General features: G+C 63.1%; 51 protein-coding genes (1 of these 51 running past the window's edge). 19 read left to right on the top strand and 32 right to left on the bottom strand.

Features of this window, described 5'->3' with window-relative positions; genetic code table 11:
• The 7 genes in view from ACTHNE_RS01665 to ACTHNE_RS01635 are tightly spaced (each overlapping or abutting the next) and all read left to right on the top strand, a layout consistent with a single transcriptional unit that may run on beyond the window.
• Positions 1-997 carry the 3' portion of a phenylacetate--CoA ligase family protein gene (locus tag ACTHNE_RS01665; RefSeq protein WP_440268411.1) on the top strand. It extends 362 nt beyond the left edge of the window, so the window shows 997 of its 1,359 coding nt (coding positions 363-1,359); its start codon lies beyond the left edge, outside the window; the stop codon is at positions 995-997.
• The gene (locus ACTHNE_RS01660) at positions 994-2,106 is read left to right on the top strand and encodes a glycosyltransferase (protein WP_324947522.1); all 1,113 of its coding nucleotides are present in this window, start codon (positions 994-996) and stop codon (positions 2,104-2,106) included. Before ACTHNE_RS01665 ends, ACTHNE_RS01660 begins: the two co-directional genes overlap by 4 nt.
• Positions 2,103-3,272 carry a glycosyltransferase gene (locus ACTHNE_RS01655; RefSeq protein ID WP_324947520.1) on the top strand — a complete coding sequence of 390 codons (1,170 nt, stop codon included), beginning with the start codon at positions 2,103-2,105 and terminating at the stop codon, positions 3,270-3,272. Before ACTHNE_RS01660 ends, ACTHNE_RS01655 begins: the two co-directional genes overlap by 4 nt.
• Entirely contained in the window at positions 3,269-3,910 is a 642-nt protein-coding gene (locus ACTHNE_RS01650; RefSeq protein ID WP_440268410.1) for a polysaccharide deacetylase family protein, read from the top strand. Before ACTHNE_RS01655 ends, ACTHNE_RS01650 begins: the two co-directional genes overlap by 4 nt.
• Positions 3,907-5,106 carry a glycosyltransferase family 4 protein gene (locus ACTHNE_RS01645; protein ID WP_440268409.1) on the top strand — a complete coding sequence of 400 codons (1,200 nt, stop codon included), beginning with the start codon at positions 3,907-3,909 and terminating at the stop codon, positions 5,104-5,106. Before ACTHNE_RS01650 ends, ACTHNE_RS01645 begins: the two co-directional genes overlap by 4 nt.
• The gene (locus ACTHNE_RS01640) at positions 5,106-6,290 is read left to right on the top strand and encodes a hypothetical protein (protein ID WP_324937292.1); all 1,185 of its coding nucleotides are present in this window, start codon (positions 5,106-5,108) and stop codon (positions 6,288-6,290) included. Before ACTHNE_RS01645 ends, ACTHNE_RS01640 begins: the two co-directional genes overlap by 1 nt.
• Positions 6,287-7,048, top strand: coding sequence for a glycosyltransferase family 2 protein (locus ACTHNE_RS01635; protein ID WP_324937289.1), 762 nt, complete (start codon positions 6,287-6,289; stop codon positions 7,046-7,048). Before ACTHNE_RS01640 ends, ACTHNE_RS01635 begins: the two co-directional genes overlap by 4 nt.
• A gap of 182 nt (positions 7,049-7,230) precedes the next feature.
• Here ACTHNE_RS01635 and ACTHNE_RS01630 read toward each other — a convergent pair whose 3' ends face one another.
• From ACTHNE_RS01630 to ACTHNE_RS01585, 10 genes are all read right to left on the bottom strand, one after another.
• Positions 7,231-8,196: a hypothetical protein gene (locus ACTHNE_RS01630; protein ID WP_440268408.1), complete on the bottom strand. Its 966-nt coding sequence runs from the start codon at positions 8,194-8,196 to the stop codon at positions 7,231-7,233.
• Positions 8,197-8,213: 17 nt separating this feature from the next.
• A complete protein-coding gene (locus tag ACTHNE_RS01625) occupies positions 8,214-9,761 on the bottom strand; it encodes an oligosaccharide flippase family protein (RefSeq protein ID WP_324937634.1) in 1,548 nt (515 codons plus the stop codon).
• Entirely contained in the window at positions 9,758-11,434 is a 1,677-nt protein-coding gene (locus ACTHNE_RS01620; protein WP_324937636.1) for a hypothetical protein, read from the bottom strand. Before ACTHNE_RS01620 ends, ACTHNE_RS01625 begins: the two co-directional genes overlap by 4 nt.
• 3 nt (positions 11,435-11,437) lie before the next feature.
• Entirely contained in the window at positions 11,438-12,442 is a 1,005-nt protein-coding gene (gene galE, locus ACTHNE_RS01615) for a UDP-glucose 4-epimerase GalE (RefSeq protein WP_324937638.1), read from the bottom strand.
• Positions 12,439-13,266 (bottom strand): alpha/beta fold hydrolase, encoded by an 828-nt coding sequence (locus tag ACTHNE_RS01610; protein ID WP_324937640.1) that lies wholly within the window; start codon positions 13,264-13,266, stop codon positions 12,439-12,441. The genes galE and ACTHNE_RS01610 overlap by 4 nt, the downstream gene beginning before the upstream one ends.
• A complete protein-coding gene (locus tag ACTHNE_RS01605; RefSeq protein WP_324937642.1) occupies positions 13,266-14,048 on the bottom strand; it encodes an alpha/beta fold hydrolase in 783 nt (260 codons plus the stop codon). Before ACTHNE_RS01605 ends, ACTHNE_RS01610 begins: the two co-directional genes overlap by 1 nt.
• A complete protein-coding gene (locus ACTHNE_RS01600) occupies positions 14,045-15,415 on the bottom strand; it encodes a hypothetical protein (RefSeq protein ID WP_440268407.1) in 1,371 nt (456 codons plus the stop codon). The genes ACTHNE_RS01605 and ACTHNE_RS01600 overlap by 4 nt, the downstream gene beginning before the upstream one ends.
• Before the next feature lie 60 nt (positions 15,416-15,475).
• Positions 15,476-16,255, bottom strand: coding sequence for a polysaccharide biosynthesis protein (locus ACTHNE_RS01595; RefSeq protein WP_324943411.1), 780 nt, complete (start codon positions 16,253-16,255; stop codon positions 15,476-15,478).
• A gap of 2 nt (positions 16,256-16,257) precedes the next feature.
• Complete coding sequence (locus ACTHNE_RS01590) at positions 16,258-17,772, bottom strand: XrtA system polysaccharide chain length determinant (RefSeq protein ID WP_440268406.1); 1,515 nt, start codon at positions 17,770-17,772, stop codon at positions 16,258-16,260.
• Positions 17,773-17,846: 74 nt separating this feature from the next.
• The gene (locus ACTHNE_RS01585) at positions 17,847-18,470 is read right to left on the bottom strand and encodes an XrtA/PEP-CTERM system exopolysaccharide export protein (protein WP_324943417.1); all 624 of its coding nucleotides are present in this window, start codon (positions 18,468-18,470) and stop codon (positions 17,847-17,849) included.
• A 245-nt stretch (positions 18,471-18,715) separates the two neighbouring features.
• On the opposite strand from ACTHNE_RS01585, the gene ACTHNE_RS01580 reads away from it, so the two are divergent.
• A complete protein-coding gene (locus tag ACTHNE_RS01580) occupies positions 18,716-19,447 on the top strand; it encodes a YdcF family protein (RefSeq protein WP_324943423.1) in 732 nt (243 codons plus the stop codon).
• 2 nt (positions 19,448-19,449) lie between these two features.
• Here the strand turns inward: ACTHNE_RS01580 and ACTHNE_RS01575 are convergent, their stop codons facing one another.
• On the bottom strand, positions 19,450-20,214 hold the full coding sequence (locus tag ACTHNE_RS01575; protein WP_324943426.1) for a 4'-phosphopantetheinyl transferase family protein: 765 nt from the start codon (positions 20,212-20,214) through the stop codon (positions 19,450-19,452).
• A gap of 542 nt (positions 20,215-20,756) precedes the next feature.
• On the opposite strand from ACTHNE_RS01575, the gene ACTHNE_RS01570 reads away from it, so the two are divergent.
• On the top strand, positions 20,757-22,079 hold the full coding sequence (locus ACTHNE_RS01570; protein ID WP_440268405.1) for a TolB family protein: 1,323 nt from the start codon (positions 20,757-20,759) through the stop codon (positions 22,077-22,079).
• Positions 22,080-22,385: 306 nt separating this feature from the next.
• On the opposite strand, the gene ACTHNE_RS01565 is transcribed toward ACTHNE_RS01570, so the two are convergent.
• Entirely contained in the window at positions 22,386-23,711 is a 1,326-nt protein-coding gene (locus ACTHNE_RS01565) for a carbohydrate porin (RefSeq protein ID WP_440268404.1), read from the bottom strand.
• Positions 23,712-23,917: 206 nt separating this feature from the next.
• Here ACTHNE_RS01565 and ACTHNE_RS01560 point away from each other — a divergent pair, with 206 nt between their 5' ends.
• The 5 genes from ACTHNE_RS01560 to ACTHNE_RS01540 all read left to right on the top strand — a co-directional run bounded on the left by ACTHNE_RS01560 (position 23,918) and on the right by ACTHNE_RS01540 (position 31,110).
• A complete protein-coding gene (locus tag ACTHNE_RS01560; protein ID WP_440268403.1) occupies positions 23,918-25,417 on the top strand; it encodes an ATPase domain-containing protein in 1,500 nt (499 codons plus the stop codon).
• Positions 25,410-27,464, top strand: a complete 2,055-nt coding sequence (locus ACTHNE_RS01555; protein WP_440268402.1) for a PAS domain-containing protein — start codon at positions 25,410-25,412, stop codon at positions 27,462-27,464. Before ACTHNE_RS01560 ends, ACTHNE_RS01555 begins: the two co-directional genes overlap by 8 nt.
• Positions 27,465-27,713: 249 nt before the next feature.
• Positions 27,714-27,899 carry a DUF6229 family protein gene (locus ACTHNE_RS01550; RefSeq protein WP_440268401.1) on the top strand — a complete coding sequence of 62 codons (186 nt, stop codon included), beginning with the start codon at positions 27,714-27,716 and terminating at the stop codon, positions 27,897-27,899.
• A gap of 35 nt (positions 27,900-27,934) precedes the next feature.
• Complete coding sequence (locus ACTHNE_RS01545; RefSeq protein WP_440268400.1) at positions 27,935-28,126, top strand: DUF6229 family protein; 192 nt, start codon at positions 27,935-27,937, stop codon at positions 28,124-28,126.
• A gap of 89 nt (positions 28,127-28,215) precedes the next feature.
• Positions 28,216-31,110, top strand: a complete 2,895-nt coding sequence (locus ACTHNE_RS01540; protein WP_440268399.1) for a type 2 lanthipeptide synthetase LanM family protein — start codon at positions 28,216-28,218, stop codon at positions 31,108-31,110.
• 77 nt (positions 31,111-31,187) lie between these two features.
• Here the strand turns inward: ACTHNE_RS01540 and ACTHNE_RS01535 are convergent, their stop codons facing one another.
• The 5 genes from ACTHNE_RS01535 to ACTHNE_RS01515 form a co-directional block, all read right to left on the bottom strand.
• Positions 31,188-32,072 (bottom strand): hypothetical protein, encoded by an 885-nt coding sequence (locus ACTHNE_RS01535; protein WP_440268398.1) that lies wholly within the window; start codon positions 32,070-32,072, stop codon positions 31,188-31,190.
• A 153-nt stretch (positions 32,073-32,225) separates the two neighbouring features.
• Entirely contained in the window at positions 32,226-33,452 is a 1,227-nt protein-coding gene (locus ACTHNE_RS01530) for a hypothetical protein (RefSeq protein ID WP_440268397.1), read from the bottom strand.
• A complete protein-coding gene (locus ACTHNE_RS01525; RefSeq protein WP_440268396.1) occupies positions 33,449-35,794 on the bottom strand; it encodes an EAL domain-containing protein in 2,346 nt (781 codons plus the stop codon). The genes ACTHNE_RS01530 and ACTHNE_RS01525 overlap by 4 nt, the downstream gene beginning before the upstream one ends.
• A gap of 4 nt (positions 35,795-35,798) precedes the next feature.
• Positions 35,799-36,437 (bottom strand): carboxypeptidase regulatory-like domain-containing protein, encoded by a 639-nt coding sequence (locus ACTHNE_RS01520; protein ID WP_440268395.1) that lies wholly within the window; start codon positions 36,435-36,437, stop codon positions 35,799-35,801.
• 90 nt (positions 36,438-36,527) lie between these two features.
• Entirely contained in the window at positions 36,528-36,914 is a 387-nt protein-coding gene (locus tag ACTHNE_RS01515) for a VOC family protein (RefSeq protein WP_324945050.1), read from the bottom strand.
• Positions 36,915-37,138: 224 nt separating this feature from the next.
• Here ACTHNE_RS01515 and ACTHNE_RS01510 point away from each other — a divergent pair, with 224 nt between their 5' ends.
• The gene (locus ACTHNE_RS01510) at positions 37,139-37,690 is read left to right on the top strand and encodes a hypothetical protein (protein ID WP_440268394.1); all 552 of its coding nucleotides are present in this window, start codon (positions 37,139-37,141) and stop codon (positions 37,688-37,690) included.
• A 440-nt stretch (positions 37,691-38,130) separates the two neighbouring features.
• On the opposite strand, the gene ACTHNE_RS01505 is transcribed toward ACTHNE_RS01510, so the two are convergent.
• From ACTHNE_RS01505 to ACTHNE_RS01480, 6 genes are all read right to left on the bottom strand, one after another.
• The gene (locus ACTHNE_RS01505) at positions 38,131-38,916 is read right to left on the bottom strand and encodes an alpha/beta fold hydrolase (protein WP_440268393.1); all 786 of its coding nucleotides are present in this window, start codon (positions 38,914-38,916) and stop codon (positions 38,131-38,133) included.
• A gap of 47 nt (positions 38,917-38,963) precedes the next feature.
• Positions 38,964-39,791 carry an oxidoreductase gene (locus ACTHNE_RS01500; protein ID WP_440268392.1) on the bottom strand — a complete coding sequence of 276 codons (828 nt, stop codon included), beginning with the start codon at positions 39,789-39,791 and terminating at the stop codon, positions 38,964-38,966.
• Positions 39,792-39,824: 33 nt separating this feature from the next.
• Positions 39,825-40,334, bottom strand: a complete 510-nt coding sequence (locus ACTHNE_RS01495; protein WP_324945060.1) for a cytochrome P460 family protein — start codon at positions 40,332-40,334, stop codon at positions 39,825-39,827.
• A 23-nt stretch (positions 40,335-40,357) separates the two neighbouring features.
• Positions 40,358-41,305 carry an alpha/beta fold hydrolase gene (locus ACTHNE_RS01490; protein WP_440268391.1) on the bottom strand — a complete coding sequence of 316 codons (948 nt, stop codon included), beginning with the start codon at positions 41,303-41,305 and terminating at the stop codon, positions 40,358-40,360.
• Between the two features lie 595 nt (positions 41,306-41,900).
• Entirely contained in the window at positions 41,901-44,801 is a 2,901-nt protein-coding gene (locus ACTHNE_RS01485; RefSeq protein ID WP_440268390.1) for an ATP-binding protein, read from the bottom strand.
• Positions 44,802-44,952: 151 nt separating this feature from the next.
• Entirely contained in the window at positions 44,953-45,369 is a 417-nt protein-coding gene (locus tag ACTHNE_RS01480) for an organic hydroperoxide resistance protein (protein ID WP_414649761.1), read from the bottom strand.
• A gap of 231 nt (positions 45,370-45,600) precedes the next feature.
• Here ACTHNE_RS01480 and ACTHNE_RS01475 point away from each other — a divergent pair, with 231 nt between their 5' ends.
• The 4 genes from ACTHNE_RS01475 to ACTHNE_RS01460 all read left to right on the top strand — a co-directional run bounded on the left by ACTHNE_RS01475 (position 45,601) and on the right by ACTHNE_RS01460 (position 50,093).
• The gene (locus tag ACTHNE_RS01475; RefSeq protein WP_324945069.1) at positions 45,601-46,542 is read left to right on the top strand and encodes a Gfo/Idh/MocA family protein; all 942 of its coding nucleotides are present in this window, start codon (positions 45,601-45,603) and stop codon (positions 46,540-46,542) included.
• A 310-nt stretch (positions 46,543-46,852) separates the two neighbouring features.
• Positions 46,853-48,088 (top strand): DUF2252 family protein, encoded by a 1,236-nt coding sequence (locus ACTHNE_RS01470; protein ID WP_324945072.1) that lies wholly within the window; start codon positions 46,853-46,855, stop codon positions 48,086-48,088.
• A 113-nt stretch (positions 48,089-48,201) separates the two neighbouring features.
• Positions 48,202-48,780 (top strand): cysteine hydrolase family protein, encoded by a 579-nt coding sequence (locus tag ACTHNE_RS01465; protein ID WP_324945075.1) that lies wholly within the window; start codon positions 48,202-48,204, stop codon positions 48,778-48,780.
• A 32-nt stretch (positions 48,781-48,812) separates the two neighbouring features.
• Positions 48,813-50,093, top strand: coding sequence for an Nramp family divalent metal transporter (locus ACTHNE_RS01460; protein WP_324945078.1), 1,281 nt, complete (start codon positions 48,813-48,815; stop codon positions 50,091-50,093).
• A gap of 86 nt (positions 50,094-50,179) precedes the next feature.
• Here ACTHNE_RS01460 and ACTHNE_RS01455 read toward each other — a convergent pair whose 3' ends face one another.
• The 9 genes from ACTHNE_RS01455 to ACTHNE_RS01415 form a co-directional block, all read right to left on the bottom strand.
• Positions 50,180-51,364 (bottom strand): right-handed parallel beta-helix repeat-containing protein, encoded by a 1,185-nt coding sequence (locus tag ACTHNE_RS01455; RefSeq protein WP_440268389.1) that lies wholly within the window; start codon positions 51,362-51,364, stop codon positions 50,180-50,182.
• A gap of 225 nt (positions 51,365-51,589) precedes the next feature.
• Positions 51,590-52,243 carry a pyroglutamyl-peptidase I gene (pcp, locus tag ACTHNE_RS01450; protein ID WP_324945084.1) on the bottom strand — a complete coding sequence of 218 codons (654 nt, stop codon included), beginning with the start codon at positions 52,241-52,243 and terminating at the stop codon, positions 51,590-51,592.
• 20 nt (positions 52,244-52,263) lie between these two features.
• Positions 52,264-53,232 carry a 5-oxoproline transporter, DUF979 family subunit gene (locus tag ACTHNE_RS01445; RefSeq protein WP_440268388.1) on the bottom strand — a complete coding sequence of 323 codons (969 nt, stop codon included), beginning with the start codon at positions 53,230-53,232 and terminating at the stop codon, positions 52,264-52,266.
• 2 nt (positions 53,233-53,234) lie between these two features.
• Positions 53,235-53,921 (bottom strand): DUF969 domain-containing protein, encoded by a 687-nt coding sequence (locus ACTHNE_RS01440; RefSeq protein ID WP_324945089.1) that lies wholly within the window; start codon positions 53,919-53,921, stop codon positions 53,235-53,237.
• A gap of 179 nt (positions 53,922-54,100) precedes the next feature.
• Entirely contained in the window at positions 54,101-54,874 is a 774-nt protein-coding gene (locus tag ACTHNE_RS01435) for a LamB/YcsF family protein (RefSeq protein WP_324945092.1), read from the bottom strand.
• Entirely contained in the window at positions 54,871-55,854 is a 984-nt protein-coding gene (locus ACTHNE_RS01430) for a biotin-dependent carboxyltransferase family protein (protein WP_324945095.1), read from the bottom strand. The genes ACTHNE_RS01435 and ACTHNE_RS01430 overlap by 4 nt, the downstream gene beginning before the upstream one ends.
• Complete coding sequence (gene pxpB, locus ACTHNE_RS01425; RefSeq protein ID WP_324945098.1) at positions 55,851-56,531, bottom strand: 5-oxoprolinase subunit PxpB; 681 nt, start codon at positions 56,529-56,531, stop codon at positions 55,851-55,853. Before pxpB ends, ACTHNE_RS01430 begins: the two co-directional genes overlap by 4 nt.
• 105 nt (positions 56,532-56,636) lie before the next feature.
• Positions 56,637-57,089: a nuclear transport factor 2 family protein gene (locus tag ACTHNE_RS01420; RefSeq protein ID WP_440268387.1), complete on the bottom strand. Its 453-nt coding sequence runs from the start codon at positions 57,087-57,089 to the stop codon at positions 56,637-56,639.
• Positions 57,090-57,184: 95 nt separating this feature from the next.
• Positions 57,185-57,406: a DUF2945 domain-containing protein gene (locus ACTHNE_RS01415; protein ID WP_324945103.1), complete on the bottom strand. Its 222-nt coding sequence runs from the start codon at positions 57,404-57,406 to the stop codon at positions 57,185-57,187.
• Positions 57,407-57,671: the final 265 nt, after the last annotated feature.

The raw sequence follows: 57,671 nt of genomic DNA, 5'->3' as shown, positions 1-57,671 counted from the left end.
CACCGGCGAGCCGATGCGCTTCGGCTTTACGCGCGAAAGCAACGACCGCCGCACCGCCGTGATGTGGCGCGGCTACGAATGGGCCGGTTCGCGCATGGGACGCCGCACGCTGTTCCTGTGGGGCGGCGCGGTCGGCGATCCCACCCGCGCGCATCAGCTGAAGGATCGCCTCTACAACGCCGTCTTTGCGCGCCGCGTACTCAACAGCTTCAGGATGACCGAAGCGAACATGGCCGAGTACGCCGATGCGATCGACCGCTACCGGCCGGACATCATCGTCGCCTATGTCGGGCCATTGATGCAGTTGTCGCAATGGCTGCTCGCTTGCGGCCGCAAGGTGTGGCAGCCGCAAGCCATCATCGGTGGCGCCGAGGCGATGCACGCCTTCCAGCGCGATGCGATCCAGCAGGCGTTCGGCGCGCCGGCGTTCAACACCTATGGCTGCCGCGAATTCATGCTGATCGCCGCCGAATGCGAGCAACGCCACGGCCTGCACGTCAACAGCGACCACCTGGCGGTGGAGCTGCGCATACCCGATGGCGCCGCCCGCAATTGCACCACCGGCGAGGTGATCATCACCGACCTTTTCAACTACGGCATGCCGTTCGTGCGCTACGCCAACGGCGACATGGCGACGGCGTCCACCCAGCGTTGCGCGTGCGGACGCGGCTTGCCGCTGCTCGACCGTGTCGATGGCCGCGTGCTGGATGCGATTCGCACGCGGGGCGGGCATGTTCTGCCCGGCGAATTTTTCCCGCACATGCTCAAGGACGTGCCAGGCTTGCAGCGCTTTCAACTGGTACAGCGCCAGCTCGATCGGCTCGATCTTTCCATCGTGCGCGGCGCCGGCTTCGACGACGCGTCGCTCGCATACATCCAGCGCGAGGTCGACAAGGTGCTTGGCGACAGCGTTCAGCTCCATTGCCACTTCGTGGACGATATTCCGCTCACCCGTAGCGGAAAACGCCGCGTCACGGTATCGGAGCTGGCGCCGTGAACATCACCCACTTCGTCGAAAGCCTGGATCGCGGCGGCCTCGAGCGCATGGTGCTGGAGCTGGTGAAGTATCAGCATCGCCAGGGCCATCGTTGCCAGGTGGTGTGCCTGTACACCTCCGGCAGCCTGGCGCACGAGCTGGACGAACTGGGTATCGCGGTGACCGCCTGCGGCAAGCGCGATGGCCTGGACCTGACCGCGCTGGCGCGCGCCCGCCGCATGGTAGGCGACCACGCCACCGAGGTATTGCACACCCATAATGCGGTCGCGCATTACCAGGCGGTGCTCGCCACCTGTGGCCTGCCCGTGCGGCAGGTGATCAATACGCGGCACGGCATGGGCGTCAATCGTCGCGCGCGCCGGCGCGAGTGGCTGTACCGGCGTGCGCTGATCCGCACCGATACGGTGGTGACCGTCTGTGAGGCGGCGCGTAACGACGCCATTCAACGCGGCATCGTTCCGTCCGCAAAAGCGCGCGTGGTGCCGAACGGCATCCATGTGGATGCGTTCCAGACGGCTTCGCCGCGCGCGCACGAGCGCATCGCGCACCAACTCAATTTGCCCGAGAACACCCGCATCATCGGCACGGTCGGACGCTTGAACTGGACCAAGGACCAGCTTGGCCTGATCCGCGCCTTCAGGCAGGTGCACGAACAGCATGCCGACACGGCGCTGGTGCTGATCGGCGATGGCGAGCTCCGCGCATCGCTGCAGCAAGGCGCCATCGACGCAGGCGTGGCCGATAGCGTGCATTTCCTCGGCGACCGCAGCGACGTGCGCGATTTGCTGCAAGGCCTGGACATGTTCGTGCTGCCCTCGCTCAGCGAGGGCTATTCGATGGCCTTGCTGGAAGCGAGCGCCGTGGCGTTGCCCATCGTCGCCACCCAGGTCGGCGGCAATGGCGAGATCGTGCGTGACGGCGTCAACGGCTGCCTGGTGCCGGCAGGCAATCCGGATGCCTTGGCGCAAGCGATGCTGGTGCTGTTGCGCAATCCGCAGCGCGCCACGGCCCTGGGCCAGGCGGCGCGCGCCTGGGTGGAGCGTTACGGCTCACTGGAAACGATGGCGATGCGCTACGCGCAACTTTATGAAGGCGGCAAGACGCCATGAAAGTGCTGATCCTCACCAACCTCTTTCCAACACCTTGGGATCCGCTACGCGGGGCCTTCAATCGCCAGCAGTTCGAACGCCTGGGGCAACTGCACGAAGTGGACGTGCTCACCGCGATCGACTTTCGCGAGCGGCTCGGCGAGCGCAAAGGCGAAGTGAACGCAAGCAATCTGCGCACCGATTATTTCGTGTTCGTGTTTCTGCCGCGCATCGGCCGCTCGCTGCACGCGTTCTGCTGGCTGTTGTCGCTGCTGTGGCAGCGCGGTCGTCAGATACGACAGGCGCACTACGATTGCATGGTGGTCAGCTGGGCCTATCCCGATGGCGCCGCCGTGGGCTGGCTGGCGCGCTGGTTGCGCATTCCCTATGTGGTGAAGGTGCATGGCAGCGATCTCAACGTGCAGGCCAATCACCTGCTGCAGCGCCCGCAGATCCGCTCGGCGCTGAAAGGCGCGGCGAGCGTGGTCGCGGTCAGCCGCGCACTGGCGATCAAGGCGATCGGATTGGGCACGCAGCCGGCCAATGTGCACGTGCTTTACAACGGCGTCGATGCATCCATCTTCCGTCCCGAAACGCGGGCCGCATCGCGCGCGAAGCTGGGCCTTTCCACGTATTCGCCGTTGCTGTTGTATGTGGGCAACCTGAAGCCCTCCAAGGGTTGCCTCGACTTGCTCGAAGCGTTTCCGGCCTTGCTCGCCAAGCAGCCCCTGGCGCGCCTGATCTATGTCGGCGCCGGCCCCGCTCGCACCCCGTTGCTCGAACGGGCCAAGGCGCTGGGTTGCCTCGATCACGTCGAATTGGCCGGCGCGGTCGCGCATGACGAACTGGGCGACTGGTTCCGCTCCGCCGATCTGCTGTGCCTGCCCAGCCATAATGAAGGCGTGCCGAACGTGGTGCTGGAAGCGATGGCCTGCGGCACGCCGGTGGTCGCCACCCACGTCGGCGGCATTCCGGAAGTGGTGCCGCATTACGCCGGCATCCTGGTGCCGCCGCGCGTGCGATTGGCGCTATCGACCGCATTGATCGACGCCAGTGCACGCCGCTGGAACCACAAGCGCATCGCCGCGCACGCCCGCGGCTTTCGCTGGGAAGACAACATCCGCCAACTCGACGCCATCCTGCACGCCGCCGTGGAGTCGTCAGCCGCTGCAGGGGCATCCGCATGAATATGAGACCAAAAAAACATCATTGGCTGAGCTTGTTTCCGGATGCGCTGGTGCAGACCAAGGGCGCCTCTCGCGACAACATCCGCTACCTCACCTTCGACGACGGCCCCGATCCGACGCATACGCCGCCATTGCTCGATCTGCTCGCCACGCACGGCGTGAAGGCGAGTTTTTTCCTGGTGGGCCAGAAGATCGAGCGCCATCCCAAGCTGGTGGAGCGCATCGTCGCCGAAGGGCACATGGTGGGCAATCACTCCTATAGCCACTGGTCGTTCAAGCGCATGACCACGCGCAAGAAGCTCAACGAGATCCACAGCACCGATGCCTTGCTGAGCGCCTTCGACGGGCGCCTGCACCATCGCATGCGCCCGCCGCACGGTTACGTGGGTGCGGATCTGTTGTGCTATTTCGCCGTGCATCGGCGCAGCTTTGTCTATTGGTCGTACGACAGCCTCGATTACCAGGACCACCCTACCCGCGTGATGGTGGACCGGTTGCGCGCCGATCCGCCCTCGCCCGGCGATATCGTACTGATGCACGACGACAGCGATCGCGCGCGCGATGCGCTCACCGTGCTGCTGCCGGAATGGCTGCGCGACGGCTACGCGTTTCGCGCGTTGCCGCAGGAGACGCGATGAACATCCTGTATCACCATCGCACGCGCGGGCGTCACGTAGAAGGCGTGCATATCCGCGGCATCGTGCATGCCTTGCGCGCACTGGGACACCACGTATCGATCCTGTCGTTTCCCGGCGCCGATCCGGAACACGAATCGACTGCGCAGGGCAGTTCCAAGCGCAGCCGCATCGCCGCCGCCATCACGCACCTGCCGGGCGTATTGTTCGAATGCCTGGAGCTGGGCTACAACCTGGTCACCCTGTTCCGCGTCGGCGCCGCGATCCGCCGGCAACGGCCGCAGCTGATCTACGAGCGCTATTCGCTGTTTCTATGCGCCACGGTGTGGCTGGCGCAGCGACGCGGCATTCCGCTGGTGCTGGAGATCAACGATTCGGCGCTGGTCGAGCGCGTGCGGCCATTGCGCTTGAAAAGCCTGGCGCGGCGCATCGAAGGCTGGTGCCTGCGCCGCTGCACCGGGCTGGTATTTATCTCCAGCTATTTCCGCGACCAGGCGCAGGCCGCTTATGGCCGGATCGCACCATCGGTGGTGTCGCCCAATGCGGTCGACCTGTCCCGCTTCGATCCTGCGCGCTTCGACGCCGAGGCGTTGCGCAAGGCGCGTGGCCTGGCCGATCGCATCGTGTGCGGCCATATCGGTGTGTTCGCGCACTGGCATGGCGTGGACGCCTTTGTCGGAGCCATCGCCGCGCGCCTGTCTGAAGCGCCGCAACTGGCGCTGGTGTTTGTCGGGGATGGAAAGACCTTGCCGGCGGTACGCGCGCTGGTCGCCGAGCGTGGCTTGTCCAACCGCGTGCTGCTGCCTGGCCGGGTGGCGCACGAGGATATCGCCAGCTGGATCGCCTGCATGGATTACGCCGTGCTGCCCAACTCCAATCACTACGGTTCACCCATGAAACTGTTCGAACTGATGGGCATGGGCGTCGCCGTGGTCGCGCCCGACTACGCGCCGGTGGCCGAGGTGATCCGCGATGGCGAAACCGGCTGGCTGTTTGCGCGCGGCGAGATCGATGCCTGCGTGCAGCGCGTGCTGGATCTGGCCACGCAGCGAGATGAGCACCGGCGAGTGGGCGACGCCGCGCGCCGCTATATCCAGCGCGAGCGGCAATGGCGCAACAACGCGGAGCAGTTGCTTACCCTTTTGCCCAGCGGCCATGCCGTGGTCGCTGAACCAGGCATGCTCGAAGGAGCGCACTGATGTGGACGATCGCGCTGTTGGTCGCACTCGCCTTGCTGCTGATGCTGGCGATTGCCACCACGCTGGCCATACGCGCGCGCCGGATGCAGATCTGGCTCGGCAGTTATCTGCGCCGCAAACCACCGCGTGTGACCGGCAAGCCGGTCCATGTGATGTTCTGCTTCGTCGATCACTTCGAGCCGGCCTGGGGCAAGGCCGACCTGGCGACGCAGCGCACCCGCGTGGATCGCTGGTGCCGCGATTACCGCAAGCTGACCAACACCCATCGTGACGCCGACGGACGGCCGCCGCAGCACACGTTCTTCTATCCCGAAGAGGAATACCTGGAAGAACACCTGCACAAGCTGGCGTCGCTGTGCGCGGACGGCTTCGGCGAAATCGAGGTGCATCTGCATCACGACAACGACACGCCCGACAACTTCCGCGCCACCATCGACCGCTTCAACCGCGTGTTGCACGAACGGCACAACGCCTTGCCGCGCGATCCCAAAACGGGCCAGTTGCGTTTCGCCTTTATCCACGGCAACTGGTGCCTGGACAACTCCCGCGCCGACGGACGTTGGTGCGGCATCAACAATGAACTGATCCTGCTGCGCGAACTGGGCTGCTACGCCGACTTCACCCTGCCCTCCGCGCCCAGCGAAACCCAGACGCGCATGATCAACGCGATCTACTACGCCACGGACGACCCCGCCAAGCCCAAATCGCACGACACCGGCGAGCCGGTGCGTGTCGGCGGCAAGCCCAGCGGCGACCTGATGATCGTGCAAGGACCGCTCGGTTTGAACTGGCGCAACCGGCGCTTGGGGCTCATCCCGCGCATCGAGAACGCCGACATCCGCCACGCCTGCCCGCCCACGCCGGACCGGATCGACGCATGGATCGACACCGGCGTGCACGTCGAGGGACGCCCCGAATGGGTGTTCGTAAAGATCCACACGCACGGCACGCAAGAGCGCGATATGGACACGCTGCTGGGCGACGCCACCGACCGCATGCACCACTATCTGGAAGCGAACTACAACGACGGCAAGTGCTACGTGCTGCATTACGTCACCGCGCGCGAGGTCTACAACATCATCAAGGCCGCGGAGGCGGGCTTGAGCGGCAATCCGCACGATTATCGCGACTACGAATTGCCGCGCCCGGGCGTGCTGGTCGCCAGCGAAGCGCAACGCGCATGAGCAACGACCTCGTCAGCGTGATCATGCCGGTGTACAACGCCGAAGGCTGGTTGCCGCGGGCGATCAATTCGGTGCTGGCGCAAAGCCATTCCCGACTGGAATTGATCGCCATCGACGACGGTTCCAGCGATCGCTCGCCCGGCATGCTCGATGCGTATGCGACGTTCGATGCGCGAGTGCGCGTGCTTCGGCAACCGCGCAACGGCGGTGTCGCCGCCGCACGCAACGCAGGCATCGCCGCCGCACGTGGCGATTACGTATCCTTCCTCGATGCGGACGATTGGTGGCATCCGGCCAAGCTCGAACACCAGTTGGCCGGCATGCTCGCCAGCCGCGCCTTGATCAGCTACGCCTCGTATTGGCGCGTCGCCGAGGATGGCCGCGTGCTGAGCAAGGTAACGCCGCCGCTGCAGGTGAACTGGCAGGACATGCTCGCCAGCAACTTCATCGGCAACCTCACCGGAATGTATGCGCGAAGCCTCGGCGACGTACCGTTCCAGCGCATCGGCCATGAGGATTACGTGTTCTGGCTGGAACAGGTTCGCCGCGCTGGCAAGGCCGTGCGAGTGGCATCGCCCGAACCCTTGGCCTGGTACCTGGTGCGCGAACGGTCGCTGTCGGCCAACAAGCTGCGAGCGGCGTCGTGGCAGTGGGATATCTATCGCAGCGTGGCGAAGTTGGGGTGGATGCATTCGGCGTATTGCATGGCGCGGTATGCGCGGCATGCGGTGATCAAACGCAGAGGAACGAGTGTTTAGCGCGATTCCAGGCGCTACCGACGATGTATTCCCTCCCCTGCTTGCAGGGGAGGGTTAGGGTGGGGTGCGAGCGTAGCGAGCGGCATTCATAGTGAGATTCGGTTGTGCGCTAAAGCCCATGCAACCCCACCCCAGCCCTCCCCTACTTCGCAGGGGAGGGAGCTGATTGCGGCAAGCATCAACTAGGTGGCAACCATTAAGGCCAAAGCCGGCTCAGCCTTCGCACAAACAATCCACGCCTCCGTCGTCGCCAAAACCTCCATCGCCTTATCGCCAAACCGCGCATCCACATTCAACCGACCATCCCGCAGCAATTGCAGCGATGGCGCATCGATCGTCGGCTCGGCCGCAAGCACGCGATGGCTGGCCGATTCGAACAGCACCAGAAAATCATCATGGCGCAACCGGTTCATATACATGTAGCGGTTGCCTGCGTAACGCTCCCACTGCGTATCGGAATACTGCAGAAAATTGATCGGCGATATACGCGTATCCGAATGCGAAAAATGATCGGAATAATCAACGCGATGCACGAACAGCCCGTCGCGACGAATGATCCGATTACCTTCCCGGAGAATGGCCAGCAGCACCTCGCGCGGGATGTGCTCGAAAACATTGAACGAGGTATGGAAATCGATCGCGTCAGGATCAAGCCCGGTATGCGCCGCATCACCCGGCGCGATATACACGATCCGGCAAAGATCGAGCAGCTTCCGCAGGTCGAAATCGTCCTGGCGCGGGAAGTCGAGCAAGGTCTCGAAGCGCTCCCGATTCAAAAGCGGACCGAACAAAGCACGCACATCGTCTACATGCTCGGCGATGTACTGCAGACATTCCTGGGTCAACTCCGCCTTCATATAAGGATTGAGATCGACAGTGATGACGCGCCCAGCGCCCATCAGCCAATACGCGAGCGGCGTCATCGGCACGCGCCCCGTGCCGACCTCGAAAAAGACCTTGCCGAGCGGATCGCGGCCCACCTTTTCGATCTGCCGCCATGTCTCGATGCCCGCCCGCAGCCGCGCCATCGGATTGATACGCCGCAGCCCGCCAAAATGACGCTGCAGCCAATAGTACGTGGCGTATGACGATTCGGTGGGCAATCGCGAAACGGCGTTCTGCAAGGTTGCTTTGGCCTTCCAATGCATGACAGGACTCCGCGCGCTCAGGAAGACGCCTTGGCGGCGGCGCCATGCAGGCTGTTCAAGCCGCGCATCAGCGTGCGTCCGGGCGGACCAAGGCGGTTGGTGATCGCCGCCATCAGTTGGAAATCTTCCTCGTTCCAGTAGCGCACCAGGAAACTGGCGGGGATGAAAATACCCACGAACACGAGGCCGCCAGCGATAAAACCGAAGCGGCTGGGGATCACGACTACGCTCAGCCAGGCCAACGCCGTAGCCACCGCGGCGGCGGCGAACAAGCGCGCCATTGGCGCCAGTGGCAGGCTGCCGCGGGTGGTCTTGCGCAAGTAGAAAATGGCCAGGCCTAGCTCGGCGAAGCGGGTGCCTGCGTAGGTGACCATCGCGCCGGCCAGGCCGAAGAACGGCACCAGCGCGACGCCGAAGACGATGTTGACGATCAAGGCGAGCGTAGAGATACGCACGCGATCGTCCTGGCGATCGACCACGATCTGGAAGGCGCCGATGCTGTTGCTGACCAGCAGCAATCCGGCCAGCACCAGCATCGCTTCGATCGCCGGGATCGCGCCGACGTAACGGTTGCCGTACATAAGGGTGACGATCTCGGGCGTGGTGACCAGGCCGACGCCCGCGATCACCAGCCCCGTAGCCCAGTAGAAACGCGACGCTTCGGTCAGCAGGCGCGCGGCCTGGCCGGTGCCGTTCTTGCCGAACGACTTGGCCATGTACGGCAACAAGGTGGTGGTCAGGCCGACCGACAGCAGTTCGACCGCGCCACGCGTAAGGGTGGAGGCGATGGCGAAGAAGCCGACCGCGGTCGAGTTTGCGTAGGTGTTGAGCAGGAATACTTCGATCGTGCTCGAGCGCAGCGAGATCAGCAGTACCAGCACCGCCGTCAAACGCAGATGTCGCGAAAGACGTTTGCCGAGGTCGTCCGGAATAGGGCCTGCGGAAAACGGCCGACAGTAACGATGGAAGGCAAAGCGGTTAATCAGGTTCAGCATCAGGCACGCCACCGCGAACAGCGCGAAGAACGCCACCATATCGGCATGCGCCACGGTGGCCGCGGTGATCAACCCGACGTTGATGGCACCGGCCAGCACGGTCGCGATCGATACCGGCTCGAAGCTTTCCTGGCCTTTCTCGATCGCCACCAACATGGCGTAGTTCGCCTTGGATACCACGGCGACGATGACCAGGGCGGTGATTGGCCATAGCGATTGCCGCCATTCCACCGGGCGGATCACCACGATCGCGGCAACGAACAGCAGCATCACGATCAGCGAACTCATATTCTGATAGCGGCTCAACCGATGCGCGATATGCGACGCCAGATCCGGCCGCCCTGCCCCGTCCGCCTCGGCGATGAACTTGGTCGACGAAGTGGTCAACGCATGATTGCTGCAAGTCATCAACCAGCTGCACAGCCATACGGTGAACGCGTAACGGCCAAAATCCGCCGGACCCAGCGTGCGCGCGATCCAGATGCTGACCACCAGCCCCAACGCATACTCGACGTACGTGGCGACCGAGACCAGGGTGACGCTGCGCAAGACCGCCATGCGTTGCTTCATGGCCTTGCGCTCCCGCTCGACACCGCTGCGCCACTGCCGGGCGGCTGGCGGATCAGCCACGCCACGACGCCAGTGCCGCGGTTGTTCCAGTTGAAGCGTCGCAGCGGATCGGCCGATTTCGCGCATTCGACGTTGTAGGAAGACTGCAGCGCATCAAGCCGATGCTTCAACGCGGCGCTCTGTTTTGGATCCTGTTCGAAGTAATAGGCCGCAGCCACCGGCAAGGCGAGTTCGACCGTGTGCGCATCACTGTACCAGCCGTCCGAGTCTTCGATATGCGAAAGCGCCTTTACATCGGCGTGCGAAGACGACCAGTACCACGCAATCTGGCCATCCGGGCCGGAACAGGGATTGCGCCAATCATGTTCGTAATGTAGCAAGTCCGGCTTGATCCAGCCGTATTGCTCCAGGTAGCGGCCAAACGCGGTGATCATGCTGGGAATGCGCGCATCGCCAGTCACCAGCCAGGCATGCCACAGGCCGTCGACAATGTTTTCCGACATCCATGGCGAATTGCCGCGCACGTCCTTCGACGGATCCCAGGAATCGTCTTCGTGCAGGCGCCAGCTGTTGCGCCAGGAACCGTCGTTACCCAGGCCATCGGGATTGTTGCGCTGATGCTCGTACAACCAGCCGATGCGGTCGTCGATGCGCAGGAGATAACGGCGATCGCCGGTCAATTCGTAGGCGCTGACGGTTTCCAGCAAACCCAGCCCGGTCATGCGTTCGGTGAAATGCTGCGACGGGCTGGTATACGGCCCCGGGCGATTGCCCCAGCCGCCGTTCTCCCATAGCGTCATCATCTTGTCGACCGTTTGCAGGTCGTGCTCGCTGTCGTCGCCGGTCAGTGCCAGCGCCAGCAAGATCGGCTCAACGTAGACGTATTTCACGTCGCAGGGTTTGTCGTTGTAGGTCCATCCGCCGGCGCAAAACGGGCTCATCGCCAGGCCATCGCGGCGGATGTGCTTCATATAGAAGTGGTAACTGAGGTCGGCCGCCTGCAGGTAATCGAAGCGTCCGGTGCGGACGTACGCCTTGAACAGCGTGGAGGGTCGATCGAACAGCCATGCCGTGGAATCGTCGACTGGCAGCGGCCGCGCCCATTGAAACTGCGTGGCGACGTAGTTGGCATAAGGTTCGTTGGGTGACGCCGGAACCTGCGGGCCGGCGACCCGTGATTGACACAGCCAGGCGGGACTCAGCGTCGCCAACGCGGCAGCCACTTTCATGCCCTGCACATCGGGCACCAGGCCGCTCGCGTACGACCATCCAGGCAGATCCCGCTGGCGCGGCTTGCCGAAGGCGAAATAGAACGTCTGCGTATCACCATCGAGATGCGCATGGAATTGCGCACGCACCGCGCGCACGCTGCCGTCCTTGGCGTACCACAGCAAGGTGGTACGGACGGCGGCCGGCACTTCCTCGCCTTTCTCGTCAAGAATGCGCAGCAGGCGCGGATCGCGCAGCACACCGGGAGGAAACGGAATACCGACCGACACCGGCACATCAGCATCCTTGCCGGCGTTGCGATGCGCGACGATGCGCTGCTCCGGTACGACGTCCGCCGATGCCGCGCGGCTAGCCGCAGGATGTCCACCGGCATATGCCGGATTGGTACCGATCAGCAACATGACCGTCGCAAACCACGCCATCAGCATCGATCGCCTTGCCATCACTCAAGCCACCGACGACAGCGGAACGCGCCGGTACAGGAGCTGCCGCTCCCAGCGCAACGCAGTGTCGACGATGAAATCCAGGTCGTCGTAATGCGGCCGCCAGTCCAGCACGCGCTTGAGCCGGTCGCTGCGAGCGATCAGCATGGGTATGTCGCCGGGACGGCGCGGCAGTTCGACCACGTTGAGCGCCTTGCCCCCGACCCTGGCCACCGCATCGATCACCTCGCGCACGCTGTAGCCGTGGCCGTAGCCGCAGTTGAGCGTCAGAGAATGACCGCCATCGCGAAGATGATCGAGCGCGCACAGGTGCGCCGCGGCCAGGTCGTCGACATGAATATAGTCGCGAATGCCGGTGCCATCGGGTGTGTCGTAGTCGGTGCCGAAAATCGACAGGCTTTCGCGCAGGCCCACGGCATGCTCGCAGCACACCTTGATCAGCAAGGTCGCGTTCGGCGTGGAATGTCCGATGCGTCCATGCGGATCGCAGCCGGCCACATTGAAGTAGCGCAGAATCACGTGCCGCATCGCACCGGCGGCGCTGTGGTCGCGCAGCATGGTTTCGGACATCAGCTTGGAGGTGCCGTACGGGTTGATCGGCCGGGTCGGCGTGTCCTCGTCGGCGATGCCGTTGTCCGTTTCGCCGTAGACCGCCGCCGTGGACGAGAAGATGAACTTGTCCACGCCCGCGTCCGCACAGCACGCCAAAAGGTTGCGCGTGTTGCAGGTGTTGTTGCCGTAATACTTCAGTGGATCGCATACCGACTCGGGCACCACGGTATGCGCCGCAAAATGCATCACCGCGTCGAACCGGTGCGCGGCCATCACATGGCTTACCAGGCCCGGATCGCCGACGTTGCCGATCACCAGCTCGGCCCCGCACACGGCTTCGCGAAAGCCGGTGCTGAGGTTGTCGATGACGACCACGCGCTCGCCCCGCGCGACCAATTGCTGGGCGACATGACTGCCGATGTAGCCGGCGCCGCCGGTAACGAGCACTGTGTTCATGAGGATCCATCCGCTGTGACGGGAAAATTCGTTGAAAGCCAGCGCTCCACGTTCTCCAGCAACCGGTTGCGGTCACCGGTGAGGATGTAGGTGTGGTCGGCTTCCTTCATGAAACGAGTAAACACGTTCGGGTGGCCGACGATGCGGCCGAAACATTCGCGGAACTGACGCGTGTGGTTGAAATAGCGACTGATGCCACCGCTATAGATCAGGCACAGCTTGAGGCCGCGCTCGAGCATGCCGGCCAGGTCGGCGCGCACCGTCGCCTGCGGCAAGGGCGCCACGGTAAAGGCCGGTTCGTCGCTGTTCGCCGCCGGCGCCTTCGGCTGGCGCGAAAGCAGGCGCCGCCAGCGCTTGATATCCAGCAAGCGAGGCAGGTAATAACGCAGGTGATAACCGAGCGTGCGATACGCATAGCCGTCGAGAAACACCGCGCCGGCCACCTTGGGATCGCTGCAGGCCACCATATGCGCGCTCTGCGAGCCGGAGCACAGGCCGACCAACACGAAACGCTTGCACGCGGCCTGTTCGCCGAGCAGGTTCATCGCATCACCCACGTCCGCACAGATCTGTTGGTTGCGCGTCTGCGATTCACCGCTGGCGGCGCTGTCGCCGATGGTGGAAAGGTCGAAACGCAATGTCGGATAGCCGTGGGCGTTCAAGCGCCGGGTCATCTCCACGTGCAAGCGGAACGGGCCGATGCGATGCACCAGCCCCGCATTAAGCACGATCACACCCACCGTTTCCGGCGCAGTAGACGGCGGCAAGCCCGCGATACCGACCAGGTGGCGCGCGCGTCCGAAACGGAAAGCCTGCTCCTGCATCACGCTGCCTCCCTTACGTGTTGCGTAACGGCCTGGATCAACGGGTGCGAGAGAATCGCCACCTCCAGCCGGCGCAGATCGTCCCAGGGCGTGGCCGGCTGCATGCATCTGACCGCGGTGGCGTCGGTGACAAAACTGCCCCAGGGATGCGGCGCGGCGAGCGAAAGCGAATCCAGCAGCAGTGTCGGTACGGTCGGGCGATCAATCTGCAAGCTCGCGATCTGCTGGCGAAAAGATGCGCCGATCGCAAATCCCAGCCATTGCGCAGCGACCTCGTCGGCTTTGCGCGGCATCATGAAACGCTGCGCGTCCAGGCGCAGCGCCGACTGCAACGCGTCGAGCTGCGCCACATAGGCACGGCCATCGAGCACGGGATCCCACGCCACGATGCCGCCAAGGCGCGCCGGTACGACGGAGGCCAGCGCAATGCTGCCACCCAGCCGCGCGCCAAATGCCAGCACGCGATAGGCGCCACTGCGCGCGCGCAATTCATCGGCGGCGGCAGCGGTATCGGCCAGGCAACGGTGCCAGTCCATGTCCGCGCTGGCGCCGGCCGAATCGCCGCTGCCGTAGTAGTCGAAGCGCAATACGGCAATGCCTTCGGCCGCCAGCGCCTGCGCCAATTGCCGGTACAGGCGATGGCAACGGATCTGGTCCTGCCCCAGCGGCGGGCACAGCAGCACGGCCTTGCGTGCCGGAGTGGTGCTCGCATGGAACAACCCGAACAGGCTTCGCTCCGGCCCGAAGTAGAACGGTGTTTCCATGTCGACACGCGTACTCATCGCCGGAACACCACGCTGAAGAACACTTCGTTCTCGTGATAGCTCTGCGCGAGCGCGCTGCTGTTTCGCACCTGCCGGATATAGGAAACGTGCCAGCTCCAGTGCGGCGTCCATTGATGCCCAAGGTCGAGGCCGTAGCGATAGGTCTTGTCGGTACGCTCCAGCGAGGTATAGGTGAGCTTTTCCGCATTGACGAACGCGGTCAGCGTCGTGTTCGGGTGCAGGCGGTAATCGGCACTGATCGTGCCGCCGCGGGTGGACTGGTTGAAGGTGGCGCTGTCCAGATACGAAAGCTTGTCGTACGTCGGCGCGACCGACAGCTGGAAGCGTTCGGTGTGATAGGTATAGGTGGCCTGCAGGACTTTCTCTAGATAAACCTCCGAGTCGATCACCAGGTTGCCGGTGCTGATGCCGCCGCCGGGGTTGTAGATGACGTCGGTCGGATTTTCGTTGGTGATGTTGACGATGCTCTGCCCCGGTTGCAGGAACATGTCCTGCGCGGCATCGGAAAACTGGTAGGCGCCGGTAACGGACAAGGTGTGATGCGGCGTGAACTGCCAGCCCAGGGTAATCCGCGCCATGGGTTTGGAATCGCTGCGCGCATGCGTGAAATCGATCTTGGACCAGCCCAGCAGCAGATCGGCATTGAAATGCATCAGCGTGCTGGTATAGCGGCCGTATGCTTCGTTGCGCGTGTAATCGGGCGTGGCAATGGTGCTATTCACGCCGCCGAGCGTGGTCGTTGCCACGCTGTGATCGAACTTCACCCGTTGCGATTCGAGATTCAGCGACAGCGTGTCGGTGGGATTGAGATCGCGATACAAGCGGAACGCCGCCATGCCGCGGCTGGAGTTGAAATCTTTCACCTTCGAGGCGTAGCTGTTGAGATAGTGCAGTTCCACCTGCGCGCGCATGACGTTGCCGAACTGCAGGTGCAAGGTCGGGCCCAGCGACAGCACATTGGTCTGCTGCCGGTTGTTCGGCGCATTGCTGGCCAGTGAGTCGACCGGCTCGACGCCGGCATAATCTTCCACGGTGAAATCCAGCCGTTTCGGCAGCACCGTCCAGTTGGCCTGCGCGGCCAGTTGCGTCTGCGTCTGGTTCGAAAATTGATGGCCGAAATAATCGGTGTACTGCAGCGTGCCGTTGACGTTGGCCTGCAAGGTGGAGCCTTGCTGCAGGTAGCTGAAGTTGATACCTGGAATGAAGACATTCTGGCTGACCGGATTGCTGTCGCTCAGCGTGATGTTGTCGCTGTGTTCGACCGTACCGAAGATGGAGTAATTGAACTGCGCGGCCCATACCGCACCCGGCACGACGATAAGCGCAAGCGTCATGGCGCGAGCGAGCGTAACGGATGCCGGCATGTACCTCTCCCTTCCCCTGACGGGGCGCGTTGATTGCGTGTATTGCAGTCGCCTTTCGTCCTAGGCCGACTGATTGAAAATCACCCCTGCCAGCTTGTTCGTGTCGAAATTGGCGACCGCCTGGTTGATGGCGGCCGGCGTATCGCGGCCGTGGCCCACCACCACGACTACGAAATCGGCCAGGTCCGACAAAATGCGCGCGTCCGGCGAACCGTTGATGGCCGGCCCGTCCAGGAACAGATAGCGATCGGTATAGCGGCAGCGCAGCGAATCGAGCATCGCGCGCATGCGGAACGAAGAGAAGAATTCGCCGCCGTTTTCGCGCGAAGTGCCCGCCGGCACCAGGCGCAGGCGCGGAATGCCGGTCTGGTAGATGATCGACTTGATGCCACGAATCGGGTGTTCCAGATATTCGATCAGGCCGCCACGTTCCGGCTCTACGCCCAGTGCCTTGTGCTGGTTCGGATAGCGCAGGTTGCAATCGATCAGCAGGCTGGTTTTCGCCTCGTCGAAGGCGAACGCCGCCGCCAGGTTGCGCGCCACGAAGCTGCCGCCCGAATGCGGACTGACCGAGGCCACCAGCGTAATGAAGTTCTGGCTGCCGCCCAGTTCGAGCAGGCGCGTGCGGATTTCGCGAAACGCATCGGATTGCCGGCGTACCGAATCCTCGCGATGGATCAGCCGCCGCTGTTCCAGTTGCGCGGGCACCAGCGCGCGGCCGCCTTCGGTCATCAGCGCAATCGAATGGCCGGTCGAAGGCGTTTCTTCGATGTTGCGCACGCTGGCAGCGGGTTTGTGCTCGCGCCGTTCGGTAAAGAGGTTTTCGTCGTGAGTGCTCATGCTCAACCCTTGTGCCGGATCCAGAACAGAATCAGGTAAAACGCGGCGACGCCGACGGCGATCAGGACCAGCAGCGTGTTGTGCAACCGGTCGCGTCGGCGGTCACGCGGGGTTGGGTAGAACGGAATCGTGGCCAGCACGGTGGAACCGAGCGCGCGCTCCAATTGATCGGCCGAGCGCACGCGCGGGTCGAAACGCACCAGCGCGAACAGCAGGCCGAACGGAATGGCGAGCGACAACACCAGGCCGGCCGCGCCGAAATGCATGAAGCGCAGGCCTGAAGGCACCAGCGGCACTACCGCCGGATTCTGGATAAGGAACGTGAGACCGCGTTGCTCCGAATCGAGATTCATCGACACGCGCGCGTTCTCGCGGCGCTTCAACAGATCCTGGTACACGTCGCGGTTGACGTCGTAGTCGCGCGTCAGCTCGGCGGTGACGTTTTCCGAGCTGGAAATGCGCTTGCCGCGATCCAGTTCCGCCGCCAGCATCGCTTCGCTGGCATGGATGCGCGCCTCGGCCGCGGCGGCGTCGCCTTCCACGGCGGCCAGCTGGATCTTCAGTTGTTGGTACAGCGGGTTCATCTGCACCGCGTTGTCCAGCGGTATCGGCGTGCCGGCCGCCTGCGCCGCCTGCTTGCGCCGATCGGCCTGGGCCATCTGCTGACGCAGGTCCAGCATCTGGTGGCGGATGCGGATTACGTCCGGGTATTGGTCGGTATAGGTGAGCAGCAGCTTGTCGAGCTGGCCCTGCAAGTCGGCCAACTGGGTGTCGTAGATGCCTTGCGTGGTGTGCACCGCATTGACTTCCGATTCGCCCGACAGCTGCGCCTGCAATGCGGCCGCCTGCGAGCGTTTTTCGGTCAACTCCAGCTGCGTGTTCTCGATCTGCGTGCGCAGCTGGCTGATGCGCGAATTGGTGTCGGCATCGCTGCCGGGCCGCGCGTCCACGTTGGATTCGCGATAGGCCTTGAGCTTGTCTTCGGCGTCGGTGAGCTTGCGCCGATAGGTTTCCACCTGGCTGTTGATGAAGTCGTAGGCGTCGCGGCTTTCGCGCTGCTTGGAGGCCAGGCTTTCGCTGATGAAAAGACGCGCGAACTCCCGCGTCACCACGAATGCGCGGCGCGGTTCGGAATCGGCATAGCTGATGGTGATCAGGTTGCCGTGCGAGATCTGCACCTTGGTGCGCGCGCGGATGCCCTCGATGATGAGATCGCGCTGCACCGGCGTCGGATGCGTCGCCATCCAGCCGCCGGCTTCCAGGATCTGGTCGAGCACCTTGCGACTGAAAATCACGTTCTGCGCGATCCCGGCCCGGTTGGCATTGGCCGTGGCCGAAGCCGCGCCTTCCATCAGCGGCGTGATGATGTTGCTTTCCTGCGCCAGGATGGTGGTGGTGGCCTCGTATTTCTTCGGCCAGAACATGCCCACCACCACGGCCGCGATCGCGATCACGGCGAAGGCTATGCCCAACGCCATGCGCCGCCGCCGCGCTTCGGTCAACAGCGCCGGCAGCATGCCGCTTAAAGATGCTAGTTCTCCCCCCATGACATCCCCTTTCCCTTTGAGTCCCTAAAAAACCGCGTGCGCGATCAGAACGCGCGTTGTGGCACCGTAATCACGTCCCCCGGCTGTACCGGATAGTTGTTGGCCAGGTCGCCCTTCTGCAGGATCCGGTCCAGATGCACCGAGTAGGAATTGGCACTTTGCCCGTCGCCCTTGCGATAGAGCTCGGTGCGGTCGGGCGCGGCAAATTCGGTAATGCCGCCGGCGGCCAGCACCGCGTCCAGCACGGTCATGCCCTGGCGATAGGGAATGGAGATCGGGCTGCGTACCGCGCCGGTGACCCGCACCCGCGACAGGTACTCGTTGCTGCGCAGCGCGATAAGAATCACCGCCACCTGCGGGTCGCGAATATAGGACTGCAACTTGTCCTTGATTTCGGCGGATACTTGGTCAGGGGTTCGGCCGCCGGCGACCACGTCGCCGATCAGGGGGACAGTGATCCGGCCATCCGGGCGCACCGGGACGCTCACGCTGAGGTCCGGGTTGTGCCAGACGGTGATCTGTAACTGATCGTCCACACCGATGTGGTACGTGGTTACCGCCTGCACCTCGGCATTGGGTTTGGGCGGCTCGCTGGCACCGCCAGTCGTTGCACAGGCGGCGAGCAGCAATGGCAGGCACAGCGCAAAACAACGACAGAGGCTCTTCATGGGCTATCTCGGCCGGTAATGGTTTAAAAGTGTGACCCCGGTCTCATTATATGCTCTTGACAAACGGTCAAGGCAATAGGGCTGAGCGCTAAAAAAGCTGACTGGACCCGGTGGCTTGGCATGCTTCTTGAGCCGCGGAGCCGGCATTCGTCGTCATTTCCGCCGCTCCGGTGAAATCGGTAGCGTTGAATTTGCCGGCAAGATCGGCACGACGAATCAGCATCGAGGATGCAGCGAGGAACCCGATGGACCTGCTTGAGCACCTGCTTTATCCGATCTACCAGGCGGCCATCCTTGGCGCGATCGGCCTCTTTCTTCTGTTCCGCCGGCGCCGTCGCTTGGCGTTCTCACTGCTGGCATTGGGCGTGTGCTGGTTGTGGCTGTGCGCCGCCCCGGCGGTGGCCATGCGACTGCGCGACACACTGGAACGACACTATCCGCAGCGCGAAGCATCCAGTTATGCCAAGGCCGACGCGATTGTGATCCTGGGCGGCGGGGCGCTATCACCGTCGAGTTCGGATCAGGATGCCGACGATGCCTACAGCCTGGCCACGCGTATCGGCTTCGGTTTGCAGTTGTTCCGCGATGCACGCGCCGACATGGTGCTGGTGTCCGGCAGCGACCAGGCCCAACGCATGGCGCACGGCCTGCTATGGCAAGGTGTGCCGGCCGACGCGCTGCAGGCCGAGTGCGCCAGCACGAATACGCACGAAAATGCGATGTTTTCCGCCGCCATGCTCAAGCGCGCCAAGCGAACGCGCATCCTGCTGGTGACGTCCGGCTTTCATATGCCGCGCGCCGCGGCGGCCTTCGCCAGCCAGGGACTCCAGGTGATCCCTGCTCCGGCCTACGATCCGATATATCCCGGTTGGCAGGCGCATCCGTGGTGGCCACGGCGCTCCGCTTTACGCTTGAGCGGCCGCTGCCTGCGCGAATTGGCCGGCCTATGGTGGTATCGGTTGCGCGGCTGGGCCTGAGGTCAGCGCGAGGCATCCACCCGCATCACCACCACGCCGGATACAGAGGGGCTCAAGGCCAGCGCAATCGTCGCTTCCTCTTGCGGCATCGACAGCTGCATCAGGCGCAGCGATGCCGGCCGGTCGAACACGGGTTCGTCTTGTTCCAGGCATACGTCGATCGCTTGCAGATCATCGACAAGGCCCTTGCCGGTGGCTTTAAGGATCGCCTCCTTGCGCGTCCAGCAACGCTTGAACAACGCCAGGCGATGCTCCATCGGCGCCTGTTCGATCGAGCGGCGCTCGGCCGGATGCGCGATCACGCCAAGCAGTTCGCGATAATCGCTGAGGCGCGCAAAGGTCTCCACATCGATGCCGACCGGTTCAGTGCGGCTCACCACACAAGCGACCCAGCGGCCGGAATGGGAAAGGTTGTACGCGGGTGCGTCTAGCAAAAACGGCTTGCCGTGCGGTCCCAATGAGAACGTACATGGCGTCGTAATGCCGCGCGGACGAACCAGGTAATGCACCAGGTTGCGACCCAGCATGAAGTTGTGACGGTCGCTGTCCTGGCGGAAACGTGCCGCACGCTGGCGGTCTTCGTCCGTCAACCAGCGTGCGTCGGCCCATGCTTCGGCACCATGCAGGATCGCGACGAAGGCATGGCCTTGCGCCAATGCATCGTCGCAGGCGTTTCGGAGCTCCTGCCATAGCGCGGCGGAAGTTGCCTCGATGACGGTGCGGACGGGGCGTTGCTTACCGGCTGGATCGTTCGTGGACGTGTTCAAGTCATGCTCGTGGGTGTTGATGGGCTTTTTTGCATCATTGCTCAGTGGGGTGATTTGAAAAATGTTTTTTTGAGTGATCCCGATGCCGGTGGTATCGCACTGGCCTCGAACCTCAGCTTGCCGCAATGCGTCCCCACCCCTGGATGCAGGGGTGGGGTAAAGCAACCTCGCAAAACATTTCAACCATGCGGCAAGCGCAAACAACCCCATCCCAACCCTCCCCTACTCCGCAGGGGAGGGAGTCAACATTCGCGCTGCTGAGATTCAACGCTGCGGCCTGCATCATCTTTGCGTTGAAGCCTTCGGCGCAACGCCGCGGCCTTTCCTCGCATCGAACCGCCTGTATCGCAACTCAACACGACACCGGCCACTGCGGCGAAAAACCAGCCAAACACAACCATTCACAGTAACCGGCGCTTCACAGCCCACATGCGGTTGCGAGCCTAGATTGCCTCGTCCGACGCGGTTTGGGGTGTCGATCAGCACAGTGCGTCGGCAATCCGAGTCAATGCCATGGCCGCTGCCATGGCCAGGAGGGTGTTATGCAAATTATCTCGTGTCGCCGCGCCCTATTGGCGCTGGCTTGTTTATCCGCTGCCGCGTTCGCGGCGCAACCGTTGGTCGCTGCCGCGCAGACATCGCCCGGCACGGTGCTGTTCTCGCGCACCATCAGTGGCACCGTCGATGGAATCACCACGCCGATCGGCTCGGCGATCTTCAGCATCGCTGATGATGGCAGCCATGAGCGGCAGTTCACGCCGTATACCCAGGGCGTATTCAACATACCCGCGGTCGGAGGCTACGACGACCTCGGCGTAGGCAACGAGGGCCCGTGGCTGGAGAATGCCTTCAATCCGAAAGGAACCTACAGCATATACGTGGAGGCCCACTCCACGCTCCCGCATTACAACTTTACGGACTACCACGGCAAGTACTACATCGTGAATGCGTACGGCGTGCGCACGCCGCCGATGTTTTTCGGCAGCGATGATCTGGAGGATCCCAGAGCTGGCCCGAGCTACGGCTCCGTGGCCTGGGGTCCGGCCGCCAACGACCAGATTGCCTATGCCAACTCCGCCGACGTGCTGCCGCACAAACATCCTCCATGCATCCACCTGATGCAATCCAACGGCAGCAACAACCATGTGCTGTGGTGCGCCTCCAAATGGTATTACCGCGGCATCGAGGCGATCCGCTGGTCGGGCGATGGCCACAGCCTGCTGGCCTACGCCGTGCGCACCGACCCGACTCCCAATCCGGAAGCGGATATCTATGTGATCAATACCACCACCGGGGCGGCGACCAAGGTCGAAGTGAACAGCTATGCGCCTTATACCTTAGGGAGTGTTGGAGATATCTCGTACGACGGCCACGAGGTGGTCTATGGAGTGACCTATGATTCAAATGACCCAGGCCCCTGTCACGTTGCGAGCAACCAGACGTATATCCAGTGGTGCGCTAAAAACCTGCTCACCGGCCAGTCGGTTGCGCTTGTCGATCCCAGCCAGGCGGTCACGTTCGGGTTCCAGAAGCAAGTACTGATTTCGCCGGACGGCAGCCAGGCTTTCCTGTTCGCGCGCCCCTCCTCCACCGCTGGGGACGCGGAGATCTATGCCGTGAAAACCGACGGATCAGGCATACGCCAGATCACTTCACCGTGCGTCCCCATGCAATACGGAACGTCGTTGTGGTGGGTACCGGTGCGCCTGTCGCCGGATGGCACGCGGATGCTGGCCAACTGCAACGTCGAACAGTATCCGCCCGCGCCAGTCGTTTACACCAACAAGATCATGGTCGTGAACCTGGCCGATGGTAGCGCACGTTTCGTCACCAACGGCACGGCGTACGACTGGCATACGCAGTGAATCGTGCGATCGATTGGCAGGAGGTGGTTGGCACACCGCAAAGGTGTGCCGGCCATTTTTGCGAGCAACATCACGCACGGTCGGTTGCAAGGTCTCCATCGAATCTCGGCTTGCCGAAACGTCTTCCCTCCTTTGCGCGCAGAGCTTGCCCCGGACTTGAGCCGAGGGGAGGGTTAGGGTGGGGTTGCACGAGCTTGTCGCACAGCACGGACTCATCACGAGGTTGCTTGACCCCACCCCAGCCCTCCCCTACTTCGCAGGGGAGGAAGCGGTCAATCGCACAGCTGAGATTCGACGCCAACCAGCTCAATACGCCAAATGGATACGCATCCCGATCACCCGCACCGGCCCACGGTCACGGTTGTAGCCAGGGTTGCCAATCCATTGCATGTCCGCGGTGACGAATGCAAAGGAATGGATCGCGAACGCGTAGTACGCCTCGGCAATGCGTTCGCTGCGGTACCGCAAGGCACCATCGCCAAGGGTGAATCCCATACCTCCGGCAGCCAGATACGCGCGATGTTCCGGCGACAGACCATTGACCGCGAGCGCGAATCCGAACCGGTCATCGGAGCGGCTCCAATGCGCACCGGAAACCTGGATGCCGGCACTCGCGCTGCGATCCGCTTCGGTAAAGACGAACGATTCGGTTCTGCCGTCGTTCCACCCTGCCCGTGCGAACAAACCTGTGCCGCCGTGATCGGCCAACGGCCAATCCATGCCGACGGCTGCACCGTATTTGTGCCGCCCCTCGCGATCATCGGCCTGGATGTTCGGCGTGACGTGGCGTGTTTCGGCCGCGCGCAATGCATCGGCGTAGATGCCCATGCGCGCGCGATTGCGGTAGACCAGCAGCCACAGGTTCAAGGTATCTGGCGAGTGCTGCCAGCTGACCTGAAGGTATTGGCCGTTGGCTCGGTTGATGGGCCCTTCCAGGCGCGCGCCATTGGCCTCGGTGGGCATCTGGTAAACGCCGTAGCGCCAGGTCCATGCGCCCTTGGCCAAGGTCGTCATGCCGCCAACGGTGTAGCCACGCGTGTCGGCGGCGAAATCCCAGGCAGGGCTGTTGAGCAGACTCCAATTCATGAACTGCGTGCGCGCCGAATTGGCATAGCGGCTCTGGTCGAAATCGTCGTTCACCGCGAGCAGCCCGAACTTGAAACTCCACCGGTCGTTGGCCTGCGCACCGGGCAGCTGGTCCATCTTGCGCTCTTGCCAGGTCACCTCTTTGCCCAGCGGAATGTCATAGGTAAAGAATGCTCGAGCCACATACGCCGAACGTCCCAGGGTTCCGCCGCCGCCACGAATGACATCGCCGTTGGTGAGACCAGCCAGCCCGGTGCTGTGGCTTATGCCTTCGCCGCGAAAAAGTTCGGTATCGACATACAGCGCCAGGCGTTGCGTGATCGGTACGCCGACATAGATGCCGAAGGTGTGCGACCGCGCATGATCGCCCTGGGCCAGCAGGCTCAAGGGGCCTGCATAAGGTGAATGCACGCGTCCCTGCCATTGCTCGATAAAGGTGTACTGGGCTCCCAGCAACTGCGGAACGAAATAGGCGGGCGCATCGGCCGCATACAACGATGCCGCTGGAAGGCAGGCCAGTGCGCATGCAACCGCGATTGATTTCACCGCTTACTCCTCCCCGATGACGCGCGCCGAAGTATGCGCATAACGTCCGTGATTATCGCCCGGGGAGGCCTGTGAATGCGTCGCGTGGCCGATTCAATGCAGGGACCGATGGACACCGTAACGTCTCCACCAATGCTTCACGGTCCGTCCACGTTTCCCGTCACAACCATTGGTTTTTCAAATCTTAAGTTCGACTGAGGCGACTCATGTCTTCTTCCACGCGTTGCAGTACTGGCAATCCGGGCCTTGATATCGTCCTGCATGGCGGCCTCCCGCAGGGGCACCTGTATCTGCTGGAAGGACAACCGGGCTCCGGTAAAACGACGTTATCGCTGCAGTTTCTGTTGGATGGCGTGCGCAGGGGCGAGCGATGCCTCTACATCACTCTGTCGGAAACCGCCGATGAACTGATCGAAGTCGCGGCCTCGCACGGCTGGAGTCTCGACGGCATCGAGCTGTTCGATCTGTCTTCGGTGGAAGACGTATTGGGCAATGACCGCAACCAATCCGTGCTTCATTCATGGGAGGTTGAGCTTGGTGAAACCATCCGGCTGATCCAGCAGAAGATCGAGCAGATCTCGCCCAAGCGCGTCGTCTTCGACAGCCTGTCCGAGCTGCGGCTGCTGGCCCAGGATTCCTTGCGTTACCGCCGCCAGGTGCTGGCGCTGAAGCAGTTTTTCTCACCGCGCAGCATCACGGTGTTGCTGACGGATGATCTCACCGGCGGGCGCACGGCGCGCGACACCCAGCTGCACAGCCTCAGCCATGGCGTCATTTCGCTGGAACGCTTCACCTTGGAATTCGGCGCGGCGCGGCGGCGCCTGCAAGTGCAAAAGCTGCGCGGGGCCACCTTCATCGCCGGCTATCACGACCTCACCATTCAAACCGGCGGTGTCGAAGTCTATCCACGGCTCATCGCATCCGAACACCAGGCAGCTTTTTCCGGCGAAGCGATCACCAGCGGCATCGCGCAGCTCGATGCGCTGGTCGGCGGCGGCATACTGCGCGGCACCAGCACGCTGCTTACCGGCCCCGCGGGAACCGGCAAGACCACGCTGGCGCTTCAATATATTGCCGCCGCGTGTGCGCGCGGCGAGAACTGCCATCTGTATGAATTCGACGAACGGGTCGGCACCTTGTTCAATCGCGCTCGCAGCATGGGCATCGATCTTGAACCTTGTGTGCAGAAAGGTTTGCTCAACGTGGTGCAGATCGATCCGGCGGAAATGGCGCCGGGCGAGTTTGCCTGGCACGTGAGCCAGGCGGTGCAAAAACAGGCCTGCAAAATGGTGGTAATCGACAGCCTTAACGGTTACCTGGCCGCCATGCCGGAGGAAAAGCTGCTGATATTGCAGATGCATGAGCTTCTGGCGTTCCTGAGCCACTCGGGCGTGACCACCTTCCTGATCAATCCGCAGTTTGGGTTGGTCGGCTCCATGGATACCGGGCCGCTCAGCGTTTCCTATATTGCGGACGCGGTGGTGCTGTTCCGGTTTTTCGAGGCCGGTGGCCGCATTCGAAAGGCGATCTCGGTGATCAAGAACCGTAGCGGAAAACATGAGGAAACGATTCGCGAGCTGCGTATCGACAGCCGCGGATTGCAGGTGGGCGAGCCGTTGGTCGACTTCCAGGGCGTGCTGACGGGCACCCCGGAGTTCATCGGCAAGGCCAGCTCGCACTCCCTGCTGGAAAGCCGTAATGCATAGGGATGCGCCACATGGCAACCGCGTGCTGATCGTGGCGCCGTGGGGACACGACGCGCAAAGCCTGGCCAAGGCCTTGACCCAGGACGGTTATCACACCGACGTTTATCCCGACCTGACCACCCTGGCCGGATACATCGATGAAACGACCGGCGTGGTCATTCTCACGCAGGAGGCGCTCAAGCACGGAACCGAATCGCTGCAGGCATCCCTGCGACGCCAGCCGACCTGGTCGGATGTGCCGTTCGTGCTGCTTCGCTCGCCGCGAAACGGCAGCGGACCATTGGAGGTACCGCTGCCGCGCGAAGTCATCAATCGCATCGAACTGGAACGTCCGGTCGGTTCCTCCTCGCTGATCAGCGCCGTCGCCACCGCAATGCGCTCGCGGCAAAAGCAGTTCGAAATACGCGATCGCATCGGCGAACTGGCCGCCAGCCGCAAGGCGCTGGCCAACAGCGAGGCGGAGCTTCGCCTGATCGCCGATGCCTCACCCATGCTGATCGCGTTTGTCGATCCGGACCTGCGCTACCGCTTCGTCAACCAGGCCCACCAGACCTGGTTCGGCATCGCGCCCGCCAGCATGCTGGGAAGAACCATGCAAGACGTGTTCGGTGCGCAGCACTGGCAGATGTGCCGGGAAGCGGTGCATCGCGCCATGGCGGGCGATGAAACCCAGCTCGAGCTGAGCAGCCCGCGCCCCGATGGCGCACGCCGGGATGCCGAATTTCGCTACATCCCCCGCTTCCAGGACGGGCGCGTGGAAGGCATTCACGTGTTCGCCACCGACATCACCGAACGCAAGGAATCCTTGCAGGCCGCGCAACGCTTCGCCGCGACGCTGGAGCGCAAAGTCGCCGAACGAACCGCCGAGCTGCAAGCGGAAGTGCAAGCCCGATCGGAAAGCGAAACGGCGCTACGGCAGGCACAAAAAATGGAAGCAGTCGGCCAGCTTACCGGCGGCATCGCGCACGACTTCAACAACATGCTGACCAGTATCATCGGCGCGCTGGACATCATCAACGTGCGCCTTAAGGACGGGCGCATGGACAACCTCGACCGCATGATCCGTGCTGCGTCCGATGCGGCGAACCGCGCCGCGGCACTCACGCAACGCCTGCTTGCCTTCTCCCGGCGGCAGTCGCTCGATCCCAAGCCGGTGGATCTCAATGCGCTGGTGCAGTCGATGGAGCTGCTGCTGATCCAGACCCTGGGCGAACGCATCCAGGTGCGGCTGGACCTGGCGCCGATCCTGGGCAAGGCGATGGTCGATGCCAATCAACTGGAAAGCGCCCTGCTCAACCTGAGCATCAACGCCAGGGATGCCATGCCCGATGGCGGACTGCTCCGCATCGCCACGCGCTGCGCTTCGACCGTGCCCTATGTGCCCGAGGGTGTCGTCGCTCATGCCGCAGGCCATGTGGTGCTGGAAGTGACCGATACCGGCGTGGGCATGGAAGCGGACGTCAAGGAGCGCGTGTTCGAACCGTTCTTCACCACCAAGCCGCTCGGCCAGGGCACCGGCCTGGGACTGTCGATGATCTATGGCTTCGTGCAGCAATCCAACGGCCACATCGATCTTCAATCGGCGCCCGGCAAAGGGACAACGGTGGCGCTCTATCTTCCGGTCGCGCCTCCGCACGATGCCGCCACCGAGCCCCCCTCCACCGGCCGCACGCCCAAGGGCGAAGGCCAGCAGATCCTGGTGGTCGAAGACGATGACCAAGTGCGCTTCCTGGTCAGCTATCTGCTCGAAGAACTGGGCTATTCCGTCACCACCGCGCGGGATGCGACGGCTGCGATGCCGATCCTTTCTTCCTCCGGGCAGGTGGACCTGCTTATTTCCGATGTCGGCCTTCCCGGCATGAACGGCCGTCAGCTGGCGGAACTGATGCGCCAGGAACGCCCTGGCGTTCCGGTGCTCTTCATGACCGGATATGCCGAGTCCGCAGCGGTTCAATCGGAGTTTCTGGGCGAAAACATGGCCATCATCACCAAGCCGTTCGCGTTGGACGATTTCGGCCAGGCGGTGCGGCAGGCGCTGGCGCAATAGCATGCCAGCACATCTGCTTCGCTTATGCCATTGGGTGGTATCTATACATTCTCTACACATATCCGGGCCCATCGTTGAGAGGCGGCGTCTGCCCGGGGGAAACATTTGTGGGCGTCATAAATCCCAGCTCGGGATAGTGGCCGCGTGCATGTTGATGGCTCGCGTTCGGTAGCAGCTTTTTTCGGCAGCCTAAGGTGCCGGAAAAACGGCGACCGAATCCTTTCTTACGACCTTCGAAGGAGTTCGGCTATGCAGCAGAATGATGCAGTTGTCGCCCGTTGGCTCAGCGGCTTGGATAGTTCGGATAATCCGGCCGGCCCGCTCTACGTAGATGGCTCCGTCCAGAAAAAGATGACCACTCGGACGAGCATGGAGAGGATGGACACCATGCTCAAAACCACGCAGTCCTGTGCTTCCGGCTGCGCCTGTTGCTGATGTTCCCATTCCTTGACCTGCGAAGGAGTTCAGCTATGCAACGCAATGACGATGTTGTTTCCGGTTGGCTCACTGGCTCAGACAGCTTCGGCGGCCTGGATAATCCGGCAGGCCCGCTTTACCTCGACAGCGCTACCGAGAAAAAAATGACCAGCCAGACAACCGCGGCCATTTTCACCACGCAGAAGACCACCATGTCCTGCGCCAACGGCTGTATTTGTTGCTGATCTTCCAGGGCCAACGCAGATCCCGATCGTGGTGATGCGTTGGCCTTTTCATGTCCCGATTGCATCGTCGCTAGAGGGGATTGGAAACGATGCTGGCCGACACGCATACACCCGACGCATTCGCCCCCATCATCGAGCGTTTCACCGAACCGGCACGCGCAGCCTTGAAGGCACGTCTTGCCGCCATTTCCGGACTCGATGCAGGCGAAACCTCCCTGATCGGCAAGGTTGCCGAAGAAGCGCTGCGTTACAGCGCACGGCTCAAGCTAAACCGCGTTTTGCTGCTGGAATTGCACGCAGCCAATCGGTGCGGTCAGCTCACCGCGGAAAGCGATGCGGCTCGCCACGATCAATTTATCGACTATGCGCTGCAAGCCGAGTTCGCCGCTCACCTGGATCGGCGCTATCCGCCGTTGTGCCGCCGCCTGCAACGCTCGCTCGACCAGCAAGCCGGCGCGATCGAATCGCTCGCCGCACGTTTTGCCGCCGATCGCGCCAAGTTGGCGCGCTTCTTCGATCGCCCCGCCGGACGCCTCATCGCACTGAACATCGGCCAGGGCGATCTCCACGCCGGCGGCCAGGCCGTCGCACGGCTGTCGGTGGAAGCTGGCGAGGTGATGTACAAGCCACGCTCGCTGCGCATCGATCTGGCGCTCGACAAGTTTTTGCAGCGAGTGTTCGGCGATGCCGCCGATCGCATCCGCGTGCCCGAAGTGATCGACCGGGGCGATTACGGCTGGGCTTCTTTCGTCGTGCACCGCTATTGCGCTGGCGAAGAAGAACTGCGCGCGTTTTATCTGCGTCTGGGCCATTGGCTGGCGGCACTGCGCCTGCTCGGCGGCACCGACATCCATCATGAAAATCTCATCGCCGCCGGGCCGGTGCCAGTGGTGATTGACGCCGAAAGCCTGTTCGCCGTGATTCCCAAACCCGCGCATTCGGGCTGCGGACAGGCTCACGACGCGGCGCAGACGCTGATTGCCGGCTCCGTCTTGCGCACCGGCATCGTGCCGTTCCGTGCATCGGACGAAGGCTTCGACGGCGCCGATCTTTCGGCGGCCGGCGCGCTGCCCCAGCAGCAGCCGAAGATACAGATGCCGGTGATCGTCGATGCGGGCACTACCGCGGCCCGCTTGAAGCTGGTCGATACCGACATCGCGCATTCGCAGAATCATCCCAGTCCCTTTCCCCAGGTGTCCACGTACTGGAGCCAGATAAGCGAAGGGTTTCTCGCCGCATCGAACCGATTGCGCGAGGTCGACGCCAAAGGCGTGCTCGAAGCATGGCTGGCCGAATTTGAAGATTGCATGGTTCGCGATCTTCGCCATCCCACCCAGATCTATGCGGAGATCGGCCGCATGCTGTGGCATCCGGCGTCGCTGCACGATGAAGCCGCGGCGATCGAACGCGCTCGTGATCTGTTTTCCCGCAATGCTGAGATCACCTCCGTAACGGTATCCACGCCAGTGGAAATATCCGGCGCGATCGACGATCTGCTTTACGGAGACATTCCCGTTTTCGTCGCCCCGCTGACACCTGCACGGATCAATGCCGCGCTGGCGGACTGGCGTGCGATGCGCATCGACCTGGAAGAGTTGACCATTCGCAGTGCGCTGGTCACCACCGAACTCAATCGTCGCGGCAACCTGCCCGACCAAGACAGCGATGAGCGCCTTTGCCGCGCGCAAGCGCCTCATGCCGAAAATCTGGATGCGCGCCGACGCAAGCTGGCCGTGGATGTGGTGGAACGCCTGTTGAGGCTCGCCGTGTCCGGCGCCGACGGCTCGATGACATGGATCACGCCGGAGACCACCAGCGACGGCTGGTTTATTCAGCCGCTGCAGTTCGATCTCTACTTCGGGCTTGGCGGCGTCGCCGTTGCGCTCGCAGGTTACCTGCATGAAGTCGAAGATGGCCGCGCGAACCCGGTGGCAGGTACCCAGGAAGCGCTAAACGGATCGCTGCGCACCCTTATTGCACAGGAAGCCAATCAGGAATCCAGGAACCTCGGCGGTTTTGCGGGCTTCGGCGCGCAAATCTGGACGTGGCTGACCTTGGCCGACCTGATGCGACGCCCGGACTTGCTTGCGCGGGCGACCGCCCATGCCGAGGCGCTGGAAGCGAGAGGCATCCATGAGGAAGATGGCTTCGACATCATCGATGGTGCCGCCGGCGTCATCCTGCCGTTGCTGGGCCTGGCCGATGCCACCGGCGATGCGCGCTGGCTGGTGCAGGCTGCACGCGCAGCGCAACATCTGGAGAAAACCGCTGTCGTCGACGCGCTTGGCGCGCGCTGGATGACGCGCTTTGAGCAGCCGATCGGCGGGTTCTCGCATGGCGCCACCGGCATCGGCTGGGCACTCGCGCGGCTTGCTGCATCCAAAGCCGGCAGCGAAGTCGATCGCACCCGCTGGAGCGCACTGGCCAACGCAGCCTTTGCGTTCGAAGATTCGCTCTACGACGAAAACTGCGGTAACTGGATCGACAAACGTTACGCGGACGCCAACAAAAGCCATGACACCTGGTGCAACGGCAGCGTTGGCATCGGCCTCGCTGCAGCGGATCTGTACGCGCGTACGGGCCTGCCGCAGCACCTGAACAGGTTGCGACGCGCGATTGCGGCCGCACGCGGCAAGTGGGGGATCAGCCATACCTTGTGCCACGGGGATTTTTCGTTGTGGGAATTGCAATGGCGCGCGGCCGCACTCGATCCAGTGGCATGCGCCGAAGATCTGATCGGATCGGCGGCACAGGTGATTTCCTCGATCGAGGAGAACGGCGGCATCGTCACCGGCCGGGCACGCGCCGCTTTCACGCCGGGCATGATGAATGGACTTGCCGGCGCGATCTATGGCCTGAGCCGATTGCATCCGGACTGCGCACTGCCTTCGCCGCTGCTATTGGAACGCTCTTGCGATAACGCGCTGCAAGTGCGAGGAAGCAGCCACGTTTCGAAAACCGCCCGGCCGGTAACCCACGCTTGACTGAGTTGCGAGATGCAGCGCGGTGATTCGCCGTTGGGTGGAGGTGCAGCCGAAACCCGACGCCCTCCTGTGCCTCGCTACACCACGGGCCGCCCCGCCAGCCATAGCGCGAGGTTCGTTGCGTAGCGACGCACCGAACGTTGCGCCTCCGGCGAACGCGCGAGCGCATCGCCAGGCGGTTCGCTGACGAAGCTTGGCGATCCGCGTGACGGGTCCCAGTTGTAGTCGGCGAAATGATGGAAGGTCGATGCCGCGATCGCCGGCCCCTGCCCGTTCACAGGTTCGAACGCCACCGTCAGGTTGAACGTGCGCCCGCTCAGCTTGCTGCGGCCGGTGGCGATCACCCGCGCCGATGCATCGTGCTCCGGCTTGCCCACCGCGCCTTCGTGCGGATGCGCGGGGAAAAAGCGGATGGCGCCATCCGGCGAATCCGGATCGGCCAACACCGGGTGCAGCGGAAGGCAAGGTTCTATTTGCTGGAAGTCGCCATTGGCGCCGGAGTGATAGTTGGGCCACGAAATGTAGGTGGTGATGGTGTCGTCGGCCTGGCGCCGCGAGGGCTCGGGCTCCGGCTGCTTGCTATGGAAGAAATGCGCAGCCCCTACGCCGCCCAGCGTGCACACCGAGCTGCCCAGGTCCATATGATCCCGCGTCACCAGCAAGCCGCCGCCGCGTTGCCGGAACCGTCCGATGGCCTCGCAGTCCGCCGGCGTAAGTCCGTCACCGGTATCCACCGCAAACAACCACAGCTCATCGAATGCCGACGTATCCAGTTGCGACAGCACGCTGTCAGGCGCACTGATCGGATCGCGATCGCGCGCAGTCACCTCGAATAACGGCAAGCCGTCGTCGCCGCGCAGGCCGGCCAGGTGATCGCGCAGCAGCGTAAATCGGCCGATATGCCAGTCGTCCTCGATATGGGGGATGGTGGTCTGCAGCAGGATGCGATGGGGTTGTCGCATGTGGTTTCTCCGAGGCTATGGGACGCAGCGCTTGAGCATGTTTCCCGATAAGCATGGGCCGCGGCCCGGGTGGATCGGGAAATCAGCCGATTGTAGGCGCTGGCGAGCCATCTTGCTTATGCGGGCATGCGCGGAAACACACCTGTGCGCCGATCAGTAGAAAACCCGCATACTCCATTGCACCTGCGTGTCCATGACGCGCGCGGGCAAACCATATTCGGCACGCACCGTGGCCATGCTGTCGATGCGCAACACCTCCGCGGTAAGACGCAACCAGTCGCGCGGCCGCCAATTCAATGCCGCCGTGATGGCATTGCCGTGTTCGCTTTGCCTCCAGTCCGCGTTCGCCGATGGCGTGCGCGCGCTGAAATGCTCGATGCGCAACGCGGGTCGCCAAGCGCCCCGGTTCCATCCAAGCAGTACGAAGGCGGCACGAAAATGCGTACTCAATGGCTGGTCCGCAGACTGCTCGCTGCGAGTGTTGCCATCCATCCACTGTGCGATCCAGGTAAGGCTCCCGGTATCGGTGCGCCCGGCCACGCTCCACAAACGCGTGCGCCAGGCGAACTGCCGATCGCCGTCGGCATAGAACGCCGACGCCGCCGGATCGGCGCGATTGTCCAAATGCATCAGGCTTACGCGCGTTTCGCCCGGCGCATGCCAGGTGATGGCAGCGTAGTCGCCCCAGTGCGATCGGCCGATGTTGCGGAAGGGGTCGTAATAGCGCGGCAGCGTCCCACCTTCTTCACTCACTCCAGCATTCGCCTCGCGCAAACGGCTGCCGATGCCGGAAACCAGGTCGCCGATGGACCAGCCGCGCGAGGCCAACACACCACCGGCCGCATCGTCGCGGCGAAACAGCGATGCGCGCAACTCCCAGCTGTTGGCTTCGCTGCGACGTTCCAATTGGAATTCGCCGCCCATGGCGCGCAATTCCTCGCCCACCCAGGTATTGATGGCGGAGGAGCTGATCGTCCACGGACTGGTCCAGCCGACGCCTTCGTTCTCCAGCGACACCGGCGGAAAAAATACGCCTGCCCGCAACGACCAGCGCCACGGAGTGGTCGATACCGGGCGATAACGCAGCCAGGCTTCCAGCAGGCTGAAGCCGCTGTGTCCGCTGGTCTGATATTGCAGTTGACCTAGCGCGAGCAATTCAGGCGTGATCTGCACGGAGCCATAGATGGCCGCACCGCCGAAATGCAGCCTGGTTCGCCCGTCGCCATAGCGTGCCTTGCCGAAGCCGCCGCGTGTCCAGCTGGTATCGTCTGGCGCCGCCACCAGGCGCTCGTCGGCATAGGCATGCAGGTCGATATCCTGCGCATGCACCGCCATGGCGAGGCTCCATACCGCAATGATCGCGTGCAGGCGGTATTTCATGCGTGGCCACCGTCGAATGGATGGGCGATTTCATCGGCAAGCGAATCGGCGCTCACCGGCCGCGCAACGAAGTAACCCTGCGCATGATCGCAGCCGATCGAAGCCAGGTAGTCCAGCACTTGCGCGTTCTCCACACCTTCGGCGGTGACGCTATAGCCCAGGTTGTGGCTGAGCTCCACAATCGAGCGCACGATGATGCGGTCGTTGGCATCATCGATCAGGTGCCTGATGAAGCTCTGGTCGATCTTCAACTCGTGCACGGGCAGCTTGTGCAGGTATGACAATGACGACTGGCCGACGCCGAAATCGTCGATGGCGATATGAAAACCTTGCTCGTCCAGTTGCTGCAGCACGCGCGAGGCCGATTCGAATTCACCGATCACTGCGCGCTCGGTGATTTCCAAGGTCAGCTGGTCATGCGGAAGCCGGTGCAGATCCGCCAGTTCGACGATGTGTCCCGGCAGTTCGACATCACCCAGGTCGCGGGCGGAAAGGTTGACCGCCACGCGTAGCAGCAGGCCCTGCGCACGCCACTGGCTGGCTTGCACAATGGCCGTCTCCAAGGCCCATCGCGTCAGGCGATGGATGTTGCCGGTGTCTTCGGCCATGCCGATAAACACGTCCGGCGGTATGTTCCCGCGAATGGGATGCTGCCACCGTACCAACGATTCCACGCTATCCATGCGCCGTGTCGACAACGCCAGCTTGGGTTGGTAATGCAAGCTCAGTTGACGTTGCGCGAGCGCTTCACGCAGCTCGCCCATCAACGACAGCCGCTCGGGCCGGTGCGGATCGGTAGCCGTCCGGTAGAACGCCCAGGCGTGGGACGAGCCGATCGCCGCGAACTGCGCCGTCTCGGCATAACGCAGCAACGCAACGGCGTGGCCGGCATGCTCCGGATAAAGGGCGACGCCGATGGCAGGCACCATGTCGATGCTCAGATTGGGCTCCACGTAGGGCGCCGTCAGCACATCGAGCACATGCTTTGCGACGCGGACCGCATCGTCCACGCCGGCGCCGGCGAGCCAGATGACGAAGTTGCTGTCGGTGGCGCGCGCCACCTGCGCACCGTCCGCCAGGTGCTGGATACGCTCGCCCGCCTCGTGCATCAGGCGATCGCAAAGGCCGTGCCCCATGGTCTTGATGATGTCCGGCACGCGCGTAAGGCCGATCATCAGCAAGCTGCCGCGCGTCACGCCATCGGCAATGTCGTGCGTGATCTCGGCCTCGATCGCCAGACGATTGGGCAGCCCCGTCACGGCATCGTGCGTGGCCTGGTAGGAAATGCGTTCCTCGCGCTGCTGCACGGCTTCGGCCATGGCGCCGATCGCGCTGGCCAGCGCGCCAATCTCGTCGCGGCGTCGCAGCCGTGGCGGTGTGCGGTAGTCGCCCTGCTCGATGCGCCTGGCCACCGTCGCCAGCCATTCCACCGGACGCGATACGTTGCGCGCGATCAGCCACGCGCCCACCAAGCCGGTGACCAGGCCGAGCGCGAGCAAGGCCGACCAGGCCAACGCCAGGTTGCGATAAGGACGCAAGGCGTCATCCAGCGAATAGCCGAACAGGACCACGACTGGCGCGCTGTTGTACGGCCGCTGCAGCGGCTGGGCCAGCACGATGTAATCGCCCTGCCCCATGCGACGCAGCTTTGGCTGCTCCGGAAAGTCGCCCGTGGCCTGTTCCAAACCGCGCGCGAAAGGCGTGGCACGATCGCCCAGCGCCACCGCCTGCCAATGCGAGGGCGCCAGTTGCACCTCCAGCGCAACGTCACGCCGCAGCGTGCTCAGCTGTTGCATGTGCGCAAGCAGCTGATCGTCCACCTGCACGTAGACCACCACCAGGCCCACCGGTTGCGGCGCGTAGATCGGCACCACCACGATCCAGTCCACATGCCCCTGTACGGCGGCCATCACCGCGGTCTGCTGATTGAACGCCTGCTGGATCAGTTCGCCGAAGGGAAAGCTTTGCCCTGCCGCATGCTCGTCGGCGGTATCGGCGGCGATGCTGCCATCGAGATTGACCAGCTGCATGCGCGACGCGCCCACGCGCCGGCCATGGTTGTGCAGCACCGAAAGCACGGTGCCGCGGTCGCCTTCGGCAATCGCCTGGCGCAAGGCGAAATCCAGCGCCATCACACGCACATTGCCGGCGATGCGTGCGGAAACATCGTCCATCTGCGCCTGAAAGGCCTTGGCGCTGGCGGCGAGCTGGCGTTCGCCATCCAGCACCAGCGCGTGGCGCGTCACGCTGTAGACCAGGGCGCCGGTGATCAGCTGCACCGTCACCAGCATTCCGACGAAGAACAGCGCAAGGCGAAGCCGGAAGCCGATCACCATGCGCATGGCGCTAGTAGTCCAGGTGTTCGTGGTCGGCGACCTGGCGCGGGTCGGGCATCAGCCGCAACGTGAAAGGCAGGTCGGGCGCGGCACCCGTTGCAGGCACGTCGACATTCGCGCTTACCGGCGGATGCCCCGGCCACAGTTGCGGATGCCATACCGTCACCGTATAGCGGCCGGGCGGCAGGTCATCGAACTGCGCCAGGCCTTGCTCGTTCGTCACCCGCACCTGGTCGGCGGTCACCACGAGATACGCAATCATGTGATCGTGGATGTTGCAGCCGACGGCGACGGTACCGACTTGGCGCAGCACGACAGGCGCGGAATTTTCGCCGGGGCTGAGAATGAACTGGAACGCCCCGATCGGCGCGAACGAATAAACATGGTGCCGCGTGCTGTCGCTGTTGCGGAACACCACGCTGTCACCCGGATGCATCACTTCCACATAGGGAATGAACCGCTCGCCCTTCTGGTCGATGTAATGCGTAGCAGCCGCGGTACCAGCGTGGGCACCATCGATGGTCACGACCGCATCGCCGACGGGCTGCTGATGGTTGTCGGCCGTTCGTATCGTCAACGTTCCCGCATGCGCCGCCGCGGCCACGCCCCAGGCGAACAGGCACAGTAGTGGCGAACGGCAGCGCCTCATCGACAGCTCCCCTGTGTGCCGGATGGCGGACCTACGTCTGTCGTCGATGCAAATTTTCTGCCACCTGGCATTTACAGGTGGCATGGCCTCTCACTGCCCGGTCGGCGGCTGCCACAGCTCCAGCTTGTTGCCCTCCGGGTCGACGACCCAGCCGAACTTGCCGTACTCGGATTCCTCGACCTTCTCATCCACGTGCACGCCTTCGGCGCGCAGCGCAGCCAGCAAGGCGTGCAGGTCGTCGACACGGTAGTTGATCATGAAGGGCGCGGAGCTGGGGGCGAAATAGCTGGTGTCCGCGCCAAACGGGTTCCAGACGGTGGTGCCGACGCCTTCGGGGTTGTCCGGGCCGTTCCAGCGGAACGCGGCGCCGCCCCAGTCGGCGACGTCGACCCCGAGGTGCTTCTTGTACCAGGCGCCAAGGCCCTTCGGATCCTTGGCTTTGAAGAAAATCCCACCAATGCCAGTAACGCGTTTCATGGAAGCTCCCGTGCAGGCGGATCGAGTGGCCGATTATGCGCGAACCAGGCCAGAACGTGATGACCATTCCTTGCCAGAACGGACCTTTTTTCGCAGGTCAGCGGGGTCCTACGGGGGCGTCCTGACCGGCCGGGTCGCCTGGAACCCTTCAGCCGGCCCGATCGGCGGCCGATAACCCCTGAAGGCCAGCGAGCTGGCACGTCCGATGCATGGGCAAGGGCACTATGAAGACGACCACCAACTTCCTGATCGAATCGGAGCAAAGCGCTCCGAGCAACGTGATACCGCTCTGGCCTGCCGGCACCCGCCCTTCGGCGCCGAATGCCCGGCCAAGCCGATCGCGTGCTTCGCAAGCGCATGTTATCGAAGCAAACGCGGTGGAGCTGGAGCCGCTCGAGCAACGTCTGGCGCGCCGCATGGAACGAGTGCTTAGCGCCCTGCTATATCACGCCGTGCTTACCCCGGGCGATGCGCGTGCTGCGCAGTCGTTGTCGATCGAGAAACGCATAAGCCGGCTGGTGTCGCACGGCCGATTGCTGGCCATCGCCAACGCGGCGATCAGCCTCGATTGGACCGACGACCTTACCCGCCTTGCCGCGGCGGTCATCGCGTTCGAACTGCAGGTTCAATCCCGGTGGCGGAACAGGTTGCTGCGCGCGTTCTCCGAACGCCGCCGGCAGATCCATGCCGATACCTTGGCGATCGCGCAGTTGCTTGCGTGGGATCTGGATGCGTTGAAGGTTCGTCCGATCGACAAGTTTGCGAAGTTTCTCTAGACCACTTCACCGGAATGACGATTCGGCACCCCATCGAGTACACACCACCTGCTTCGCATGATGCGTGGCAATAGCGTCCAACCACGCCTGGTAAGAAACCGCCGGATCATACGTATGCCGCATGCCATGCACCGTTTTAAGCGTGGCATGCACGACCTGATCCACGGCTTCGAACGGTAAGTGATGCGCGAGCGCCGTCGCGCGGATCAACGCAACCGATTCCGCTAGCACGCTGCTATATGCAACGCGATTGCCAGCCTGCGCAGCGACCATGCGCGCAGCCAGACATGACGGACTGCGGCACGAAAAACGCCTGCGCAAGAAAGCGAACACGCGAAGAACATAAAAGCGCATTGTCTTCCCCGTTCCATCGATGCGGCGATTCGCTTCGCAGACATCTGCGAGCCGTTGCGAACCGGCTCGCAGCCATCGGCTTCAGCTCACTGCGCAGCAGCCGCTTCCTCGATCAACCGCGCCACGGCTTCGGGATGGGACACCATCACGACGTGCGAAGCGCCCTTGACCACTACCACGTCCCGCGCATGCGCACGCGCGGCCATGAATGCCATTGCCGCAGGCGGAATGTTCTTGTCCGCCGTGCCATAGATATGCCAGGACGGAATGCTCTTCCACGCCGCCTGGCCACTCTTCTCGTTGAGCGCCGCTTCCGTCACCGGGCGTTGCGTCGCCGCCATCAGCGCTGCCTGCGCCATCGGCACATCGGCGGCGAATTGCGCGGGGAATCTGTCCTGCAGGATGTAAAGATCCTTACCGCCGTCGGGAAGCACGGCCGGTGGCGCGAGCGCCTGACCAAGCGTGCTGCCGGGGAACTTGCCGGCCAGTTCGGAGGCGCTCTCACCCGTATCCGGCGAAAACGCGCTGACGTACACCAGCGCCTTGACGTTCGGATGGCCATTGGCCGCTTCGGTGATGACATTGCCGCCATAGGAGTGGCCGACCAGCACCACCGGCCTCGTCAATGCCGTGACGAGGCTGCCGATGTACTGTCCGTCGCTCTTCACGCCACGCAGCGGATTGGCGGCGGCGATAACGAAGTAGCCGTCCTTGCGCAGGATCTTGATCACGCCATTCCAGCTCGAGGCATCGGCGAACGCGCCATGGACCAGCACGATAAATGGCTTGTCGACATGCTTCGTTTGCGCGAACGCATTCGGTCCGGTGACCATGGCGAACGCCAGCGCAAGGCCCGCGAACAGCTTTTTCATGTGAATCTCCTGGTTAGTGGAAGGGATGGGGGTGATGAAAGGGACGATCAGGGGAAATCCGTGGACACGCTCAATTTTCGCCAGCGTTCCAGTTCGGCGAGCTTTGCGTAATCGGCTTTTGCGATGGCGACCACGGCATCACTGCCCAGTGGCAGTCGCAAAGGTGGCTGCTCCATGGATGCGATGTTGAGGATGGCTTGGGCCGCGCGCGCAGGATCACCCGGCTGGCGGCCGTGATAATCGCGTTGCATGCGCGCCGCGACGCCGACCACTTCGTCGTATTCCGGACGGCCTTCTTCCAGCACGGTCGAGGCACCGGCAAAGTCGGTGCGAAAACCGCCGGGTTCGATGATGCTGACTTTCACGCCGACCAGCGCCATTTCCCTGGCCAGCACTTCACTGAAGCCTTCCACGCCCCACTTGGCGGCGGAATAAGGCGCCCTGCCCGGCGCACCGATGCGCCCGCCCACAGACGAGAACTGGATGATGTGGCCGCTGCGTTGCTGGCGCATCAGTGGAATCACCGCCTTGGTCATGATGATCGTGCCGAACAGATTGGTTTCGATCTGCCGGCGAAAATCATCCAGCGACGTATCCTCGATGGCGTTGACGTTGCCGTAGCCGGCGTTGTTCACCAATACGTCGAGCCCGCCAAAGCTTGCCTCGGCCAGCTGCACCGCGCCTTGTGCAGCAGCCGGATCGGTAACATCCAGCGCGGCCACGCAAACTGCATCGCCATAACGACGCGCCAGATCCGCCACTTGCGCCGGATCGCGTGCGGTCGCCACCAACCGATGCCCTGCCTGCAGCACAGCTTCCGCCAGCGCATGGCCGATACCGCGCGAACAACCTGTAATCAACCATCTTTGCGACATGGTGTTTCCTCTTGTACGCGTGGCAACGAACAACTAATGCGCGTAGCGCGTGAATACGTAATCGTGCGCTTTGGCCCGCGCCTGATGGCAGGCGAAGCAGGTGCGGTGCTGCGCCTCGTCCGCCGCCTTGCCGTTGACGAAACGGCCGAAACCCCAGCCGCCAGTGGCGGCATATTTCTTCGAATCCTTGACCATGAACTGCACGGTGGTCGCTGCACCCGGAATGGAGGCCGAGGCGAAGTCCGGCGACGGCACGTGTTTCCACGCCAGCTTGGCTAACACTGTTCCATCGGGAAACGGCAGCGCGCCATCACGATACGCATTGACCGCGATCGTATTGCCCAGCACCGCGCGAATCTCGTTCAACGGCGCCGCTTCCTCGGCGGGAGCGATCAGTTGCCATTGCCGATAGCCTGCGGGAATCCTCACGCCGTAAATCGGTGACGCATCGCCATCGTCGGCTGCGGCCATCGTGTTGTCGGTGGACGCCAGCAGAACCATCGCGCAGATCATGGCCAAGACCGCCAGGTGAATCGGCTTCATCGGATCGCTCCCACACGATGGCGTCAAAGATGATCGGCGTCGATCACGGCCTGCGTGAATGCCTGCGGTGCTTCCTGCGGCAGGTTGTGGCCGATGCCGCCGGTGATCAGGCGATAGGCGTATTTGCCGGTGAAGTATTTGCGGTACGCCTCGGCGGCAGGATGCGGCGCACCGTTGGCGTCGCCTTCCATGGTGATGGTCGGCACACTGATGGTCGGGAACTTGGCCAGGCGCTGCTCCAGCGCGGCGTATTTGTCTTCGCCCTTGACCAAGTCCAGCCGCCACCGATAGTTCTGGATGGCGATGGCGACCTGATCGGGATTGTCCAGCGCCGCGGCGCTGCGATCGAAGGTGGCCTGGTCGAAATGCCATTGCGGCGAGGCGAGCTGCCAGGTCAGCTTGGCGAAGTCATGCGTGTACTTTGCATAGCCGAGCTGGCTGCGGTCGGTGGCGAAGTAAAACTGGTACCACCATAGGTATTCGGCCTTGGGTGGCAACGGCTGCTTGCCGGCTTCCTGGCTGCCGATCAGATAACCGCTTACCGACACCAGCGCCTTTACGCGCTGCGGCCACAATGCAGCGACGATATCGGCCGAGCGTGCACCCCAATCGAATCCGGCCAGCGTGGCCTGCTTGATCTTGAGCGCATCCATGAAATCGATGACGTCCTGCGCCAGCGCGGCAGGTTCGGCATTGCGTGGCGTAGTGGCTGAAAGAAAGCGGGTGTCACCGTAGCCTCGCGCATAAGGCACCAGCACGCGATAGCCTTTTGCCGCAAGCGCGGGGGCGACGCTTTCGTAGCTGTGGATGTCGTAGGGCCAACCGTGAAGGAGAATCACCACCGGGCCGTTGGCGGGACCGAGTTCGGCGTAGGCGACGTCCAATACGCCTGCGTGGATATGTTTGAGTGGAGCGAGCGAATCGCTGTCGCTGGCCGATGCTGCATTCATCGCGCCAAGTGGGGAGACCATGATGGCGATGAGGGCTGCGCCCATTACATTGCGGCGCTTGATGGGTGATTTTCGGAACATGGTTTTCTCCCGGTGAAAACGGATGTCGCTGCGGTGTGGCCTAGCGTGATTTGGGTGATCGACAATCGCCAGTTATCAGCTGTTAGCAGTTGTTAGGGATGGCGTCGGCTAATCGATGTCATCGATCAGTGGGTAAGCAGCTATTTGTCGCTTGCTCAGATCAGCTCCCTCCCCTGCTTGCAGAGCCTGCCCCGGACTTGATCCGGGGGGAGGGCCGGGGTGGGGTTGTTCGGGCTTGCCGCATCGTTGAAATACTTCGCGAGGTTGCTTCACCCCACCCTGACCCTCCCCTACTACACGTAGGGGAGGGAACGGTTCCTGCAAGCATCTATCTCAAACGAGGGTTGCAGATCGTGCTGGCGTATCGCGTGATTCGTCGTCCCGGCAAACGCCGGACGTAGCGGGATGCGCGAAGAATGTCCGAAGGACAGTCCCGAAGAGGTGCGCGAACGAATCACCCAATGCCTTTCTGCTTCAAAGCCGCTGGGTCTCGACCTTCGCGGGAGCGCCGGGCGCGACGCTAATCAAGCCGCGGTCACTCCGGCAGTTTCTGCCACAGCTCCCTAAGCTCACGACGATCCATCGTGTCGACATCACTCGACACATCATCACGCCACGAATCCAGCAACTGCTTGGCATCCAGCACACGCCCCTGCTCCAGCCACAATCGCGCAAGGTCCATCGCTGCACGCAGCTCCCACGCACGTGCACCCTGCTGCCGGCTCAACGCAAGCGATTCTTCGATCACCACTTGCGCCGGCATCGTATCGCCGCCGCCAAGCGCCTTGAGAATGCTCGCCTTGATGCGCAGCAGTTCGGGCATGGCGAATGCATCGCCGCTTTTGCGGCAATGCTCGATGGTGCCTTCCACCAGGCGGCCGGCTTCGGCGTGGCGGCGGTTGAGTATCAACCCCTCGGCCAGGGCGGTTTCGAACGTGGTGGTAAGCAGTTCGTAGCGCATGCCATGCAGGCGGTCCAGGCTTTCCTGCAGCCAGTCGATGGCGTCGTCCGGCTGCCGGGCGCGTATCGCGATGGCGCCGCGCATGCCCAGCGAGGCGGCCATGTACGGCGCGAGCATGTTCGCTTCGGCGATCTTCGAAAAGGTCGCCAGGCTGGCGTTCGCCTTATCCAGGTCGCCGGTCCAGATGTAGATGCCCAGCGTCCATACCAAGGCAATGCAATGCGTAACGGGATGATCCAGCGCGGCCGCTTCGCTTTCGACGCGCTGCGCCCATTGCCTGGCTTGGTCCGGAAAACCCTGCAGCCAAAGCGTGCGTGCCAGGGCCAGGCCGGTGCGATTGCGATGGTCGAAACCGTAATGCACGGAGTGGCTGCGTCGTGGCGGCTGGCTGTATTTGAGCGATTTTTCCAGCTCACGGCGGGCAAGCACCTGGTCGCCGAGCAGGTGATGCGAAACACCGGCGAGCGAAGCGGCCACGGCGATGGCTTCGGGTTCGCCGATGGCGTCGCCCACGCCGATGGCCTGCTCCGCCCACGCCAGCGATGACGCGAAATCGCCGATGCGCTCGTAGAAAATCTGCAGCCGCCCGAGCAGTCGAAGCTGGGAGCAGGCATCGTCCAACGCCGTCGCGATCTCCATCGCACGCAGCAGGGCGGTTTCGGCAGCGCCGCTGTTTCCGCGCGTGAACATCAATACCAGGCCGAGCGCGGCCTGCAGCTCCATTTCCACCGGCGTACCGAAATAGCCGAGTTCGAGCAGCTCCGTGGCTCGCGCGCACCAGGTGCGACACTCCACCATCAGCGAGAAATGCAAAAACAGCAAAGCACTCGCCGCGGCAAGCGGCAGCGCGAGGCCCGCGTCGCCTTGCGGACCGAAACTCCATTCAAGCGCGCTGCGGATGTTGCCCAACTGATTGGCCAGCCGCGCCGAACGATCGAAAACTTCATCGGGCGTGATGCCGAGCTGGCCGAGAAGTTCGGTGAAATAGGCCGTGTGCCGAAAGGCGACGGCGTGTACCTGGACCTGCCCATGCAAGGCCAGCCTTTCCCTGGCGTAGGCACGCGTCATTTCCAGCAAACGATATGCGTGGATCGCCTCGGAATGGTCGACCGCCACCAGACCCTTGGCCGCCAGTTCGTCCAATGCGGCGACCGCAGCGAGCTGATCGATCTGCGCATCAGCGACCACTTGCGAGGCCGCATCCACCGAAAACGGGCCCACGAAAATTGCCAGCCGATCGAATACCAGCCGTTCTTGCGGCGACAGCAGCTCGTAACTCCAGTCGAGCGTTGCGCGCAAGGTCTGTTGCCGCGGCAACGCTGTGCGTCGCCCTGCCCAGCCTAGCGAAAAGCGTTCGCCAAGCAGGGCATGCGTGGCCTGCACGCCATGTGTCGCCACGCGCATGGCCGCCAGCTCGATCGGCAACGCCATGCCGTTCAACCGCCGGCACATGTCGGCGATAAGACGGACGTTTTCCGCATCCAGCGATAGGGATGCGTTGCCGGCAGAGGCGCGTTCGACGAACAGCTTCATCGCCGGAAAGGCAAGCAACGTTTCCACCGTGAAATCGCCCGTTTCCGGCGGAAAATCCAGTGCGCCAAGCCAATGCAACTGTTCGTCGCGCGTGCGAAGCGGTTCGCGGCTGGTGGCCAGCACACCGGTGTCCGGCGCACCCTCCCTGATGCGCTCGATAACGCCTGAAACGGCATCGACGAGATGCTCGCAATTGTCGATCACCAGCAGCAGCCGGCGCGTGCGCAAATGCGCGAGCAACACGAACACCGGATCGTCCGCCTGCACCGGCAGCCCCACGGCGCCGGATAGTGCGGATGGCACGAGCAGCGGGTCCTCGACCTGCGCCAGGTCGACGAAATGCGCCCGTTCGTACGGTCCACCGTCAAACCGGTACCCCACCTCGACAGCGAGGCTGGTCTTGCCCACGCCACCGGCGCCGACGATCGTGAACAACTGCGGCCTGGCGAGGCGGTCGACGATCACGCGAACATCGGCTTCGCGCCCTATCAAACGCGGCCGCGGTGGCAGCGCACCCACATGGGTCGATGGCGGTTTCGCTTCCATCGTCGGCTCGGTTACCGAAGCTTCTCTAGACGCCTCGTTCCGTTCGGCGGTCATGTCCACGGTACCGACAAAGGCGTAGCCCACGCCCACCTGCGTGCTGATGTAGCGCGCGCCGTTTTCGCCATCGCCGAGGATGCGGCGCAAGCCGGTCATGTGGAAACGCAGGCTGCCTTCCTCGACGATGGCGTCGGCCCATACCCGCCGCAGCAGTTCCCGTTTGGAAAGCACCCTGCCCGGCTGCTCGAGCAAGGCGATCAACAGGTCCAGCGCCCGTCCGCCGATCTCCACCGGCATGCCGTCCCGGGTAAGCAGCCGCCTGGCTGGAACCACACGGAACGGGCCGAAGCCAACGCTTGCGGCAGACGATGGACGCAGGTCATCGGTAATGGCTTCCACCGGAATCGCTCTCTCGTATCGTGTGCCAGCAGATGGCAGCGGAACAGCCAGGCTCGCAACATCTTGCATCATAAAGGATTCACGGTACGGCTTATCGTCAGGCTCCCCAGGCCTTCGCGTTTCGCTTGCAACGCTGCGCAACGACCGCGACTCAGCCAAGCGCGAGGTTCACCTCGATATTGCCGCGCGTCGCCTTCGAATACGGGCAGGTCTGGTGGGCCGCATCGATCAACAATTGCGCAACCTCCGGTTCCAGCCCGGGCAACGACACCGTCAGCCGCGCCTGCAGGAAGAAACCTTGCTCGCCATGGCCAAGATCCACCTCGGCGGATACCGCCGCACCGGCGGGAAAATCGATCTTGCGCGCATGCGACGCATGCCGCAGCGCGCCGATAAAACACGCCGACCAGCCCGCCGCGAAAAGCTGTTCGGGGTTCGTGCCGGCACCGGGCGCACCCGGCGGGGAAAGCCGGATGTCGAGCCGGCCATCGTCGCTGCGGGCGGCGCCATCGCGGCCGCCCGTCGTGTGGACCCTGGCGGTGTAGAGAATTTTCTGGACTGTGATCATGCTGTTTCCTGGTCGTGCAAGCGCGTTTGCATCACGGCCATCCTGCAAGGATGCCGGTTTCGACCAGGGTGGCGAGAATGGAGCAAGACCACCAGTTAGAAGCTGTTAGCGCGCGTTATTTCGGCAAGCGGCGCGATATCAACACCGGTATCTGAACAGTCCAATTTCTCATTGGAAGGCGTTCGGCCTTGTTTCTAGACTGCCCGATTGCGTCTCAGAGGGAATACGTTCATGACACAAAACAATGCGTGCTACACCGTGGGCATCGTCGGCGTCGGCAAGATCGCGCGCGACCAGCACCTGCCCGCCATCGCGGCCAATCCCGGCTTCAAGCTGGTGGCAAGCGCGAGCCGTCACGCGCAAGTCGAGCACGCGCGCCATTACACCGATATCGAAACGCTGCTCGCCGCCGAGCCGGAACTCGATGCCGTTTCGCTGTGCGCGCCGCCACAGGTCCGTTATGCGCAGGCGCGCGCCGCATTGCTCGCGGGCAAGCACGTGATGCTGGAAAAGCCACCCGGCGCGAGCGTGAGCGAAGTGGAAGCCCTGCGCGACCTGGCGCGCCAGCAAGGCCGCACGCTGTTCGCCACCTGGCATTCGCGCTACGCCAGCGCGGTGGAGCCGGCGCGCGCATGGCTTGCCAACCGCCGCCTGCGCACCGTGCACGTGCGCTGGAAAGAGGACGTGCGCCGCTGGCATCCGGGTCAGGACTGGATCTGGGAACCGGGCGGCATGGGCGTGTTCGATCCGGGCATCAATGCACTGTCGATCGTGACGCGCATCCTGCCGAACGAGGTGCTGCTGCACAACGCCACCCTGCATGTCCCCGCCGATTGCGCCACGCCGATCGCCGCCGAACTCGATGGCATCGACGCCACCGGTGTACCCGTGCGTGCGGAATTCGACTGGCGCCATGGCCCGGTCGAACAATGGGAGATCGATGTCGACACCGATGACGGCCTGCTCTCGATCAGCGAAGGCGGCAAGCGCCTGGTGATCGCCGGCGAGCCAGTTGCGCTGGGCGCCGAACGCGAATACCCGGCGCTGTACGAACGCTTCCACGAGTTGATCAGCCACGGCAGCGACGATGTGGACGTGCGCCCGCTGCGGTTGGTCGCCGATGCGTTTTTGTTGGGGAAGCAGGTGCGGCTTGAGGCGTTTGGGCGCGGTTGAAAACTTTGGCGTCGCGGCTTACGCAAGCGCGGACTATGGCTCCCTCTCCTGCTTGCAGAACCTGCCCCGGACGTGATCCGGGGGAGGGCTGGGGGTTATTCGAGCTTGCGGCGCCGTTGCAATACACCGCGAGGTTGCTTTACCCCACCCTAACCCTCCCCTACTCCATGTAGGAGAGGGGACGCATTACGGCAAGCCGTGGCTTGACTCACTCAGGCCCTCTCTCGCGTGACGACCACGTCAACGCCTTCACTTCCTTCCCGCTCGCCTCTTCACCTTCCGATGCCCCGGCGACTCGGAGGATGGCCTTATGGCCAAACAAGAAACCGTAGTCGCATATGAGCGGAAGGCGGAACTGGAGCGGCTGCGGCGCCGCAAGATGGCGCAGTCGGCGCATGCGTTCGTGCGCGGCAGCATCGAGCAGTTCTACGCATGGATAGACTCCCCACACGCGCCGGCGCTGCCTGAAGGGCCCGCCATCTGGATCTGCGGCGATTGCCACGTGGGCAACCTGGGTCCGCTGGCGGACGAGGACAGCCACGTGCATATCCATCTGCGCGATTTCGATCAGTGCGCTATCGCCAACCCTGCGCTCGACCTGTGCCGGCTCGCGCTTTCGCTGGCCGTGCTGTCACGCAGTTCGGACCTGCCTGGCCTGAGCACCGTACACATTCTGGAAGGCTTGTTGGCCGGTTACGAATCGGCGTTTCCGAATGTCGATAATCTCCCGCCTTCCCTGCCGCCTTATCTGCGTATGCAGATCCAGCGCGCGCATGCACGCAGTTGGAAAGCGCTGGCGCGCGATCGCCTGGAAGGCAAGACGCTGCGCCTGCCTTTGGGCAAGGCGTTCTGGCCGATCACGACGCGTGAGCATCGCGCGTTGAACGCGTTGTTCCAGGAACAGGCCATGATGCGCCTGGCCACGCAGTTGCGCGGACGTCCCGACAGCGGCGCGGTGCGCGTGCTCGATGCGGCGTACTGGCGCAAGGGCTGCAGTTCGCTGGGAAGGTTGCGCTATGCGGTGCTGCTGGATATCGAAGGCGCCGCCGCGGACGGCCACGACCTGTGCCTGATGGATATCAAGGAAGGGGCATCGCTCATCGTGCCTGCGGCGCGTTCGATCGAGCTGCCGAAAGACGATGGCCAGCGCGTGCTGGAAGGCGCGCGCCAACTGTCGCCGGCACTGGGCGATCGCATGGGCGCATCGACGCTGCTGGGGCGCCCGGTGTTCGTGCGCGAGCTGCTGCCGCAGGATCTCAAGCTCGACATCGTCAGCCTGAAGCAAAAGAAGGTGCGCCGTCTTGCGGCCTATCTTGGCCATGTGGTGGGTCGCGCGCATGCGCGCCAGATGGATGATCATGCCCGCAAGGAATGGTGCCGGCAGCTGAAGAAAAACCACTCCCGCTCGCTGGAAGCGCCGTCATGGCTGTGGCGCACCACGCTGGGCTTGCTTGCGGAGCATGAGCACCTCTATCTCGAACACTGCCGTCGGTATGTCGGCAGGGAAGAATCGTTCGTGGCCGATCGCGAGCCAGCGGTGCATTGAAGCGGTGACCAATGCGGCGTTGACATTGGCTTCTCTCCTCTCCAGCGCCAGCATCACACAGGCGCCTGCATGATCAGGCACACGAAACGAGATGGGGTGCAATGGAGGCGATGATGTCTGGTTCGGTCCACAACGGGCATGCCTTGCTGTTGATCGACGTCTTCAGTCATTTCCATTTCGAGGATGGCGCAGCGCTTGCCAGCACCCAGGCCAGCGCGGCATCCGGTATGGCGGCGGCGGCCGCAGCGTGCCGTCACGAAGGCATCCGCGTGGTGTACTGCAATGACAACTTCGGGCAATGGCAGGACACCTGGCAGGACGTGCTGGCGTACACCGCCCGGCGCGGCCCGCCGGAATCGGCGGCGATGTTGAAGCAGCTTTATCCGGAATCCGGCGATATCGTGCTGCTCAAATCCCGCCATTCCGCCTTTTTCAACACCCAGCTCGCCTCCCTGCTCGAAGCGTTGTCGATTCGGCAGCTGGCGCTTGGCGGCGCGGCGACGGATGTGTGCGTGCTGAGCTCGGCCATGGATGCGCGCGTCAGGGGTTTGGAGGTTGCCGTATTGGAAGACGCGACCGCGGCGGCATCGCAGCAGCGCCATGCCCGCGCGCTGGCCTTGATGCAGGACAGCCTGGACATACGCGTTTGCACGCACGATGCATGGCTCTCACCTGCCTCATCGTCCGCATAACGCCATAAGGCCATCGCTACGGAGTTCACGCCATGCGCAGTCTACCTGAGGGTTCACGACAAGGACCGTGGTGGAAACGCCTGAGCGCAGGGTTTGTCACCGGCGCGGCGGACGACGATCCCAGCGGTGTGGCGACCTACTCGCAAGTGGGCGCGAAGTTCGGCTACGCGATGTTGTGGGTGGTGTTCCTGACGATCCCATTGATGATCGCGATCCAAATGGTGAGTGCGCGCATCGGCCGGGTGTGCGGTCGCGGTCTGGCCGATACGTTGATGCGCAACTTTCCAGCGCCGGCCGTCTGGTCGCTGCTGGCGTTGCTGGTAATCGCCAACATCATCAATATCGGTGCGGACCTGGCGGCGATGGGCGCCGCATTGCAGTTGCTGGTCGGCGGACCGCATCTGGTATACGCGCTCGGCTTTGCAGTAGTTTCCACGGTGCTGCAGGTTTATCTCTCCTTCGAGAAATATTCGCCGGTACTCAAGGCGCTCGCGCTCAGCCTGTTTACCTACGCGGGCACCGTATTCGCCGTGCACGTGCACTGGGGCGAAGCGCTGCACGCCACGGTGCTGCCCGCATTGCAATGGAATACGAGCTATCTCACCGGCATCGTCGCCGTGCTCGGCACCACCATCAGCCCCTACCTGTTCTGCTGGCAGGCCGCGCAGGAAGTGGAGGAATTGCGCGCGAGTGACGAGCGCGAGCCGCTGCGCCACGCGGACGAGCAGGCGCCCGGCGCACTGCGGCGCATCGCCTTCGACACGATCGTGGGCATGGTGTTTTCCAATGTCATCGCCTTCTTCATCATCCTGGCGGCGGCGGCGACCTTGCACATGCATGGCAAGACGGATGTCCAATCCGCCTCCGAAGCGGCCGAGGCGCTGAAGCCGATTGCCGGCCGCTTTGCGTTCGGGCTGTTCGCGACCGGCATCATCAGCACCGGCCTGCTCGCGGTACCGGTGGTCGCCGGTGCCACTGCGTTTGCGGTAGCCGGCGGCGCGCACAAGCCGTATGGGCTGGACCGCAAGCCGAAGCAGGCCAGGCTTTTCTACGGCGTGCTGGTGGGATCGATGGCGCTTGGCGCTGCGCTGACCTTCTCGCCGATCGACCCGATCAAGGCGCTGTACTGGAGCGCCGTCGTCAATGGCGTGTGCGCGGTGCCGCTGATGGCGGCCATCATGATCGTCGCACGCCGCGCGCATGCGATGGGCAACCATGTGGTGCGTGGCTGGCTATTCGCGCTTGGCTGGATCGCGACCGCCGTGATGGGCATCGCCGCCGTCGTCATGTTCGCCACGTTGGGTAAAGGTTGAATACGGCCCCACTGCTCGCAGATTCACTTTCGAAAATAGCCGCACCGGCCACCGCACGAGCGATGGCCGGCGCGCGGGCTTGCGGGTTATTTCATTGGCGAAACAATGTTGTTCGACTGCGTGACGTATCTCGACGAACTGGCGACATCGATGTCACGCGGCGCCGTGCCTGGCGTGAAGATCGACTTGCCATGCGCGTAATACCACGCATCGCCGTTGTAGTTGATGGTGTTGTCGGCGATGCTCACATAGCTGGAATCGGCCGAGATATCCACGCCGAACAGGTAGTTCTGGGTCAGCGTGCTGTTGGAGATGTTCACGTTCTTCGGGCCGCCGGTATAGACGCCGAAGCCCTTGTTGTTTTCCGCCTTGACCTTGTAGAGCGATAGCGCATCCACGTTGTGGTGCACTTCCAGGCCGTTGCCGTTGTTGTTCGACAGGTCGGTGTTTTCCAGGCGCACCTGCGAGGCCCAGCCCTGCGAGCGCGGCTCGATGTCGATGCCCGATTCCGGCGCCGTGCCGTGGGTGCCGGTGAAGCTGCTGTTGACCACGTACACGCGGTTTGCCGGCGTGATCGACATGCCTTGGCGGCGATTGTTCTTGGACTTGACGCGGTTCAGCGTGATGTTGGTCGCCTCCACCATGCCCTTGCCCGAGCCGAGTGCACCGATCAGCAGACCATCGCCCCAGCAGTCCTGGATCGTGATGTCGTGCACGTAGACCTTGTCCGATGAGGAAATGTTGATGCCGTAGCCCCATTCGCCGCCGGACGTGCCGCGATGGCTGTAACGCTCGCCGATCACGCCGCCACCGACGATCTCGACGTTGTTGACGTTCCACACTTTCACCACCCAGGAACGCCTTTCGCTGTTGCCAATGGCCTTCAGCGCCGCGCCGCTGGCCAGCGACAGGCGGTCATGCGAGCGCAGGCTGATGCCCTTGAGCGCGTCGATCATGTAGGTACCGTTTGGCACGATGATGGTGCCGCCACTCTCCGGCAATGCATCGATGGCGGCTTGAATGGCTTTGGTGTCGTCCATGGAGCCGTTGCCCATGGCGCCGAAATGACGAACATTGACGACGGCCGAGCCGATCGAAATATGCGGTGTTGCTGTCCACCAGTTGCTTGCGGAAGCCGGCAAGGTCACTACCGAGAGTGCAAGCGACGCGGCAGCAGCCAGAACTTTATGGTTGAGCTTGCGTCGAATGGATACGCCCGAGTACGGGAAGAAATGCCCCTGTGCGCATTTCTGCGCAGACCAATTTTTCACGTCTGAAATCGCCTCTTTGTTGTGAACGGCCCGGGTAAGGTCGGTCATTCACACGTGAAAATGCAAATGTGAAATTTCGGATGTATTCAATTTTGTCAAAATAACGAAATTCGCATGTTTCTTTTTATAGCCTGAGCCGCGGTAGCGGCGATCTTGACCGTTATCAACGCGTAAATGGCCGTCTATACGTCCATTTGACAATGCTTATTTACCCAACGCCAAGGGTCAGTCGAGTGTGCCTGCCGCGAAGCGCTCATCCATGCTTCTCGTCACGGCAACTTCCAATGCAATCGACAACCCCTTCACCACATCGTTCTTGCTCATGCTCGGCGCATTCGAAACATGCACTGCTTGCGCAGGAAGGTACGGGATATGGATAAACCCCGCGCGCATGCCGCGATGGCTCGCAGCGATATGCAGCATCAGATACGCCACGTGGTTGCAGACGAAGGTACCTGCCGTATTGGACACCTCCGCAGGCAGCCCCTCGTCGAGCAGCGCCTTGAGCATGGCCTTGATCGGCAGCGTGCTGAAGTAGGCCGCAGGGCCATCGGCTACGACGGCTTCATCGATCGGCTGCGCGCCGGCATTGTCGGCGATGCGCGCATCCTGCACGTTGATCGCCACGCGCTCGATGGAAAGACGGCTGCGTCCACCTGCCTGCCCTACGCCGAGCAGGATGCTCGGCTCGAACTCTCTCACCATCGACTCTAGTTCGTGCTGCGAATCGGCGAACGCGGTCGGCAGCAGGCGCGATACGACCAGGTGGTCGCCGACGTGTTTGCCGTCGAGCGCATGCACCGCCTCCCACGAAGGATTGATCTCCTGGTTGTCGAAGGGCGTAAAACCAGTCAGCAGGATGCGTGGAGGCTTGCTCATGAAGAATCTCGACAAAGCGGTCAATGGAAGGCCAGCAGCCACATGGCAATAAAGGTGATGATGAAAATAGCAGCCGCACTCCACGCCTGCGCGCGTATTACGCCATACGGACTGCGCAGTTCCAGCAAGGCGGCCGGCACCAGGTTGAAGTCGGCGGCCATCGGCGTAAGCAGCGTGCCGCAATAACCGCAGAGCATGCCCATGGAACCCAGGACGGCCGGATGCGCGCCATAGCGCTGCACCAGCAGCGGCAGCCCGATGCCTGCCATCATCACCGGAAATGCGGCAAACGCATTGCCCATGATCACGGTGAACATCACCATGCCGAGCGCAAACACCAGCAGGCACATGAAGGCATTGCCCTCGGGAAGCGCCGCACTCGCCAAGGCGGCGATGGCCGCGCCCACACCGCTCTGCGTGAACACTTCGCCAAGCGCCGCCAGCAGCAACGGCAACAATGCCGCCCATCCGATCGCATCGAGCAGGCGCCGGCCTTCGCCCAGCCCTCGATACAGCGGCGCCTGCGCCACACGGGCGGCGGCGAACAATGCCACCACGCAGGCCAGCGCGAGACCCGTCAGCGCCATCTGCGGCTTGGCGAACAGCGCCATACCGCCGATGGAGAGATGACTTCCGAACAACGCCACCAGCAACGTGACCAGCGGAATCAACAACGCCGGTATGAACAAGCGATGCCCCAGGCGTATCGCCGATGCGAGCCGCACCGCGCTTTGCGCGGTTTCCGCATGCGTGCGCCGACGCAGCCGCGGCGCCAGCAGTGCAAGCGCGATCACCATGCATCCGGCAACTTGCGCCGGCCACGCGCGACCGGCTTGCAGTTGCGCCAGTACCCCATCGCCGCCGGCAAACAGCAGGCCCAACAGCAACCAGAACGCCGCGCGCGAAAACTGTCGCTCAAGCAGATTGCGCCATGCCGTGTACAACAGGAAAGCCGCGATCAGCCAGTACACGTATTCGATGCTGAGCATGCTCAGGCCCCTGCTCCGTTCCGCGCGCGACGCGCCAGGCGTCGTTGGAACAGGTAGACGCGCAGCGACTGGATCGCGAAGGCGGCGATGGCGGTAGGCAAGGCCCACAGCGCAATCGAGAGCGGCGTGAGTTCGATGCCGCGTTGCGCGTAGAAGCCCTGGATAAGCAGCACGGCGCCCAGCGCGATGAATACATCCTCGCCGAAAAAGCGTCCGATATTGTCGGTGGCGGCGGCCACCGCACGTACTTCGTCACGATCGGCGTCGGAAAGGCCGGGATGGATCTTCTCGGCTGCCGCCTCGCCCATCGGCGCCAGCAGCGGACGCACCGTCTGCGCCGCGCCCGCCACGCCGGTAAGGCCCAGCATCGCCAGCAACTGCCGCAGCAGCAGATAGCCGATCAACAGGCGCGCAAAGGTAAGGCCACGCAATCGCCCCATCCATTGCTGCGCATGCTCGCGCAATCCGGCATGTTCGAGCAGCCCAATCGCCGGCAGCGTAAGCACGAACAACAGCAACATGCGCGAAGCGATAAAGCTCTTGCCGAGCAGTGCAAGCAGTTGCGGCCAGTGCATGCCGGCGAGCAGGCCGCTGGCGAGCGCCGCGCAGACGACGACGGGAACCGCGTTGAAGCGCAATGCGAAACCGATGACGATCACGGCAATGCCCAGCAGCGGCCAGTAGTTCATCGGTGTCTCCCGAGTGGGTGTTTACTCCCTCCCCTGCGTGCAGGGGAGGGCTGGGGTGGGGTTGCACGCGCTTGTCGCATGATTGAAATCCACCGCGAGGTTGATTGACCCCACCCTAGCCCTCCCCTACTACGCAGGGGACGGAACAGATGGCAGTGAACTGATACTCGGTTGGATGCTCAACGCGGCGCCGCAATACCAATATCCGCCGCTTCCAACGCCGCCCGCAACCGCCGCGCAAACTCCACCGCATGCGAGCCGTCGCCATGCACGCACAAGGTATCGGCCTGCAACGTAACGATGCTGCCGTCAATGGCGCGCACCTGCCCTTCACGCGCCATCGCCATGGCCTGCGCGATGGCCTCGTCGCTTTCCTGGATCACCGCATCGGCTTCGCGCCGCGGCTGCAGCGTGCCATCAGCGCGATAGCGGCGGTCGGCGAACGCTTCGGCAGCCACCGGAATGCCGGCCGCCCTGCCCGCATCGACCAGCGCGGAATTGGCCAGGCCGAACAGGCACAGCGTGGCGTCGAAATCATGCACGGCGCGCGCGATTGCTGCGGCCAGCTTCGTATCGCGCGCCGCCATGTTGTACAAGGCGCCGTGCGGTTTTACATGGCGCAATCGCGTACCGGCCGCCTGCACGAAGCCGTGCAGCGCGCCGATCTGGTACAGCGTAAGCGCGTACGCTTCGTTCGGCGTGATCGCCATTTCGCGGCGACCGAAACCCTGCAGGTCGGGCAACGACACGTGCGCGCCGATGGCCACTTCATGCTCAACCGCCAATGCCACCGTACCGCGCATGATGTCCGGGTCGCCGGCGTGGAAACCGCAGGCGATATTGGCCGAGCTGACGATGCTGAGCAGCGCGGCGTCGTCGCCCATGCGCCAGGCGCCGAACGATTCGCCCAGGTCGCTGTTGATGTCGATGGTTTTGGCGAAGGAATGTTTCATGCAGAATCCAGGCGTTGCTCGATCCGTTGAAGCAGGCGTTGCAGCGCTTCCTCGCGCTTGTGCAGACGTTCGAATGCCTCGTCCATGGAAGTCTCGCGAAAGTATATGGCATCGCCCGGCCGGCGCTGCGCAAGGCGCGCAAGATCCACCGCGGCAAGCTGGCCGATACGCGGATAGCCGCCGGTCACCGGCGCCTCGGCCAGCAGCAGGATCGGCTGGCCCGACGGCGGCAATTGCAGCGTGCCGGGCAATGTTGCTTCGGAGATCAGCTCCAGCGGCTGGCGCAGATGCAGCGGCGCGCCTTCCAGGCGGCTTCCGGTGCGGTTGCTGTCCTTGCTGACGGCGAAGCGTTGCGCGAACAGCGCGCGTTGCGATGCCTCGTCGAGCGAGGGGTAGTGATGGCCACGCATCAACGCCAATGGCGCCTGTTCGTAATCCAGCCATGGCTGCGGATCGAGTCCCCAGCGCAGCGCCTGCACCTGCTTGCCAGCGCGAAACCAGTGCCCCGCGGCGTGCTGGCCGAACGGAATGACATCCAGTGCCTGCAAAGCCCTGCCCTGCAGCGGACCGATGCATGCGTGCAGATCGGTGCTGCGGCTGCCGAGCACAGGCGCAACGTCAAAGCCGCCACGCACAGCGAGGTAGCTGCGGCAGCCATGACGCATCACGCCGAGGCGCAGCAGCGTATCGGCCGGCACAAAACAGCTCGTCCACGGCGGCAACGGTCGTCCATTGGCGCGCGCTTCGATGATGCCGCCGGTCAGCGCGATCACCGCATCACGCTGAAAACGCAGCGTAGGGCCGGCCAGCGTGATCTCCAACGCGGCCTCACCCGCATGATTACCCACCAGCGCATTGGCCAGCCGCCACGATGGCTCATCCATCGCACCGGCGCGCCCTACGCCGAGCGAGGCGTAGCCGCGCCGTCCCGCATCTTGCAGCGTGGTGAGCAAGCCAGGCTTGATGACTTCGATGCTCATGCCGTGGCGTTATCCAGCGCGCGATACTCACGCTCATCGATCGCCTCGAAGCGAACACGATCACCCGGTGACAACAGCGATGGCGCCGCAGCCGTCGGATCGAACATGCGCAACGGCGTACGGCCGATCAGTTGCCAACCGCCCGGCAGCGCCTGCGGATAGATCCCCGTTTGCAACCCGCCGATGGCCACACTCCCGGCCGGCACGCAGGTGCGCGGATTGTTCCGCCGCGGCATGGCCAGCGCAGGATCGAGTCCCAGCAGATAAGGAAAGCCCGGCGCGAACCCGAGCATGGCGACGCGATACGTTACGCGGGTATGGCGCGCGATCACCTCTTCCGGCGACAGATGCGCGTGGGCCGCGACCTCGTGCAGATCCTCGCCGCCGTACCAGACGGGAATGGTGATCTCGCGCAGCATCGTTTCCGATGAACTCGCATGCTGCAGGACAATGTCGATCGCGTTGCGCAGGCGCTGTCCGGAGAAACGGCCATCCTCCAGCCACTGCATCGGATCGAAACGCACCAGCACGCTGGCATAGGCGGGGACGCATTCCACACCGGCAAGCTGCGCTTGCAGCGCCGCGGCGGCGGACTGGACTCGCGCGTTCACGTCGACGTCGATGGCATTGCCGAAACGCAACAGCCACGCGTCTTCCGCAAGAGCTTCAAATTGCATATACGCACCCGTAGGTTGGGTTAGCGAAGCGTAACCCAACGTTGTGCGGCTGCGTATAGATATGTCGGGTTATGTTGCGCAGCCCAATCTACGGATCGCGTGCTTTCAAGGAATGCGGTTGGCCTGGGTAAAAATCACTTTCCACTGGCCATCGCGCTTGGCCCACACATCCACGAAGCGCGCGCGCATCGTATAGGCCTTGCCATGATTGATGCCCTTGGCGTCGACAATGCCGCCGAGCACGGCGCCGTTCGGCCAGACCTTGCGCACCTGCTGGCTGATGGCCACATAGCTGGTCTTGTTGGCCGGGTCCACCGTATCGGCAATGGATTGCGCCTTGTCCTGATTCCTGCCGTTCGAACCGGCCAGGATGTAATCGTCGGCCAGCAGCCGCTCGAGTTCGGGGCGGTCTGATTTGAATTGCGCAAGGTCGTAAGCCGTCGCCGCCGCGGCAAGGTCCTGCGGCAGGCCGCTGTAGTCGCCCACTTCCTGCCCTGCCTGCGCCGAAGCCGCGCTCAGCGCAGCGCAGATCGCCCACTGCCAGTGTCGCAGTCGCATATTCCCTCCCATGCCATGCGTGGTTGTTCGCGCATTAATCGCCTGGAAAACGAGACGGCGCAATAACCTGGCAGGTCATGGAAGGGCATGGATTTTCATTTACGTGCATGGACGTGCTGCAGCGCGCTTCCTTTGTGCGCGGCGACGTGGTCGGTCTTGTCGCTTTTGATTTCGTACTGCGGTTCGTCTTTCGAGGCGTGACGCGTATGGCCTTTGTAATCGAAGTCATGGGCATGCACGGCGATGATCTTGCCGGTGACCCAGCCGGCTTCGGAATTCCAGCGGACATGGTCGCCGACCTTGAATGTCTTGGTCATGGGTATGTCTCCGCGTTTTGACTTATTGAAGATGACGTTGTGAAGTTTTTCTGTGAATAACCCGTTTAAGGCAACACAGATCAAGTATCGGCGTCGTCATGATTTCTGGAAGGCTCGCAGGGGGTGTTGCGCGGCGCCGGCAAGAGTGGCCGTCTTGCTAAGCCGCGCGGCGCAGCCTGCGGGCCTTCCAGACATCACCCCATCACTTTGAATTCAACACGTTGGGGCCAGCCCTGTCTGTCCGCATGCCTTCGGTCCGTCGCCT

Origin of the sequence: Dyella sp. (assembly GCF_051954575.1) — a bacterium.
Classification (GTDB): domain Bacteria; phylum Pseudomonadota; class Gammaproteobacteria; order Xanthomonadales; family Rhodanobacteraceae; genus Dyella_B.
The sequence above is the reverse complement of the archived record's forward strand: the minus strand, read 5'-3'. Positions and strand labels throughout refer to the sequence as shown.

Bases quoted from the DNA above. Each gene is read 5' to 3' on its own strand.
- ACTHNE_RS01610 (WP_324937640.1), bottom strand. From the start codon at position 13,266: ATGCAGGAGCAGGCTTTCCGTTTCGGACGCGCGCGCCACCTGGTCGGT.
- ACTHNE_RS01525 (WP_440268396.1), bottom strand. From the start codon at position 35,794: ATGCGCATGGTGATCGGCTTCCGGCTTCGCCTTGCGCTGTTCTTCGTC.
- ACTHNE_RS01600 (WP_440268407.1), bottom strand. From the start codon at position 15,415: ATGCCGGCATCCGTTACGCTCGCTCGCGCCATGACGCTTGCGCTTATC.
- ACTHNE_RS01445 (WP_440268388.1), bottom strand. From the start codon at position 53,232: ATGCTCAGCATCGAATACGTGTACTGGCTGATCGCGGCTTTCCTGTTG.
- ACTHNE_RS01470 (WP_324945072.1), top strand. From the start codon at position 46,853: ATGGCCAAACAAGAAACCGTAGTCGCATATGAGCGGAAGGCGGAACTG.
- galE (WP_324937638.1), bottom strand. From the start codon at position 12,442: ATGAACACAGTGCTCGTTACCGGCGGCGCCGGCTACATCGGCAGTCAT.
- ACTHNE_RS01520 (WP_440268395.1), bottom strand. From the start codon at position 36,437: ATGAGGCGCTGCCGTTCGCCACTACTGTGCCTGTTCGCCTGGGGCGTG.
- ACTHNE_RS01435 (WP_324945092.1), bottom strand. From the start codon at position 54,874: ATGAAACATTCCTTCGCCAAAACCATCGACATCAACAGCGACCTGGGC.
- ACTHNE_RS01500 (WP_440268392.1), bottom strand. From the start codon at position 39,791: ATGTCGCAAAGATGGTTGATTACAGGTTGTTCGCGCGGTATCGGCCAT.
- ACTHNE_RS01510 (WP_440268394.1), top strand. From the start codon at position 37,139: ATGAAGACGACCACCAACTTCCTGATCGAATCGGAGCAAAGCGCTCCG.
- ACTHNE_RS01535 (WP_440268398.1), bottom strand. From the start codon at position 32,072: ATGCGACAACCCCATCGCATCCTGCTGCAGACCACCATCCCCCATATC.
- ACTHNE_RS01605 (WP_324937642.1), bottom strand. From the start codon at position 14,048: ATGAGTACGCGTGTCGACATGGAAACACCGTTCTACTTCGGGCCGGAG.
- ACTHNE_RS01475 (WP_324945069.1), top strand. From the start codon at position 45,601: ATGACACAAAACAATGCGTGCTACACCGTGGGCATCGTCGGCGTCGGC.
- ACTHNE_RS01465 (WP_324945075.1), top strand. From the start codon at position 48,202: ATGTCTGGTTCGGTCCACAACGGGCATGCCTTGCTGTTGATCGACGTC.
- pcp (WP_324945084.1), bottom strand. From the start codon at position 52,243: ATGAGCAAGCCTCCACGCATCCTGCTGACTGGTTTTACGCCCTTCGAC.
- ACTHNE_RS01555 (WP_440268402.1), top strand. From the start codon at position 25,410: ATGCATAGGGATGCGCCACATGGCAACCGCGTGCTGATCGTGGCGCCG.
- ACTHNE_RS01650 (WP_440268410.1), top strand. From the start codon at position 3,269: ATGAATATGAGACCAAAAAAACATCATTGGCTGAGCTTGTTTCCGGAT.
- ACTHNE_RS01560 (WP_440268403.1), top strand. From the start codon at position 23,918: ATGTCTTCTTCCACGCGTTGCAGTACTGGCAATCCGGGCCTTGATATC.
- ACTHNE_RS01630 (WP_440268408.1), bottom strand. From the start codon at position 8,196: ATGCATTGGAAGGCCAAAGCAACCTTGCAGAACGCCGTTTCGCGATTG.
- ACTHNE_RS01580 (WP_324943423.1), top strand. From the start codon at position 18,716: ATGGACCTGCTTGAGCACCTGCTTTATCCGATCTACCAGGCGGCCATC.
- ACTHNE_RS01540 (WP_440268399.1), top strand. From the start codon at position 28,216: ATGCTGGCCGACACGCATACACCCGACGCATTCGCCCCCATCATCGAG.
- ACTHNE_RS01645 (WP_440268409.1), top strand. From the start codon at position 3,907: ATGAACATCCTGTATCACCATCGCACGCGCGGGCGTCACGTAGAAGGC.
- ACTHNE_RS01420 (WP_440268387.1), bottom strand. From the start codon at position 57,089: ATGCGACTGCGACACTGGCAGTGGGCGATCTGCGCTGCGCTGAGCGCG.
- ACTHNE_RS01415 (WP_324945103.1), bottom strand. From the start codon at position 57,406: ATGACCAAGACATTCAAGGTCGGCGACCATGTCCGCTGGAATTCCGAA.
- ACTHNE_RS01655 (WP_324947520.1), top strand. From the start codon at position 2,103: ATGAAAGTGCTGATCCTCACCAACCTCTTTCCAACACCTTGGGATCCG.
- ACTHNE_RS01625 (WP_324937634.1), bottom strand. From the start codon at position 9,761: ATGAAGCAACGCATGGCGGTCTTGCGCAGCGTCACCCTGGTCTCGGTC.
- ACTHNE_RS01530 (WP_440268397.1), bottom strand. From the start codon at position 33,452: ATGAAATACCGCCTGCACGCGATCATTGCGGTATGGAGCCTCGCCATG.
- ACTHNE_RS01585 (WP_324943417.1), bottom strand. From the start codon at position 18,470: ATGAAGAGCCTCTGTCGTTGTTTTGCGCTGTGCCTGCCATTGCTGCTC.
- ACTHNE_RS01430 (WP_324945095.1), bottom strand. From the start codon at position 55,854: ATGAGCATCGAAGTCATCAAGCCTGGCTTGCTCACCACGCTGCAAGAT.
- ACTHNE_RS01490 (WP_440268391.1), bottom strand. From the start codon at position 41,305: ATGGTCTCCCCACTTGGCGCGATGAATGCAGCATCGGCCAGCGACAGC.
- pxpB (WP_324945098.1), bottom strand. From the start codon at position 56,531: ATGCAATTTGAAGCTCTTGCGGAAGACGCGTGGCTGTTGCGTTTCGGC.
- ACTHNE_RS01590 (WP_440268406.1), bottom strand. From the start codon at position 17,772: ATGCTGCCGGCGCTGTTGACCGAAGCGCGGCGGCGGCGCATGGCGTTG.
- ACTHNE_RS01570 (WP_440268405.1), top strand. From the start codon at position 20,757: ATGCAAATTATCTCGTGTCGCCGCGCCCTATTGGCGCTGGCTTGTTTA.
- ACTHNE_RS01480 (WP_414649761.1), bottom strand. From the start codon at position 45,369: ATGATCACAGTCCAGAAAATTCTCTACACCGCCAGGGTCCACACGACG.
- ACTHNE_RS01595 (WP_324943411.1), bottom strand. From the start codon at position 16,255: ATGAGCACTCACGACGAAAACCTCTTTACCGAACGGCGCGAGCACAAA.
- ACTHNE_RS01640 (WP_324937292.1), top strand. From the start codon at position 5,106: ATGTGGACGATCGCGCTGTTGGTCGCACTCGCCTTGCTGCTGATGCTG.
- ACTHNE_RS01460 (WP_324945078.1), top strand. From the start codon at position 48,813: ATGCGCAGTCTACCTGAGGGTTCACGACAAGGACCGTGGTGGAAACGC.
- ACTHNE_RS01545 (WP_440268400.1), top strand. From the start codon at position 27,935: ATGCAACGCAATGACGATGTTGTTTCCGGTTGGCTCACTGGCTCAGAC.
- ACTHNE_RS01505 (WP_440268393.1), bottom strand. From the start codon at position 38,916: ATGAAAAAGCTGTTCGCGGGCCTTGCGCTGGCGTTCGCCATGGTCACC.
- ACTHNE_RS01515 (WP_324945050.1), bottom strand. From the start codon at position 36,914: ATGAAACGCGTTACTGGCATTGGTGGGATTTTCTTCAAAGCCAAGGAT.
- ACTHNE_RS01635 (WP_324937289.1), top strand. From the start codon at position 6,287: ATGAGCAACGACCTCGTCAGCGTGATCATGCCGGTGTACAACGCCGAA.
- ACTHNE_RS01550 (WP_440268401.1), top strand. From the start codon at position 27,714: ATGCAGCAGAATGATGCAGTTGTCGCCCGTTGGCTCAGCGGCTTGGAT.
- ACTHNE_RS01620 (WP_324937636.1), bottom strand. From the start codon at position 11,434: ATGGCAAGGCGATCGATGCTGATGGCGTGGTTTGCGACGGTCATGTTG.
- ACTHNE_RS01440 (WP_324945089.1), bottom strand. From the start codon at position 53,921: ATGAACTACTGGCCGCTGCTGGGCATTGCCGTGATCGTCATCGGTTTC.
- ACTHNE_RS01495 (WP_324945060.1), bottom strand. From the start codon at position 40,334: ATGAAGCCGATTCACCTGGCGGTCTTGGCCATGATCTGCGCGATGGTT.